The organism is Nocardia neocaledoniensis (assembly GCF_029868625.1).
GTDB lineage: Bacteria > Actinomycetota > Actinomycetes > Mycobacteriales > Mycobacteriaceae > Nocardia > Nocardia neocaledoniensis_A.
This window is the reverse complement of the sequence record NZ_JARWOJ010000232.1, coordinates 1-57,671: the sequence shown is the minus strand read 5'-3', so window position 1 is coordinate 57,671 and position 57,671 is coordinate 1. Positions and strand designations below refer to the sequence as shown.

The following is a 57,671-nucleotide window of genomic DNA, read 5'->3' as shown; positions in this document are numbered from 1 at the left end:
GACGCGTTGCCGCTCAATGTCAACGGCAAGGTCGACCGCGCGCGGCTGCCGGAACCGGAGTTCGCGGAGGCGGCGTTCCGTGCCCCCGTGACGGCCGCCGAACAGCTGGTGGCGCGGACGTTCACCGAGGTGATCGGCTGCGGGAGTGTCGGTCTCGACGACGACTTCTTCGCTCTCGGCGGCAATTCGCTCATGGCCACCCGGCTGGCTGCCCGGCTCGGTGCCGCGCTGGCCGCGCAGGTCCCGGTGGCCGCGGTCTTCGAGGCCCCGACCGTGGGCGCGCTCGCCGAGCGACTCGGCTCGGCGGACCGCTCCGCCGCCCGCCCGCCCCTGACCCGGCGCACCGGTGACGGACCGGCGGTCCTCTCGCCCGCCCAGCAGCGCATGTGGGTGCTGCACCAGCTCGCGCCCAGTTCGGCGGCCTACCACATCCCGGCCGCCCTCCGGCTCACCGGCGATCTCGACCTGCCCGCGCTGCAGGCGGCCGTCGCCGACCTGCTGGCCCGGCACGAGACACTGCGCACCCGGTACCCCGACACCCCGTCGGGCCCGGTCCAGCAGGTGCTGCCCGCCTGGTCGGCCGCCATGGAGCTCAGCCCGATCCCGGTCGCCCCCGATGACATCGAGGCCAGGATCGCGGCCCTGGTCGCCCAGCCCTTCGACATCACCGCGGCACCCCCGGTCCGCGTCGCCCTGTACCGCGTCGCCGCGGATATCGAGGGACCGGACCACGCTGCGGCCGAGCATGTCCTGGTCGTCGTGGTCCATCACATCAGCGCTGACGGCTACTCGATCGCACCGCTGACGCGGGACCTGGTGCGCGCCTACACCGATCGTGCCGCCGGCTGCGATCCCGGCTGGGCGCCGCTGGATATCCAGTACAGCGACTTCAGTGTCTGGCAGCACGAACTGCTCGGCACCGAGGACGACCCGGACAGCGTGCTGAACCAGCAGCTGGCCTACTGGACCCGCGAATTGTCCGGTGCGCCGGAGCTACTCGCCCTGCCGACCGATCGACCACGGGCCACGCGGCGTGAGATGCGCGGCGCTGCGGTCGAATTCGCGATCGACGGCGACCTGACGCGGCGGCTGGACGAGGTCGCCCGCGCCAACGGCACCACCCTGTTCACCGTGGTGCACAGTGCGCTGGCGGTCCTGCTGGCCAAGCAGTCCGGCTCCGCCGACATCACGATCGGCGCCCCGGTGGCCGGGCGCGGCGCCCGCGAACTCGACGACCTGGTCGGCATGTTCGTCAACACCGTCGCGTTGCGGACCGAGGTCGATTCCCGGGCGCCGTTCACCGATCTGCTCGCCCAGGCCAAGCGTCGCGACCTCGCCGCGCTCGCGCACGCCGACGTCCCGTTCGAGCAGGTCGTCGACGCCATGGGGCTGGCCCGCTCCGGTGCCTACACCCCGCTGTTCCAGGTGATGCTCACCTTCCAGAACATGCCACCCGGCACCGTCGACCTACCCGGTCTACGGGTGGGCATCCTGGACCCGGGCCTGACCGAAGCCAAGTTCGACCTGCACCTGACCGCCCTCCAGCGCTACGCCGACGACGGCCGCCTCGACGGCCTTGACCTGCACTTCGGCTACGCCACCGACCTTTTCGACGAGAGCACGGTTCGCATCATGGCCGAGCGGTTCCGCAAGGTCCTCGTGGCCGTCGCGGCCGATCCGGCCGTGGTGGTGCGGGCCATCGACGTACGCACGGACGCGGAACAGACCCCGCGCCCCCGCGACTACACCATCGCCGATCTCCCGGGCCTCGTCGGCTCGGCGGCTCGGCTCGCGCCGGCGACCGTGGCCTTCACCCACGGCGAGCACGCCATCTCGTTCGCGACCCTCGACGCCAAGCTCACCGCGGTGGGCAAGGCGATGGGCGCCGCGATGAAACCCGAAGCGCTGGTGAACGTCGCACTGGCCGGGCTGGTCCCCGGTGTGCTCGCGGCCCTCGGCGCGTCCGGACTCACCACCACTTTGCACACACTGGTGACCGATGCCGCCGCGGTGATCGCCGGGTCGGGGTCGGCTGACGACTCGGAAGGACAACTCTGATGTCGCACACGGATTCGGTCACGGCCGCGGTCTCGATCGACGCGCTGCTGGATGACCAGACGAACGAACGCCGGCGTGACCCGGCGACCCTGCTCGCCGCGTTCACCACCCTGGTCCGGCAGGACCCGGACGCCATCGCGGTGCGCGAGGGCGACACCGAGCTGACCTACGGCGAACTCGGGGCGCGCGCCGACGCGCTGGCGGTCCGGCTGGTCGCGCGTGGCGTCGGGCCGGAGACCACCGTCGCCGTGTCGCTGCCCCGCTCGGTGGACCTGGTCGTCGCCGTCCACGCGGTGATCACCGCCGGTGGCGCCTTCGTCCTGCTCGACCCCGACGCGCCCGCCGAGGTGCGGCAGCGCACCGTTTCACTGGCCGCACCGGTCCTGGTCGTCACCGGGCCGGACGCGCCGCACCCGCACGGCGTCCCGGTGCTGCGCGTCGGCACGGCCGTCGACCTGTCCGCCGAGGACCTGCCGGGTCCGTCGGCCGACAACCCCGCCTACCTGGTCGTCGACGTCGCCGGGGCGAGCGCGGTGGTCGTCGGCCACCGCGCCGCACAGGCCAATGCGGTGTGGCGGCAACGACTCTGCGGCATCGGCCCCGGCGATTCCGTGCTCTGGCACGCGCCGCTGACAACCCAGGCGACGGTGGGTGAGCTCCTGCTCGCCCTGCAGACCGGCGCCACCCTCGTCCTCCCGACGAACGACTCCCTCTCCCGCACGATCGCCGAAACCGGTGTCACCGCAGCCTGTTTCGCGCCGGACGAGCTCGCCGACCTGGTCGAGCTGCCCGACGCGGAGGAGCGCCTCGACTCACTGCGCGTGGTTCTGAGCTGCGGCGCGCCCCTGCCGGCGCGGACCGCGGCGGCCCTGCGCGCGGTGAGCGGCGCGACCCTGTGGCACGTCTACGGCAGGCCGGAGACGGCGGGGGAGGTGGTGGCGCACGAGGTCACCGGCGCCGATCTCGAGGTGGTGCCGCTCGGCTGCGCCGCCGACGACGTCGACCTGCTCGTGCTCGACGAACACCTGCGCCCCGTGCCAGACGGGGAAGTCGGCGAACTCTACGTCTCCGGCGTGCAACTGGCTCGCGGCTACCTCGGCAGGCAGGCCACTGCGGCGACCTTCCTGGCCAACCCGATCGGCCCGGTCGACGACCGGATGTTCGCCACCGGCGACCTCGTCCGCCGCCGGCCGCCCGGCGACACCTGGACCGCGGAGCTCGAATTCGTCGGCCGCGTCGACGATCGCGCGCCGGCCGAAGCACCGCGGCGCGGCGGGCTGCCAGGGGAACTGCTGCTCGACGAGTTCGAAGCGCAGGCCGCCGCCACCCCTTTCGACCCGGCGGTCGTGTACGCCCCCGGCGCGGGTGACGCGGCCTCGATCATCACCTACGGTGACCTGGATCGCCGCACCAACCAGCTCGCCAGGCATCTGACCGCGCTCGGGATCGGGCCGGAATCCGCCGTGCTGGTGGACATTCCACGCTCGATCGAACAGATCGTGGGGATCTACGCCGTGCTCAAGGCGGGCGGTGCCGTCGTACCTGTCGACACACCGGGACCGCTGCCGCCCGTCGCGAACCCCGCGCTGGTGCTCACCGTGCGCGATCACGGCGCCGGATACGACATTCCGGCCGTGGTTCTCGACGCGGTGCGCCTCGGCGACTACTCCGACGAGCCGATCGCCAGGTCGGAACGCCGTGCCCCGGTCCTGCCGCAGCATCCGGCGTTCGTGCTCTATCCGCACGGCGCCACCCACGGCATCACGATCAGCCACGTCGCCGCGGTGCATCGCCTGACCGGCATCCAGGGCAGGCACGGCTTCACCGGCCGCGACGTGTACCTGCACCAGGCCGAGATCGGCGCGGTCACCGACTGGCACGGCTATGTGCTGCCGCTGCGGGTGGGCGCCACGGTCGTGCTCACCGAACCCCCTGATCCGGTGCGGTTGACCCGCCTGATCGCCGACTACGGCGTCACCGCCGCCGAATTCACCCCGCCGCGACTGTCGGCGTTCACCGAGTACGTCGACGGCATGGGACTGTGCGCCGAGATCGGTTCGCTGCGCAGTGTGGTCGTGCTCGGTGCCCCGCTGTCGGCCGCCGAGGTGCGCGCGTTCGGCGCGGTGACCGGCGCCCGGCTGCACCACGACTACGGCAGGGCCGAGGCCACCGTCACCCTCACCTATCCGGCGGCGCCGCGCGCCGACACCCCCGAGCCGCCCGCGGTGCGGGTCCGTGAATGGAACCGGCGGGTCTACGTCCTCGACCCGGCCCTGCGGCCGACCAGCCCCGGGGTCGCGGGCGAGCTGTACCTGTCCGGCGCGCAACTGGCGCGCGGATACCGCGACGATCCGGTCGCCACCGCCGACTGTTTCGTCGCCAATCCGTTCGGCATCCCCGGCGAGCGCATGTTCCGCACCGGCGAGCGCGCCCGCTGGGAGATCGACGGCACCGCGGCGGCGCTGGTTCGCCTCGGCGCCGACACGACCCGGCCCGACACGCGGGCATCGGTGCTCGGCCGCGGCGCGAGCATGCGGGCGAGGGTGGGCGCCGGGGTCGGCAGCCGGGTCACCGAACTGTCCCGGGTACACGCCGTGCCGCCCTTCGCGGTGGTGCGTGCGGCGATGACGGTACTGCTCGCGTGGCAGTCCGGCAGCACCGAGCTCGGCGGCTCGCTCGCCGAAATCCTCTGTGCCGAACCAGATCCCATGGTCGCCTCGTCCGCCGCCGCGACCAGTGAATCGTGCGCGCTGACCGGGCCGCTCGGCGCGGTCACCCTGAGCTACCTCGACACCGGCGCCGAATCCTTCGGCGTCCCCGGCCTGGAACTCACCCCGATGTACTTCGACGGTCCGGTGGCCGACGGTGTGCACTTCATCGTCACCGGCCACGCCGACGGTCATCTCGGCATCGAAATCGAGTACAGCACGGACAGATTCGACGACCATTGCGCCGCCGCTCTCCTGCGCCGCTACGCGCGCGCACTCGGCCTGCTCACCGCCTCGCCCGCGACACCGAGCGGCGCCCTCGATCTCAGTACCCCCGCCGAGCGCAGAAAGGCACTCCCATGACGAACCCGTTCGACGACGAGAACGCCCAGTTCTACGTCCTGGTCAACGCCGAGGGCGAACATTCGCTCTGGCCCACCTTCGCCGCGGTCCCCGGCGGGTGGACGGTGGCCTTCGGCGCCGCCACCCGGACCGCTTGCCTGCAGTACGTGGAATCGCACTGGCTCGACATGCGTCCCAACTCCCTGATCGCCGCCATGGCCAACGAACCCTGATCCCGCCGCCGTACATTGGGGTATGCGGACCGTCACGCGCGCTCGGGTGGGAATGGCGGTGGCCCTCGTCCTCGGGCTGGTCATCGGTGTGTTGCTGAGTATCGTCGCGAGCTCGACGAAGCTCTTCGATCCGCCGCGGCGCACCACCGCCGCACGCGAGGTGGCACACGCCGACCTGGTGCTGTTCGACGCCGACCGTGGCTTCCCCTCGGTCCGCACCGTTCTGCGTTCCCCCGCCGACGTCACCCAGTTCGCCGGCCGGTTCCCCGACGCGGACACCGCGCGCACTGTCACCGACAAGCTTTCGGGCCGTGACTTCGCCACCGAGGCGCTGCTCGCGTTCGCCTGGGGAGCGGGCTGCGCGCCCGGCGACGGCGCGAAGCTGACCACCACCGGAAACGCCGACTATTCCGTCCGGCTCACCGGCGCCGACAACCCACCCGAGGAATGCGCCGCGCCGTGGGAGATCCTCGCGGTCTTCGCCCTGCCGAAAGCCGAGGTCCCCGCCGAGGTACGGCTCGGCGGCATGCGCCCCGACCCGCCCGGCCCCGCCGTCCTCACCCATTTCGCCGCCGTTCCCGATTACGCCGCACGCGGCATGGAGGTCTCCCAACCGGATCAGCTCGCGGCCTTCCTCACCGGGTTCGAACCCGCGCTCGCCGACGACGTGCGTTCGGCCGTGCGTGACCGCGCCGTCGGTGACCGAGCCTTCGGCTTCGTCCTGCTCGGCTGTCACAACGACAGTGCCTATCTCGCCTTCTCGCCGGAGCGGATGGAACCGGTGCTGACCGCGACCGAACCGGTGGTCTGCGTCAAGCCCGACCACTACGTGGCGGTGTTCACGGCTCCGGCCGACACCGTTCCGCCGGAAGCGGTGATCGGCTGATGGTGCCGCGCCGCGGCTCAGCGCGCGGTCATCGGTGGTGGTCGCCAATCACCGTCGATCGCGCGCTGCTGGGGAGCGTAGAGGCGGAGCGTGAGGGAGAAGTCGCCGGCGGCGGGGATCGGTAGCCAGTTGCCGGTGGGGACGGCGGGGCGTGGGTCCTCGTGCTGGAGCACGATGTCCACCGAGCCGTCCGGGCCGGGGACCGGCGGCGGGGCGTGGCCGACCGTGTAGATCTCGGCGGGGTTGGGGACGAGGAAGCCGTCCGGGTCGTAGGCGGTGAGGGAGGCGAAGGCGTCCGTGGGTGGCCACTGGCCCGGCTCGAAGCGGATGCGGTACCCGGCCGGGCGTCCGAGGTCATCGGTGGCCGGGGCCCAGAGTTCGGCGTAGAGGATGTCGTGGATCGGGGCCTGGCCGGGCGAACGCATGGCGGTCGCGGCGCGGCGCAGGTAGTCGGTGCCGCTGGTGCCGCGGTCGACGGGGATCTCCCAGCCGTTGACGTGCCGGGCCGTCGGGTCCGTCCATTCCGCGATCTGCCGACGGGCCCGGCGGACCGCCTCGTCGAGCACGTCCATCGACAGGGTGTCGACGTTCCCGCCCGGCCGCACCCCGATCTGCGCCAGCCGCTCCATCACGGGCGCGTCGGCCGCGCCGGGGGAGTCGGTGACCATCAGCCTGCACAGGCGGTCCAGGTAGGTGCGCCCGTCGAGGGCTGCGATCCGCTTCACCGGCGGCTCGCTGCCCCGATCGATCTGATGGACCCGGCTGACCGTCCCGTCGTATTCGCGGCGCTGCCACGCGTCGGCGGGGATCAACCGGATCCGCTCCTGCCAGTGGTCGACCCGCGGCCCGTCCGCCGCGCCGTTGATCTGGACGCGTCCCAGGATCGTGGCCATGTTCGACGGCATGCGCAGTCGCGTGGTGCGCGGCGGCACCGAGCCGGACCAGTCCGGGCCGACGAGCACGTAGGTGTAGGGCGGGCTCTCGGCGTCGACGGAGGTCCGCGGCTGCTCGCGGGACAGGTCGTGCACGGTGTCGCCCCACCCGTCCAGCAGCTGGAACAGCCAGAACCGGTCCGGTTCCATCCCCGGGATCTGGAGCACCAGCGGCTGGTCGGCCAGGTTCAGCCACGCCTGCGAATACACCATGTCGTGGCCGAGCCGGGCCACCCCGCGATCCAGCGGATCGGGCAGCACGCTGTGATCGAAGGTGTTCGTCGGCGCGCTGGCGGCCCGCATCATGTCCAGCATGATCATCGGATAACCGAAGATGTAGGCCTCGGCCGCGAGCGCGACCCGATCCGGCGGCCCGGTCGACCGCGCCCGGGACGGCACCGGCTCCCCACCACCACACCCCGGCAGCATCGCCCCCACCCCGGCGGCCACTCCGAGCCCGAGCATTCGCCGCCTGCTCAGCCCACCGGACGCACCAGCCCGACCATCCACACACCCTCCATCCGAAGGCCCGAACAGCCAAGCTAGCCCGCCCCCCACCACCCCGCCCTCACACACAACGGGTGAAATGCGCAGCTCAGCCCAGGAGGGCTCGGTGCATGAGGTGGGTGGCTCTGGCTCGGGAGGCGCGGGGGTCGGCGGGGAAGGCCTGGCCGAGGTCGATGATCATGGCGAAGGCGGCGTGGACGAGAAAGCGGGCCTCGGCGGGGGCGAGGGTGGGGCGGACCTCGCGGACCAGGCGGGCCCATTCTTGGACGCTCAGGCGCTGGATGTTGCGCAGGACCGCGCGTTCCTCGGCGGGCACGTGCCCGAATTCGGCGTAGTAGACGACCGCGAGGGCGCGTTCGTCGAAGGTGTCGGTGACGAACTGGTCGATCAGCACGTCCAGCGCGGCGCGGCTGTCGGGGGTACCCGCGACGGCGGGGCCGATCGCGCCCGACACGCGGTCGGCGGCGCGGCGGAAGGCGGCGGCGAGGATGTCGCTCTTGCCGCGATAGAAGCGGTACACCGCCGAGGCCGCCGACAGCCCGGCCGCCGAGGCGATGTCCTCCACGCTGACGTTCGGATAGCCGCGCTCGTGGAACAGCTCGACCGCTTTGCGCAGCAGCAGTTCGTGTTTGAACGACGCGGGGATCTCGACCTGGGTCGGTTGTTCGGAAGTCGTTGCCGCCGGGGGCAATCCGTCCTCGACCAGGGCCAGACAGGCGCCACTGAGCAGCCGGGTCAGCGTGCGGGCGGGCAGCGCCGCGTGATGATCGGCGATGCTGGTGATCACGCCGAACATGGCGGTGGACAGCACCCGCAGGTCGGCCGAGGTCAGCTCGGGGCGCAGGGCCGCCAGCTGGGTGTCGAGGGCGGCGAGGACCGCCGTGCGCTGCTCGTCGAGTACCAGCCGGTCGGCGGGCTCGAGATAGCGGCCTTCCCAGCGCACCAGGGTGACGGTGGCGCGGTTCTCCACGGTCGCGCCGATCAGCCCGGTCAGCATGTGGCGCAACCGGTCCGCCGCGGCGGGCGTCGCCTCGGCCGAGACGGTCACCGAGGCGGTGAAGGCCTCGCCGACCCGCAGCAGCTCCTCCCGGAACAGCGCGTACTTGCTCGGGTAGTGCCGGTACAGCGCCGCCGAGCTGATCCCGAGCCCGGCGGCGATGTCCTCCATGCTCACTCCGTGATACCCGGCGGCGCCGAAGGCCATCGCCGAGGTGGCCGCGATCTGCGCACGCCGGTTCTTCGGCCGCCGCCGCACCCCGTCCTTCGCGCCGACTACCGATCCACGTGCTCCACGAGACTCGCCGACATTCATGCGAGAAGTGTATTAGGCCTTGTGAGGTGGGGTGATCCGGGCATACCAGTCGAGCAGGGCGGGGTCGTCGACGGCGCTGCGTTCGACGACGCGGGCGGCGTCGGCGCCCTGGAAGAGCTTCTTGATCGGGACTTCCAGCTTCTTGCCGGTGCGGGTGTGCGGGATACCGGGCGCCTCGCGGATCTCGTCGGGGACGTGGCGCGGGGAGACCTCGGTGCGAATCGCGGTGCCGACGCGGGTCTTCAGGTCCTCGGTGAGTTCGGCGCCGGGGGCCAGGACCACGAACAGCGGCATCCAGTACCCGCCATCGGGCTGTTCGGCGCCGATCACCAGGGCTTCGGCGATCTCCGGGAACTGCTCGACCACCTGGTAGATGTCGGCGCTGCCCATCCGGATGCCGTGCCGGTTGAGGGTGGAATCGGAGCGGCCGTGCACGACGACGCTGCCGCGCTCGGTGCGGGTGATCCAGTCACCGTGCCGCCAGACGCCGGGATAGGTGTCGAAATAGGCGTCGTGGTAGCGCTTTCCGTCCTCGTCGCGCCAGAAGCTGACCGGCATCGACGGCATCGGCTGGGTCACCACCAGTTCACCGACCTCGCCGCGTACCCCCCGGCCCTGCTCGTCGTAGGCGTCGAGGGAGACCCCGAGATAGGGCGCGGACAGCTCGCCCGGCCACACGGGCACGGTCGGCACGCCACCGATGAACGCCGACACCACATCGGTGCCACCGCTGATCGAGCTCACCTGCACGTGCTCGCCCGCGTTCTCGTTGAGCCACAGCGCGCTCGACACCGGCAGCGCCGAGCCGGTGATCCCGACCGTGCGCAGCGCCGACAGGTCGTGCTCGGCGCGCGGCACCGAACCGGCCTTGATGCACCCGAGGACGTACCCGGGGCTGGTGCCGAGGACGGTGGCGCGCACCTGGGCGGCCAGGCGCCACAGCGCGTCCGGGCCGCCCGCGGTGGGGCTGCCGTCGTAGGTGACGATCGTGGCGCCCGTCAGCAGGCCGGCCACCTGGAAGTTCCACATCATCCAGCTGGGGCTGGTGTACCAGAAGAAGGTGTCATCGGGTCCGATGTCGGACTGCAGCGCAACGGCTTTCAGATGTTCGAGCAGCACGCCGCCGTGTCCGTGCACGATGCCCTTGGGCAAACCGGTGGTGCCGGAGGAGAACACGATCCAGAGCGGGTGATCGAAGTCGACCGCGGTGGTGTCGATGATGCCCAGCCCGGGATCGGCCACGGCGTCCGACCAGGCGATGCTGTCGGGCACGTCGAGACCGAGTTGCGCGACCACGACGGTCGCGCGCAAGCCGGGCAGACCCTCCCGCAGCGCCGCTATGTCGGCGCGCTTGTCGTGCTCCTTGCCGCCGAACCGGTAGCCGTCGGCGGTCACCAGCACGGCCGGTTCGAGCTGGCCGAGCCGGTCCAGCGCGGCCTTGGCCGAGTAGTCCTGGCCGCACGCGCTCCACACCGCGCCGATGCTCGCGGTGGCGAGGAAGGCGACGATCGCCTCCGGGATATTGGGCAGGTAGCCGATCACCCGGTCGCCCGCCTCGACCCCGTGCGCGCGCAGCGTGGCCGCGAAAGCGCCGACCTGCTCGATCAATTCGGCCCAGGAGATCTCCCGCGGGTCCGCGTCCTCGCGCAACGCGATGACGGCGGGCCGATCGGGCCGCGCCTGCCGGATGACCTGGTCGACGTAGTTCAACCGGGTTCCGGGGAACCACCGCGCGCCCGGCATTGACCGCGAGCCGAGCACGCCGTCGGCGATCGGGCCCAGCTCGAAGTACTCCCACAGTGCCTGCCAGAACGCGGCGATGTCGTCGACCGACCACTGCCACAGCGCCTGGTAGTCGGGGTACTCCTGGCCGGTCCGTCCGCTGACGAAGGCGGCGAAGTCGGTGATCCGTGCCGACGCGATGTCCTGGGCGGTCGGTTCCCATTGCGGTTGCACCGGATGTCCTCCTCGTACTGGGTTGCGCGGGCCGGAACTGCCCGGGAGATGATTACCCCGGCGTGCGAGCGGTACCCCGCCCGCGCGCCGGGCGGTGCTCAGCCGGACAGTTCGGCCCGGCGAACGATCCGCTCGGCGTGCCGCAGGACCGGCGCGTCGACCATGCGTCCCTCGAACGCGAAGACGCCGCGGTGGTTCGGGACCTCGGCGAGAACCCTTCGGGCCCAGTCGATCTCGTCCGGGTCGGGCGCGTAGCCCTCGCGGATGACGGCCACCTGGCTGGGATGGATGGCGACCTTGGCGTCGAAGCCGACCGCGACCGCGTCCAGCGTTTCGACCGCGAGCCCTTCCAGATTCTTGATGTCGAGGAACACCGAATCCAGGGCGAACCGGCCGAAGGCCTTGGCCGCCAGCAGACTCGTCGAGCGCACGTGCCGCGCGACGTCGCGGTAGCTGCCGTCGGCATGCCTGCTCGAGTTGCCGCCCAGCCCGGCGACCAGGTCCTCGGCGCCCCACATGACGCCGATCGCGTTCTCGGCGGCGACCGACTCGGTCACCCGCACCGCACCGAGCGGCGACTCGACCAGCACGATCACCTCGTAGCCGGCCAGGCTCCGAACCTGTTCGGCGGACTCGCATTTGGGCAGCATGACGCGCCGGTAGGCGGTCTGCGCGAGGGCGGCCAGATCGGCCGCGTATTCCTCGGTCTCGACCGCGTTCACCCGGACCACGGTGTGCCGGGGATCGAGCGGCGTCTCGATCAGTGCCTTACGCGCGGCGACCTTGTCGCCCGCCGCGACGCCGTCCTCGAGGTCGAGGATCACCACGTCGGCGACGGCGGCCGCCTTGGCGAAGCGCTCGGGACGGTCGGCCGGGCAGAACAGCCAGGCCGGTCCGCTCGGCTCCCACGGCGTCGCGTTGTCTCCGGTCATCGTCATGCGGGCGCCTTCCTGACCAGTGTCTGGCGGACCGCCTTCGCCACGATCACCCCGTCCTGGTTGCGGGCGGTGTGGGTGAGGCTGACGATGCCCTCGCCCGGGCGGCTCTTGGACTCGCGCTTGTCGGTGACCAGCGTTTCGGCGTACATGGTGTCGCCGTGGAACAGCGGCGCGGGCAGCGACATCTCGGAGAAGCCGAGATTGGCGACCAGGGTGCCCTGCGTGAGCTGCGCGACCGAGAGCCCGACCAGCGTCGACAGCGTGAACATCGAGTTCACCAGGCGCTGGTTGAACGGCGGCTGCGCGTCGGCGAAGTGCGCGTCCAGGTGCAGGGCCTGGGTGTTCATGGTCAGCGTGGTGAACAGGACGTTGTCGGCCTCGGTGATGGTGCGGCCGGGCCGGTGTTCGTAGATCGTGCCGATCTCGAACTCCTCGAACCACAGCCCCCGCTGCACGACCCTGCGCTGCTCGGTCACAGCCCCAGCTCCCTTGCGATCAGCATCAGCTGCACCTCCGTCGTGCCCTCACCGATTTCCAGGATCTTGCTGTCACGGTAGTGCCTGGAGACGGGGTATTCGTTCATGAAGCCGTTGCCGCCGAAGATCTGGGTCGCGTCGCGGGCGTTGTCCATCGCGGCCTCGCTGGCGACCATCTTGGCGATGGAGGCGGCCTTCTTGAACGGCTTGCCCGCCAGCATCAGCGCGGCCGCGTCGTAGTAGGCAGTGCGGGCGACGTGGGCGCGCGCCTCCATTCTGGCGATCTTGAACGCGATGGCCTGGTTGCGGCCGATGGCCTGCCCGAACGCCTGCCGCTCGTTGGCGTAGCGCACGCTCTCGTCCACACAGCCCTGCGCGGCGCCCACCGCGAGCGCGGCGATGGCGATGCGCCCCTCGTCGAGGATGCGCAGGAAGTTGGCGTAGCCGCGGCCGCGCTCGCCGAGCAGGTTCTCCTTCGGTACCCGGACATCGGTGAAGCTGAGCGGATGGGTGTCCGAGGCGTTCCAGCCGACCTTGTTGTAGGCCGGTTCGGCGACGAACCCCGGCGTGGAGGTCGGCACGAGGATGGTGGAGATCTCCTTCTTGCCGCCGTTGTTCCCGGTGACCGCGGTGACGGTGACCAGGCGGGTGATGTCGGTGCCGGAGTTGGTGATGAACTGCTTGGCGCCGTTGATCACCCAGCTCTCGCCGTCCTCGACGGCGGTGGTGCGGGTGCCGCCCGCGTCGCTGCCCGCGTCGGGCTCGGTGAGGCCGAAGCCGGCCAGCGCGCGACCGCTGGTGAGCTGGGGCAGCCACTCGTTCTTCTGCTTGTCGTCGCCGAAGCGGTAGATCGGCATGGCGCCCAGCGAGACGCCCGCCTCGAGGGTGATGGCCACGCTCTGGTCGATCTTGCCGAGTTCCTCGAGCGCCAGACACAGGGCGAAGTAGTCGCCGCCCATGCCGCCGAACTCCTCCGGGAACGGCAGCCCGAACAGGCCCATCTCGGCCATGCCGGCGACGACCTCGTACGGGAAGCTGTGCTCGGCATCGTGTTTCGCCGACACCGGCGCGACGACCTGCTGGGCGAAGTCGCGCACGGTCAGGGCCAGCTGGCGGTATTCCTCGGGCAGGGAGCCGGTGGACAGGTAGTCGGTCATGCGGGAATTCCTTCGCGTTCGGTCGCCGCGTCGGCGGTATCGGTGGGATGGGCGACGACGCGGACCAGCACCTGATCCAGCGTCACCTGCGCACCCGGTCGCGCCAGCACCTCGACGGTGCCCGCGACGGGCGCGGTGAGCGTGTGCTCCATCTTCATGGCCTCGATGACGATCACCGGGTCGCCGACCTCGACGGTCGCGCCGTCGGTGACCGGCGCGGCGATCACCGAACCCGGCATGGGACTGCGGATCTCGGCATCACCGACATGGGCGGCGTCGCCGCGCACGCTCGCCTCGGCGAGTTCGCGCAGCACGGCCAGGTGACCGTCGCCGCTGAGCCAGAGCTGGCCGTCGGCCTCGGCCACGCGCAGCACCCGCCGCAGGCCGTCGACGGTGACGGCGAGCCCGTCGTCGAGCAGGGTGGCCGACAGGGTGCTGGTATCCACGGACTCGGTCTCACCCGCCAGCCACACGGTCGCGGATTCCGGTGTGCCGGTGATGAAGACGTGCCGCACCTGGTCGCCTGCCGCGAGGCGGACGGTGGTCGGCGCCGGGGTGCCGAGCCGCCAGCCCGAGGGGGTCGACCAGAGGTCGCCGTCGGTCGCGGGCCAGCGCCGCAGCCAGTGGTAGGTGGCGGCGGCGATGAAGTCCTCGTCGGTGACGGGGGCGGGGACGAAGTCGCCGACGCGGCGGTCGAGCAGGGCCGTGTCCAGGCGGCCCGCCCGCACGTCGTCGTCGGCGAGCAGGAAGCGCAGGAACTCGATATTGCTGGTCACGCCCAGCAGCACGGTCTGCTCCAGCGCGCGGTCGAGCGCGGCCAGCGCGTCGGCGCGGGTGGTGCCGCGCGCGATCACCTTCGACAGCATGGGGTCGTAGTCGCTGCCGACCACCGTTCCGGCCGACAGGCCCGAATCCACCCGTACCCCTAGGCCTTCCGGCTCCGACAGGGCCAGCACGGTGCCGCCGGTGGGCAGGAAGCCGCGGCCGGGGTCCTCGGCGTAGACGCGGGCTTCGATCGCGTGGCCGACCAGGTGGATCTCGTCCTGGGTGCGGGCCAGCTTCTGGCCCGCGGCGACCCGCACCTGGCACTCCACCAGGTCGACACCGGTGACCATCTCGGTCACCGGATGCTCCACCTGCAGGCGGGTGTTCATCTCCATGAAGAAGAACTCGTCGGGCCGGTCGGCGGAGACGATGAACTCCACGGTGCCCGCGCCCACGTAGTCGACGCTGCGCGCGGTATTGCAGGCGGCGGTGCCGATCCTGGCCCTGGTCGCGGCGTCGAGCAGCGGCGAGGGTGCCTCCTCGATCACCTTCTGATGCCTGCGCTGCAAGCTGCACTCGCGCTCGCCCAGGTGCACCACATTGCCGTACTTGTCGGCCAGGACCTGCACCTCGATGTGGCGTGGCCGGGTGACGAAGCGCTCCAGGAACAGGGTGTCGTCGCCGAAGGCGGCCCCGGCCTCGCGGCGCGCGGAGACCAGGGCGGCGGGCAGGTCCTCCGGGCGATCGACCCGGCGCATGCCCTTGCCGCCGCCACCGGCCGACGGCTTCACCAGCACCGGGTAGCCCACTTCGGCCGCAGCGGTGATCAATTGGTCGTCGGTGAGGCCGGGCTCGGCGATGCCGGGCACCACCGGCACCCCGAACGCGGTGACCGTCTTCTTCGCGGTGATCTTGTCGCCCATCACCTCGATCGCCTTGGCCGGCGGGCCGAGGAACACGATGCCCGCGTCGGCCAGCGCGGCGGCGAACGCCGAATTCTCCGACAGGAAGCCGTAACCCGGATGCACGGCCTTGGCGCCGGAGCGCACCGCCGCGTCCACGACCTTCTCGATCGACAGGTAGCTCTCGCGCGCGGGCGCCGGGCCCAGGCGCACCGCCACGTCGGCCTCGCGCACGTGGCGCGCGTTCGCGTCGGCGTCGCTGTACACCGCGACGGAGCGAATACCCATGGCGCGCAGGGTCTTGATGACGCGCACCGCGATCTCGCCGCGATTGGCGACCAGGACGGTGTCGAAGTCGACGGGGTGGGATTTGTTCAGCATGTCGCTCACATCCGGAAGACGCCGTAGGAAACGGGCTCGAGCGGCGCCTGCGCGCACACCGAGAGGGCAAGTCCGAGCACGGTTCTGGTGTCGGTGGGGGCGATCACGCCGTCGTCCCAGATGCGCGCCGTCGCGTAGTACGGGTTGCCCTGGGTCTCGTACTGCTCGCGGATCGGGGCCTTGAAGGCCTCCTGATCCTCCGCCGACCACGGCTTGCCCGCGCTGTCGAGCTGATCGCCGCGCACCGTCGCCAGCACCGAGGCGGCCTGCTCGCCGCCCATCACCGAGATCCGCGCGTTCGGCCACATCCACAGGAACCGCGGCGAATACGCGCGCCCGCACATGGAGTAGTTACCCGCGCCGTAGGAGCCGCCGATCACCACCGTCAGCTTCGGCACCCGCGCGCACGCCACCGCGGTGACCATCTTGGCGCCGTGCTTGGCGATGCCGCCGGCCTCGTAGTCGCGCCCCACCATGAAGCCGGTGATGTTCTGCAGGAACACCAGCGGGATCTTGCGCTTGTCGCACAGTTCGATGAAATGCGCGCCCTTCATGGCGGATTCGGCGAACAGCACGCCGTTGTTGGCGACGATGCCGACCGGATGACCGTGGATGCGGGCGAACCCGGTGACCAGGGTCTTACCGTATTCGGTCTTGAACTCGTGGAAACCGGCCTCGCCGTCGACGACCCGGTCGATCACCTCGCGCACGTCGTAGGGGGTGCGCGGGTCGACCGGGACCACGTCGTAGAGCTCGTCCTCGGCCTTGGCGGGCGGCGTGCTCGCCAGCACCTCCCACGGCGCCTCCGGGCGCGGGCCGAGCGTGCCGACGATCTCGCGGACGATGCGCAGCGCGTCGCGGTCGTCGTCGGCCAGGTGGTCGGTGACGCCGGAGGTGCGCGAGTGCAGCAGACCGCCGCCGAGTTCCTCGGCCGTGACGACCTCGCCGGTCGCTGCCTTCACCAGCGGCGGGCCGCCGAGGAAGATGGTGCCCTGATCACGCACGATCACGGCCTCGTCGGCCATCGCGGGCACGTACGCGCCACCGGCGGTGCACGAACCCATCACCGCCGCGATCTGGGCGATGCCCTTGGCGCTCATGTTCGCCTGGTTGAAGAAGATGCGGCCGAAGTGCTCGCGGTCGGGGAACACCTCGTCCTGGTGCGGCAGGAAAGCGCCGCCGGAGTCCACCAGGTACACGCACGGCAGGTTGTTCTGCGCGGCCACCTCCTGCGCGCGCAGGTGCTTCTTCACCGAGATCGGGTAGTAGGTGCCGCCCTTGACCGTCGCGTCGTTGGCCAGCACCAGGCACTCGCGGCCCGCGATGCGGCCGATGCCGGCGATCACGCCCGCGCCGGGGCACTCGTCGCCGTACATGCCGTTGCCCGCCAGCGCGGACAGCTCCAGGAAGGGGCTGCCCGGGTCGAGCAACTGGTCGACGCGCTCGCGCGGCAGCAGCTTGCCCCTGGCCACGTGCCGTTCGCGCGCCTTCTGCGGACCACCGAGGGCCGTCGTCGCCAGTCGCTGTCGCAGCTCGCGGACCAACGCCTCGTGCGCGGCCCGGTTGGTCGTCGCCGCCGCGGTGTCGTTGTCGAGGTCGTGCGTAACCGTCATCACGCCATCCTGCCATCCGGTTAATCGCCAATAACTGGAATTCAGGTTAATCTTGACTAACCGAGTTGTCCAGACCCGGGTGAAAGGAGTCGAGTCGAGGTGGCCACGGTCGAACCCGCCCCGGTGACCCGCCGGGAAGCGTTGAAAGCCCAGCGTCGCGAGCAGTTGCTCGACGCGGGCGCCCGGCTGATCGCCGACCGCGGATTCTTCGGCGTCCGCCTCGACGACCTCGGCGCCGCCGTCGGCATCAGCGGCCCCGCCGTCTACCGGCACTTCGCGAGCAAAGAGGCGCTGCTGGTCGAGTTGCTCGTCGGCGTCAGCGAGCGGCTGCTCGCCGGCGGCCGCGCGGTCGTCGCCGCGGCGCGCTCGGCCGACGAGGCGCTAGAGGGCCTGGTCGACTTCCATCTCGACTTCGCCTTCGGCGACCCGGAACTGATCCGCATCCAGGACCGCGACCTCGACAACGTCCCCGCCACCGACCGCCGCACCCTTCGGCGCACCCAGCGCCAATACGTCGAGATCTGGGTCCAGGTACTGCGCGAAGTGCACCCCGGCCTCGCCGAGGACACCGCCCGCGTCCAAGCCCACGGCGCCTTCGGCCTGCTCAACTCCACCCCGCACAGCGCGCCCCCGGCGAGCATGGCCAAGGCCCGTCCGGTGCTGCGCCGAATGGCCATGGCCGCGCTGGGTGCATAGCCACCTGAGGAGGGCGAACGGTGACGGTGACAGATCATGGGAAGCCGATCGCGCGAATCGTCCCTGCAGATCGGTGAGTCGCTGTTCAGGTCAGTTGGTCTCGGAGCCACGTGGGCCCGACGGTCGCGGCGCCGTGGGCTTCGACTCGGGAGCGGAGTTCGCGGTCGGCGGTGACGACGGTGATGTCGTGAGTCTTCGACGCGGACACCACCTCGACGATCGTGTCGTCACCGGAACCATCGGCCGGCACGACCGTCATGCGCGGTGCGCTCGGTTCGGTGCCGTCGACCGCGCGCTTGGCGGCGCCCTCCAGAACCACGATCAGCTCGGTCGACTCCGGAAGCCGGGTCGCCAGTTCGGCCAGTTCCCCCAGGAGGCGCCGGGCGGCTCCCGCACGGTCCTTCCACCAGCCGTCGGCCCGGGAGCCGACGACGTTGGCCGCGTCCACCACGAGCACTCGCTGCGCGTCGTCCATCCGCCAAGTCTCCTCCGGCCGGCGGACCCGGCCCACCGGGTCTTCTCGGGCGCGCCCCGACCGCGCTCGGCCTTGTGGGCGCAGCACACCTAACCCGGACTCGACCTGTGACGAAGTGGGCTGTTCCCGGGCCGACCTGGCCGAGAAAGTGGGTGCATGACTACCTCGACGACAACTCCCGCCGGTGCCGGTCGGCGCGGGGATCCGATCAGGTCGGCCGCGGCGACCGGCGCGCGCGCGTTCGACCTCGGCATCCGGGCATACCTGTGGGGATATCCGCCGGTGATCACGGCGCGCACCCGGGACTACGCCACCGATCCGACACGGGACGACTCGTTCCCCCCGAACACCTTCTCGCACAGCACCAAGCTCTACGACCATCGCGAACACATCATCGTCAAGCCGAACAACGACACCCTGTACTCCTGGGCGTGGGTGAATCTGGCGAATGGTCCCGTCACGCTGACGGTCCCGCCGGTGGCCAGATATCACAGCCTCCACTTCATGGACGCGTACACGAACACCTGGGCCTACATCGGCAGCAGGACGACGGGCTCGTCGGGCGGGACCTTCGTCATCGCCGGACCCCGGGCGTCGGAGCCTGCCCTCGACGGCGCGCGGCTGCTGTGGTCGCCCACCGATCACGTGTGGCTGCTCGGGCGCACATTGGTCGACGGGCCAGAGGACCTTCCGGCCGCCATCGAGATCATCCAGGGCTACACCCTGAGCGGTCCGCCCTCCGCCACGGCGTCCGGCGGGCCAGCGCGCTCACCGCACACCGTCGCGGAATCGGGCCTCGGGTTCTTCGACGAGCTGTCCGCGGTGCTGGCCTCGGATCCGCCACCCGCCGAGGACGCGGACCTGCTCGACGAACTCGCCGCGGTCGGTGTGGGTCCCGGCCGCACCCCCTCCGAGGACATCACTGACCCGGTCGTGCGGGCGGCGCTGAGCGCGTCGGTCGGCGCGGCGCACGAATGGCTCGAGTCCTACGGCGGTGCGACGACGGCGCCCGGGTGGAGTTACAGCACCCGCCTCGGCAACTACGGCCGCGATCACCTGCTGCGCGCGGCCATCGCGCTGCGCGGCCTCGGTGCGCTCACCGCCGCCGAGGCGATCTATCCGACGACCAAGCGCGACGCGGACGGGGATCGGTTGGTGGGCACCGGAACCTACGTCCTGCGCTTCGGACCCGATGAACTCCCGCCGGTGGGCCAGGATTTCGGGTTCTGGTCGCTCACCATGTACGACGAGCGGAATTTCCTGGTGGAGAACTCGATCGGCCGGTATTCGATCGGCGACCGCACACCCGGCATCCGGTACGAGGACGACGGTTCACTGGAGATCGTGTTCTCGCATGCCCGGCAGCCCGACGGCGTCAACTGGCTGCCCGCGCCCGAGGGGCCCTTCGAGGTGACCCTGCGCTGCTATCTCCCCACCGGCGCGCTGCTGAACGGGGAATACGTGGTTCCGCCGCTGCGGAAACGCTGACCGGACCGAGACAGATCGGGGCGGCGGGCATCTCGTCCGCCGCCCCGTCTTCATACCGTTCAGACCCGCTCGACCGAGGGGACCACGTACTCACCGTCGAGGATCTGGCGGCGCGGCAGGTAGAACCGGAGGGTGAGCTGGAAGGGTCCGTCGGGGGCGGGCAGCCAGTTGAGGTCGTCGGCCTGCCGTTCGTGCGCGATATGGATCTCCAGCGAGCCGTCGGATCCGTAGCGCAGCCCCTCGGTCCGGTCACCGATCGCGAACCGGTCGATCGGATTGCGCACCAGGAAGTCGTGTTGGTCGTACATCGTCAACGACCAGAATCCGTCGACGGGTGGCAATCGGTCGGCAGCGAACCTCAGTACATACCGATTGCCGCCGTGGAGGCGGTGTCCGGCGCTGTCGCTGCCCGCGTTCGCATACGTCGCCTCCTCCGCGGTGAGTGCGCCGAGCGCGTTGAGCGCCACCACCGCTCGCAGCAGATGGTCGCCGTCGTAGCGACCGATATCGAGGTCGTAGCGCCAGTCGCCGCCGCTCGCGGACAGCCCCCGGTCGCTCGCGACCAGACACTCGTGCGCCGCTGTCACCGCGGCCGCGAGCGCGGCCCGGATCGCCGGGTCCGCGATCTCGCGGCTCGGGGTACGGCTGACTCCGATTCCGGCGGCCGCGAGCCGGGCTACCAGGTCGGCGTCGGCGGCCGGGGGCGAATTGCCGTCCAACGCGGCACAGAGTTCGTCGAAGAAGCCGAGGCCCGCGGTGTGCACGGTGTGCGGAGACGGGGCGGGGCCCAGGTCCGGCGTCGGTATCTCCGGACCGGTGAGCTGAAACGAGTCGGCGACCCGCTTCGCCTCCGGCAGGTCGTGCTGCCCCTCGACCAGCACCCGGCCGAGCAGCCACACCGTGTTCGTCGGGGCGGTGAGCAGGGTGGTCCCGGCCGGCGTCGGTCCCGACCAGTCTGGTCCGGCGATGGTGAACACGCCCGGCCCCGATCCCGTCGCGCGGGTGCCGACATAGCCCCAGGTCTCGGTGTAGTGGTCGAGCAATTGGAGGCCGTAGTAGCGGGACACGGCCGGGACCGCGAGGGTGACGGGACCGGCGCTGAGATCGAGCCACGCGATCACGTAGATCGTGTCGTTGTTGGGCTTGACGACCTCGTGATCGCGGTCGGTCAGCAATCGGGGCACGGTACGCAGACGGTTGAGGTGGCTCGGGTGCCGCCGGTTCGGGTCGAGCAGCGCGTTCCTGGTGCGCGCCATCAGGACCAGCGGGTACGCCCAGACATACGCTTCGAAGCCGAGCCGGAACGCGTCGGTGGATGCGTCGAGCAGTCGATCGGCGTGTGGTTTCGGCGCGGGAGGTGCGCTCGTGATCTCCGGCATGGTGTCGTCCTTTCGAGATCGGGTGATCGGTGAGGTGCCCCGCGGGTTCACGCCACGCGGAGCAGGGAATCGACGCTGAGGACGACTCCGAGTACGGCCAACCCGACGACGGTCGTGACCACGCCGCCGAGTAGCCGCCAGATGGTCTGCCCGCCGGGAGCGCGCTCCCGGCCCCGTGGGATCCACCTGACCCCGATGGCCGCCACCGCGACGCCGACGAGCAGGGCCGGGGCAGAGACCAGCGGAGCGTCATGGCGCATGGCGGCGAACCCGAGCGTGATCGCCCCGAGGTAGGCCGCCAGGCAGGTGCGTTGCCAGGCGAGAGCGGTGCGTTGCGGTTGGAGTCCCTGGTCCACGTCATGCCCCGAACCACTGGACGGCGGCGAGTACACCCAGGCCGCTCGACGCGATCACGACGCCGACGACGAGCCAGGCCAGGGATACGGGGGCGGGCAGCGGTGCCCGTCTGCGCAACGCGCGCTCGTTCTCGGCCCACCGTCGCAGCGCCACCACCGCGAGCACCGCACCCGCCGCGCAGGACAGGGCGGCCAGGCCGTACAGCGTCGGCGCGAGCGAGGAGATCCCGGCCACGGTGGTGAGCGTGATCCCGCCGGCGACGAGCGCGAGCGCGGTGCGTACCCAGGCCAGTGCGGTGCGTTCGTTGGCGAGGGAAAACCGAACGTCGGGTTCCTCGCCGACCGAGAACACCGACCGGGGCCTGCGTACTCGATCGGAGTCGGCGGGCACGGCGAGCTCGGTGCTCATGGCTTGGTGCCGAACTTGTCGATGATGACCCTGGCATCGCGCTCGGGATGCCCGAAGACGAACGCCGAGACCGCGCCGACGATCATGATGAGGCCGACGATCACGAAGCCGTACCCGTAGCCCTGGGCCTTGTCGCTGGTGCCGGACACGAGCCACCCGATGAGCAGGGGCGCGGCGGCACCGCCGAGGCTGTAGATCGCGACCATCGTGCTCATCACCGAGGCGCGCCGCTTGCTCGGCACCACGTCGGACAGCACCGAGAACGCGAGTCCCCAGGCCGCGGTGTTGAGCGAGAACGCGAAGGTGATCAGAACCATCTGCGGGATGCCGACCGGCAACAGCGTGAAACCGATCATGCACACGCCGCCGACGGCCAGCAGACCCGCGCACAGAATCACCCTGGCCTTGCGCGAGGTGACGCCGCGCAGCATCATGCGCGACGAGATCAGCCCGACCAGGAAGGTGAGGATCACCGCCGCCGCGAAAGGCAGCGTGACCAGGTATCCGGTCTCGGCGGCGCTGTAGTGCAGGCCCTGGCGCAGGTAGACCGGCAGCCAGCTCACTTTCAGCGAGGTCGCCCAGTACGAGCAGAAGGCGAAGAAGGCGATGCCGAACACCGTGGGGCGCATCCAGAGCGCGCGCAATGGCGCGGTCTCCGGCAGCACGGAGTCCTCCGTCTCACCGACCGGGCTCGGGGCGTTGGCCGCCGGGCCCTCTTTACCGAACAGGAACCAGAGCACGACCCAGACGAGGCCGATGACGATCAGCACCCGGAAGGTGGCCTGCCAACCGTAGCTCTGCAGAACCCAGGTCAGCACGGGTGCGGCGATCAGAGGGCCCATCGAGGCGCCCATGATGACGACCGACGACGGCAGCGAACGACGCTTCGGCACGAACCAGGTGTGGGCGATCTGTTGCGAGAGGGCGCCCGCAGGCCCCTCGGCGAACCCGAGCAGCATGCGCGCGCCGAGGATGACGACGAACGAGACCGGGAACAGTCCGGTGAGCGGGATCAGGCTCAGCACCCATAGCGCTACCAGGCCGGTGAGCAGCCACTTCGCGCTCACCCTGCCGCCGAGCGAGCCGAGCACGAGCGCCCCGATCGCGAACGTCCAGAAGAACACGCTCTGGAGCAGACCGAACTGCCCCGCCGAGATGCCGAGGTCCCGTTGCAGTTCGACGCCGACGATGCCGACGACCACCTTGTCCGCGAAATTCACGAACATGAACAGCATCAGCAGGATCGTGACCATCCACCCCTGGCGCCGTATCGCCGGAGTGTCGATCATCGAGTTCGCGAGGTCGGTGAACTTGACCGTGGTCGTGGATTTGAACATGAGAAGTCCTCCTGGGTGGGCCGGTCAGTCGACCACGAGGCTGCTGAGGATCCGTTCGCTGTCCGAGCCGAGCGGGGGGACGCCGCCGCCGTCGCCGGTTCGCGGAACGCTGGCCGCCTGATAGGGCAGACCGGGAATGGTGTATCGCTCGCCGTCAGGGTCGATCGCTTGGACGAAGATTCCGGACGCCACGACGTCTTCGGCCGCTCGTGCCTGGTCGTAGGACCGCACGGCGCCGGAGACGATCCCGGCATCGGTCAGCAGTGCGACGGCGTCTTCGGTGGCGAGGGGGGCGAAGAACGGGCGCAGCGCGGCAAGCAGCTCGGTACGGTTCGCGACGCGTCGGGCGTTGTCACGGAAGCGGGGGTCGGCGGACATGCCCGGCAGCCCCGCGAGCGTGCACAGGGCCGCGAACTTGTCGTCGGTATAGGCCGAGACCACGATCGAGCCGTCCGCCGTGGGGAAAAGGTCGGCGGCAGGCGCGGCGGCAGCCTGCCCGTTGCCCTGTCTGACCGGTTTCCGGCCGACGCTGTAGTCGCCCCAGTTCACCGACTGGAGATCGAGCGCCACATCCAGGAGCGAGACCTCGATGTGGTCACCGGCGCCGGTGCGCTCTCGGCGGAAGAGGGACGCGAGCAGCGCTTGAGCGAGGACGTAGGCGGCGGCGTGGTCGATCACCGGCACGCCCACCCGTTGCGGCTCGCGATCGGGCTCGCCGGTCACGTACATCAGCCCGGACTCGGCTTGAGCGGCGATGTCCAGGCCGACCCGCTGACGCGACGGCCCGTTCTTGCCGAACCCGGTGACCTCGGCATAGATCACCGATGGGTTCAGCGCGCGGATCGCGTCGATCGTCAGACCGAGCCGATCCATCGCGCCGGGCCTGAGGTTGCTGACGACGATGTCGGCGGTGCGGATCAGCGCTCTCGCCTGAGCCAGGCCGGTCTCGGATTTCAGGTCGACCACGACCGACTTCTTGCGGCGGTTGTAGGCGCGCATGATCGAGTCACCGTAGGAACCGATCGAACGTGCTTGGTCGCCGCGCGGGTTCTCCACCTTGATGACCTCCGCCCCGAGATCGGCGAGGGTTTGGGTCGCTCCGGGAGCGGCGATGTACTGCCCGAAGTCGATGACCGTGATCCCGTACAGCGGCAGGTGATCGGGCGTGATGTCTGGCATGGCTGTCCTTGTCGGGTCTGGGTGTCGGCCTCGACGAGCGAGGTGCGACCCAGCATCCAGCCTCGGTGACGTCGGTAACATCGCTGTACGTCACACATCGCGCAGGCGCTGTGTGTGACGCGTCACAGAGGAGGAACGTCGCTTGGCTGGGAGTTCGATGGCGGAACACGACGTGTCCTCTGCGGTGCGATCGCTGCGGCGCGACGCATCGGCGCTGGCCCGCGCCGTCATCGACCGGTACGTCGACGAAACCCCGCTGTACACCCCGGAGACTGTGCCCGACCACCTGTATCGGGAGAGCCTGCACACCGTGCGAACGTTCATCGACACCGCGTTGCGCGCCGTGCTCGACGCCGATCTGGACGTCAACGGACTCATGCGCGACGTGCTGGTGCGCGGCAACGACCGAGTCGCCGAGGGCCTACCACTGCGCAACTACCTGCACTGCTGGCAGCTCGGGTTGGAAGCGCTCACGGAGGCATTGGACGACCGGCTCGCGGACCAGGCGACGGCGGCACCCGCGCTGGCACGTGTGCGCGAGGTCTACGACGCCGTGATCTTGGACGCGGTCATCGCCTACGACCGCACCTCCCGCGACGTGATCGCGGCGCAGGACGGGCGAGAAGCCCGGCTGATCGCCCACCACCTCGACGGGGTCGACTACCCGTTCGACGACGGGCCGGGGACCGTACCCGAGCATCCGGTGGTGGTGCTTGTCGATATCGGTCCGACCTTGGCCGAGCAGACCGGCTCGGAGCAGACGCGGACGATCGCGGCGATCAGGAAGTCCAGGCGGGTTCGCGCGACGCTACAGCGCGGCGTGGAGGGGCTGTGGCTCGCCGATGTCCGGGGACGATCGGCACGCCTCATCACGAGTTGTCCGCCGCGGGCGCTCGACGAAGTGATCGGTGAACTTCAAGACGCGCACTCCGTGCCGGTCACGGCCGCGGTCGCCACGGCGAACGGCGCCGACGACCTGCCACGAGCTGCGGCCCTGGCCGCCGAGGTGCTGGCCATCGCGGTGCGGATCGGCCGTACGGGCATGGTCAGTTCGATCGAGGACATCGCTCTCGAACACCACCTCGCACATGAGAGTGCCTCGCTCCCGGTCCTGTTGCGGCGTTGCGCGCCCCTTCGCGCGCGGCACGACCTGGTCGACACGCTGCTGGCCTATTTCGACAACGACCTCGATCGTCGCCGCACCGCCGACGCGCTGCACGTGCACCCGAACACCATCGACAACCGGTTGAGCCGGATCCGTGACCTCACGGATCTCGATGTTCGGCACTTTCCGGATCTGATGGTGCTGGCCGTTGCCACCAATCGCGCGGGCGGCTCGACCGATCCGGCGTAGTGGGAATCATGTCCCGGCCGCCGCTGGGTCAGGCTGTGCTGACCGGGGTTTCCACGCGGGCCAGGCGGCCGTCGGTCATGCGGTAGACCGCGTCCATGCGGTGCAGGTGGGTGGGGTCGTGGGTGACCAGGATGGTGGCGGCGCGGTGGTCGTGGGCGATGGTGGTGATGAGGTCGATGATGGCGGCGCCGCGTTCGGAGTCCAGGGCGCTGGTCGGTTCGTCGACGACGAGCAGGGCGGGGTCGTTCATCAGGGCGCGGGCGATGTTGACGCGCTGGCGCTGTCCGCCGGAGAGTTGCGCCGGGCGCTTGTGCGCATGGCTGGACAGGCCGACGGCGTCGAGGAGTTCGTTTGCGCGGGAGCGAGTTTCTTTGCGGCGGGCCGATGTCCGGAAGAAGGAGTGCCGCCCACCCAGGTGCGCGGTGACCTCCAACTGTTCCACCGCGGTCAGTGCCGGAATGAGATTGGGCTGCTGGAAGACGATGCCCATCGTGGAGCGCCGGATCGTGGCCGCCGCCCGCCTGCGCAACCCGGCGAGATCCACACCGCCGGAGTCTGTTTCGAGCATGACCGAGCCCGTATCCGGCCGGATCAGGGTCGCCGCGACGGCGAGCAGGCTCGATTTTCCCGACCCGGACGGGCCGGTGACGGCGGCGATCGTGCCCGCGGGCACGGACAGGTTCACCCGGTCGAGCGCGGTGAGCCGGTCCGAGCCGTCGGGATAGGTGAGGGTGACATCGGTGAGGGTGAGCGCCATGGGAGGTCCTTCAGCGGGTCGCGCCGAGCGCGGTCAGCGGATCGGTGGTGAACAGGAAGCGCAGTGCGAACGCCGCACCGGCGAGACCGAGCGCGATCAGGGCGAGCGCGGGCACCAGGGTGGTCGAGAGCGAGAGCACGAACGGCATGGCGTCGCCGAGGAACAGCGAGGCCGTCGCGGTGATGCCGAGGCCGAGGACGACACCGGTGATCAGCACGATCGCGGCCTGGGCGAGCGCGTCGACCACCAGCGAACCCGTGGTCGCGCCGAGTGCCTTCAACGTGGCGACATCCGGCTGCCGCTGGACGGTCCACACGGTGAAGAAGGCGCCGATCACCAGCGCGGAGATGGCGAACAGCAGCACCGTCATCAGGGTGAGCGAGCTGTTCTCGGCCTGATACGACCCGATCGCCTCGACGGCGTCGCCGGCGGGGACCGTGCGCGTGCCCGCTTCGGCGTCGATACCGTTGCGCGGGTCGTCGCCGAGCACGGCGAGCACGGTCGCGGCTCCCGCGCGGGGGCTGGCGGCCTGCCAGTCGGCCATGCTCGTCCAGACCACCGGGGTGTGGCTGTACCACTCGTCCCCGGCGACATCGGCGACGGTGAACTCGTGCCCGGCCAGCACCACGGTGTCGCCGGTGCCCGCGGCCAGTGCGCGCGCCGCGCCCGCGCTCAGCACCACCGCACCGGGAGCGGTAGCAGGGTGATTGCTGAACGCCGAGGGGTCGCCGCCGAACACCGCGACCTGTTCCGGGCTCGCGCCCGCGTGTTCGGCGCGGGCGCGCGAGATGCCGATCGGGCTGACCTCGATCCCGCCCATCGCCCGCCATCGCGCGATCTGCTCCTCGGTGAGCACCGAGGAGTCGAAGGACGGGTCGGCGCCGGTCTCGGCGAACACCACCTGGTCGGCGCGCAGGCCCTGGACCGCGGAGATGTTCTGGTGCGCCAGCCCGGCGGTGAGCCCGCTGAGGAAACTGACCAGCACGGCGACCAGCAGGACGACCGTGGTGATCAACAGGAACCGCCCGCGGGCGGCCCGCAGATCTCGGAGTGCGACGAACATGCCTCCACTCTCGCCGGACGCGCCGGTCGCGCCATCGCACCGCCGCACGAAACCCGGTCCATCCAAGGTCGGCCCGCGATTACACCTTTCGATGGATGCCGGTCCGTTAGCCGCACATAAGCTGGTCGAGTGCGATCGTCCCCGCTGACCCCGGTCGTCACCACACTGCGGCTCGGCCTGCATGTGCTGGTGACGGTGCTCGCCGCCGTGGTGGCGGTGCGCGCGCTGCTGCCCGGCGGCGGTGGACACGGCGCCCTCGTGGTGGGGTTGACGGTGGTCTGGCTGGTCGTCTACTTCGCGGGGACCGAACTGCCTCGGCGAGGGGGAGATCGCCGGGTGCCGGGAGGTCGGGCCGCCGTCGGCGAACGAGACGCGCGGGGGAGCGCGACCGTGCCGGGGCCGGGAGTCGCGCGGGTTCCGGAAACCTCGGACACGACGCCGGATCGGATAGGCGAGATACCGCCGAATCATGCCGCGCTGCTGTGGAGTTCGCGCCTCACCGTGCTCTGGCTGGCCGCGCTCACCGTGCTCTGGCTGGCCCTGCTCGGGCTCACTCCCGACGCGGTGTATCTCGCCTTCGGCTTGTTCTTCGTCTATCTGCACCTGCTGCCGCGACCGTGGAGCCTGGTCGCGGTCGTGCTGGCCACGGCGCTCGGAGTGGCCGGGTTCGCGGCCCATCGCGGCTGGTCGGTGGGTGCGGTTGTCGGACCCGTGCTCGGCGCGGCGGTGGCCATCGGGATCGGGCTCGGGTATCAGGCGCTGCGTCGCGAAGCGGTGGAACGGGAACGGCTGATCGACGAATTGCTCAGCACCAGAGCGGTTCTCGCCGAGCGAGAACGAACCGCGGGCAAGCTCGCCGAACGGGAGCGGCTGGCCAAGGAAATCCACGACACCGTGGCCCAGGGGCTCAGCAGCATCCAGTTGCTCCTGCACGCCGCCGAACAGGCCGCGCCGGATCACCCCGCGCTGGACCGGATCCAGCTCGCGCGCGAGACCGCCGCCGCGGACCTGGCCGAAACCCGCAGGCTCATCGACGAATTGGCGCCCGCCGCACTGGACGGGCAATCGCTGGCCGAGGCGCTGGAACGCATCTGTGAGCGGGCGCGGTCGGCCACCCTGGCGACGCAGCTGCTGGTCGAAGGCGAGCCGGAACGGCTGCCGATGCCGATGGAGGCGGCCCTGGTACGGATCGCGCAGAGCGCCGTCGCCAATGTGGTGCAGCACGCCGCCGCCGCGCGCATGCGGGTCACCCTCACCTACGACGGCACCGATGTGCACCTCGATATCGTCGACGACGGCGTCGGCATCGATGCCGAGATCCTGCGCAGGCCACGCTCCGGGGCATTTGGGTTGGCCGCCATGCGCAGTCGCGTCGAGCAGCAGGGTGGGCGGATGACGATCGAATCGGAACCCGGGCACACGGCCGTCACCGTGTCGTTCCCCCTGGGAGCCGCCACGTGATCCGGCTGCTGCTCGCCGACGACCACGCCATCGTGCGGGCCGGTCTGCGCGCCCTGCTCGAGGCCGCGGAGGACATCTGCGTCGTCGGCGATGTAGCCGACGCCGACGCGGCCGTGGCCTTCTGCGCGGCGAACCCGGTCGACCTGGTGCTGATGGACCTGCGCTTCGGCGACGGCCGCACCGGCGCCTCCGCGACGGCGAGCCTGCGCGCGCTGCCGGGGCCGCCCGAGGTCCTCGTGGTCACCAACTACGACACCGATGCCGACATCCTCGGCGCCATCGAGGCGGGTGCGGTCGGCTACCTGCTCAAGGACACCCCACCCGCCGAACTGCTCGCCGCCGTACGCGCGGCCGCGGTGGGGGAGAGCGTGCTGTCACCCACGGTCGCCTCGCGACTCATGACCAGGGTCCGCCGCGCCGACACCACCCTCAGCCCGCGTGAGGTCGAGGTGCTGCGGCTGGTCGCGGCCGGGTTGTCCAATCGGGACATCGCCAAGCAGCTGTTCCTGAGCGAGACGACCGTGAAATCGCACCTGGTGCACATCTACACCAAGCTCGGGGTGAAGTCCCGGACCTCGGCCGTCGCCACCGCGCGCGAGCAAGGCGCGCTCTGACCGGCTTGGCGTTTCGGGCCGGGCATCGGGGTGCGGGCGCGCCTACGCTGATCCGCATGGCATCTCTCTCCGATCCCCGGGTCCGCGAGTTCCTGTCCCACGGCACGCGGACGGCCAAGGTGGCCTATGTCGCCGCCGACGGCCGTCCACTGATCACCCCGGTCTGGTTCATCGTCGAAGGTGACGAGCTTGTCTTCAACACCGGCAAGACCTCGGCCAAGGCGCGGGCGTTCGCGCGCGATCCGCGCATCGCGGTGTGCGTGGATCTCGAGGAACCGCCGTACGGGCTGGTCACCGTGCAGGGCACGGTGACGGTGTCGGAGGATCTCGACGAACTACTGCGGACCGCGACCGAGATCGGCGGGCGCTACATGGGCGCCGATCGCGCCGAGGAGTTCGGCAAGCGCAACGGGGTGCCGGGCGAGCTCGTCGTCCGGGTCCGGCCGAGCAAGGTCACCGCGCAGTTCGACATGACCGGCTAGTTCATCGGCATGGCGTCCGGGCCAGGCGGCGTCGGGTCGTACGGTGGCGGGTTCTGGCGATCGAAGATGGGATTCGAGCAGGTCGCGCCCGGTTCCGGTGTGGTGTAGGGGTTTTCGCGCAGTGCGACGATGAACTGGTCGATCCGGGGGTCGTCGGCGCTGTCGAGTCTCAGTTGATGGCCCCACGACTGCAGCGAGATCGGGTCGGCCATGCCGGGAATCGGTGACATGAGGGTGTAGGGCCGGTCCAGGACTCTGGCCGCGAGCGCCGCGCGGTCGTCACCGGTGACCCGGGCCGGGTCGTAGGCGATCCACACCGCGCCGTGTTCCAGCGAGTGCACCACGTTCTCGGTGCGGACACCGGTGTCGTACACGACCCCGTCGCAGGCCGCCCACGCGCTGTCGTGCGGACCGCCGAGCGGCGGCACGGTGGGATAGGCGACCCGCTGGGTGCTCATGACGTGCAGACCGGGCGGGAACTCGGTGATCGTCACGCCGGCGATCTCGCGGGACGGGTCCTGGTTGCCCGCGGACGGGGCGAACGAGTCCAGTGAGCTCGTCGCCGTGCCCTCGACCTTGTCGCCGAGCGCGCATCCGGCGGCGAGCGCCGCGACCGCGAAAGCCGTTGCGGCGGTACGTGCCCCTCGTATCGTGCCCCGATCGCGCACCGTGTCCCCTGTCGTCGGGTCGGCCGCGTGCCGACGGAGCCGAACTTACTCGGCGCCGCGTCCCGGCACCCCGCGACCGCGGATCCGAACTGCTCACAGCCGCGATGACCTGCAGAAATATGCGCGTCGCTGGCGGGTTGAGGCGACAACCACCGCTACCGTTTCGGCAAGTTTCGTAGCAACGGCGCTGGCGAACGGAGTTCTGGCATGGCCGGACGGACTGCGGCTCACGCGTGGGTGGCCGCGTTGCTCGGGGTGGTGCTCGTCCTCGGCACCTCGACGCTCGCGCGGTCCCAGCCGCCCGGCCCGGCTGCCGCGCGCGCCTCCGACCATTTCGAGGACCCGCAGTCGGGCCTGTCGATCGACGTGTTCTATTGCAGCGACCGGACCCAGACCTACCGGGTCCCCGCGGGCACCACGAGCCTCTACATCGAGGCCGTCGGCGGGCAGGGCCAGACACCGAACCCGAACTTCACCGGCATCGGCGGGCTCGGCGGACAGGTCAGCGGCGGCCTGCGGGTGACCCCGGAGCAGGAGTTCCAGGTGCAGGTCGGGTGCGCGGGTGGCGAGAACGGCGGATTCTCGCCGTACGCCGCCGGCGGCGCGAGAGGCGAAGCCGTCGACCAGCTGACGAATTTCGGGACGGTCTACTCGAGCGGGTGGGACGGCGGCGGCGGTGGCGGCGCCTCGGCGGTGCTCGGACCCGACAACGCGCCGGTGCTTGTCGCGGGCGGCGGTGGCGGGGCGGGCGGCAACGCGCCCGACTGCTATTCCGTCTCGCCCGTGCAGGATTCGACGTTCTTCTACTGCGGCGGCGGCTCGCGACGCGACGGCGGTGACGGTGGCGACGGCAGCGCGGCGGTCGGCTGGGAGGAGGGCCCGCCGTGGACCGGCGGTGCGGGCCAGAACAATCCGGCGGGCACCACGCCGAGCGGGCTCACCTGCGGTGGTCCGCGCGCGGGCGGCGACGGCCACACGTTCGACAAGACTGGAGGGGGTGGCGGCGGTGGTGGCGGTGGCGGTGGTTACCTCGGTGGCGCCGGGCAGGGCGGCGGCTGCGGCGGCGCCGCGGCACCGGAGACGCCGATCACGCACGGTCCACACGCGGCGCCGGGCGCCGGTGGCGCGGGCGGCGGCGGAGGTACCTCGTACGCGTCGCCGAGCCTGTCGAAGGCGAGCGTGACCACCGCGTCGGTCTCCGGCGACGGCTACGTCCTGTTCCTCACCTCGGCCGACGGTGTCCGCACGACGACCTTCGGCGTGCACGGCGAATCCGCGCAGTACTACTGCGTCGGCGACGGCGTCGACGAGATCTTCGCCGATGTGCTCGGTGGGTCGGGCGCGGGCGGCGGGCACGATTTCGGCGACGTCGGCACCGGTGGCGCGGGCAGCGGTGTGCAGGCGGTGATCGCCGTGCAGGAGCGCAAACAGCTGAAGATCGATGTCGGCCACTACGGCGGGCCGAACGGCGGCTGGGGTTACGGGACCGGCGGTGATCGCGGCACCGCCGATTCCGGCGCGTCCTACAGCGGTGCGGGTGGCGGCGGTGCGTCGGCGGTGAGCCAGAACGGCGCCGACTGCGGCACGCGGCCGTCCTCCGACAACCGGGCGATCGTCGTCGCCGGGGGCGGTGGCGGCGGCGGTGGCAACGGGTTCAGCGCGGACGGCGGTGACGGCGGCAGCGGTGGGCCCCAGCCGGGCGACGGCACCAGCGGCGGGTTCGGTGGCGGCTTCGGCGGCGAGGGCGGCAGCGAGCGTGGCACGCACGGCGGGCACGCCACCGGCAGCTCCACCGGCGGCGGTGGCGGTGGCGGCGGTGGCGGCAGCCACGGTGGCGGCAAGGGCCACGGCGCGCAGGACGGCAACGACGGTGGCGGTGGCGGCGGTGGCGGCGGGGAGTCCGCTGTCGACAGTGTCGCGAACCAGCCGCCGCATTTCTACAACGGGCCCGACGGCAGCCACGGCAATCGGGATCGGCTCAACGAGGGCAAGGTGCAGCTGATCGTCCCGATTCCGTCGAAACGCAGCCGGGTGGAACTGATCTCGGGCAACAGCCAGAGCGCCTACTCGGGTCAGCCTTTCGCCGAACCGCTGCGGGTGCGGTTCGTCGACGCGATCCACGGACCGCAGGCGGGCAAGTCGATCACCTTCGCGATGCCCGCGGGTCAACCGCCGGCGGCCGTCTTCGACAACGGCGCCGACACGATCCGGGCGACCACCGACGCCGACGGCTACGCCCAGGTGAACCTGACCGCGCTGGCCGCCACGCGGCAGGGCGAACTGCCCGGCGGATTCCTGGTCGGGGCCTCGGCCACCGACGATCCAGCCCACCTGATCGGCGGCGCGGTGTTCCGGCTGCGCGACGACCAGGTGCCGACCGAGATCGAGGTCACCACCAGCGCGCCGAACCACATCGCTCGGGTCGGGGAACCGGTCAGCTTCAGCGCGAAGGTGAGCCAGAAGCCGGGAACCGCACCGGCGTTCGGGACGCCGGCCGGGCACGTGCGCTTCGAGATCGACGGTGTCGCGACGCCGGGGCCGATCGAGCTGGTCGACGGAGTCGCGACGCTGCCCGCGATCGACGGTCTGCGGCCCGGCGCCCATCACGTGCTCGCGACCTATCTCGCCGACGACCCGAGCCGGGTGTTCGCGCCGGTCTTCGGCAGTGTCGGGGTTTTGGTGCAACCGGTGAAGGTGCCCACCGAGGTCCATCTGACGCTGCCACCGCCGCCGGTCCTCGCCGGTGCGGTCGTCGGCGCCACCGTCACCGTGCCCACGCCGAAGCCGGACGCTCCCGAACCAACCGGCGCGATCCAGTTCGCACAGAACGGCTCCCCGCTGGGCGATCCGGTGCCACTCGGCGCGGACGGCACCGCGAGTTCGCCGCCGCTGCGGGCAGGCTCGGGGACGGTCGAGGCGCACTACCTCGGTGACGACGTGTACGAACAGTCCAGCGGCCGTGCCGAACTCACCGTCTATACCGCGACCTCGACGACGAGGGTGAGCGCGAACCACAACCCGGTCACCTACTTCGAACAACTCGACCTCACCGCCACGGTGACCCGCGACCCCGCAGGCGAGATCGACACCGGCACCGTCCAGTTCTCCGCCGACGGCAAGCCGCTGGGCGCGCCGGTCCCGGTCGACAACGGCATCGCCATCGCCCGCGACGTCGACGTCTCGCACCTCGGTTTCGGTACCCATCTGGTCACCGCCGATTTTTCCGGCGACGTCGATGCGGGGGTGGCGCCGAGTCGCGGCACGATGACGCTGTGGGTGCTGAAGGCGGGCCAGTCACCGGGCGACCATCCGGCCGACGTCGGCGTCCACCTGGACGTGCCACGCACGGCGGACCCCGGATCCAGGGTGACGGCGACGGTCACCGTCACCAATGTCGGCGGCAGGCAGGCGAGCGGGGTCGAGGCCAGGCTCTCGACCCAGGGCTGGGGTCGACTTCTCGATCCCGGCGGCGGCGAGACCCAGCCGACCCACCTCCGATTCCGCCTGCCGACCCTGGAAGCGGGCGAGACCAGGACCTACACCGTCGTGTTCGAGGCACCCCGCCGCCTGGCCCTGATCACCTCGTTCCTGCACGCCTCCACCCAGAGCACCGACATGAACCCGGTCAACAACCTCCACCTCGCCTCGACCTTCGTGCGGACCGCGATGAGCTGAGACGTGACCGTGGTACGAAAATGTGTCACAATCGCTGACATGGCCACAGTTCCGGTACGCGAGCTCTCGCATCACACCGCGCGGTGCCTTGCCCTCGTCAAGGCGGGCGAAGCCGTCGACATCACCGAGCGCGGGCGCGTCATCGGCCGGATCGTTCCGGTCGAGCCGGAGGACGACGCGCGAGCGCGGCTGATCGCGCATGGTCGCGTGCGCCCGGCGACCAGGAGCCGTGCCGAACTACTGGCACAGTTGCGCCGCGAGGCCGCGGGGGCGACCACCGACGAAGACAATTCGGTCAGCGACGCGCTCCAGGACCTTCGCGACGGTGAACGCTACTGATGCTCTACTTCGATACGAGCGCGTTGGTGAAACTGGTGCACCGCGAACGCGAAACCGATGCACTGGTGGATTGGCTCGTGGATCGGTCGGAGGTGCCGTGGATGACCTCGGCGTTGACCGAAGTCGAGCTGGTTCGAGCCGTCCGGGTCGCCGCTCCGCAGGATCTGGTCGGCGTTCCCGGCGTGCTGGCGCGGGTCGATCGGATCGACATCGACCCGATCGTCCGGGCGAACGCCACCGCGATGAGTCCGCCGACGGTTCGTAGTCTCGATGCGATCCACCTGGCGACCGCGCAGGAACTGTCCGCCGATCTCGACGCCTTCCTCACGTTCGACAAGCGGCTGGGCGAAGCGGCGGAGCTGGCCGGGCTCGTCTGGATGTCCCCGGGAGCTGCCCGATGAACCGGTTGCCACAACACGCGGAGGATCGCGCGTCATGACTGTGCACTTCATCGGGGCGGGCCCCGGCGCGGCCGACCTGCTCACGGTGCGCGCGGTGAATCTGCTGCGGGAGAGCACGGTCTGCCTGTACGCGGGCACCTACCTCGATCCCGAGGTGCTGGCCCATTGCGCGCCCGAGGCGGAGTTGATCGACACGCAGGGACTGGACCTGGACCGGATCACCGCGCATCTCGTCGGCGCGCACGCTGCCGGTAAGGATGTGGCCCGCCTGTGTTCGGGCGACCCCTCGTTGTATTCGGCCGTCACCGAACAGACCCGGCGCCTCGACGCGCACGCCGTGCCATGGGACATCACCCCCGGCGTGCCCGCCTACGCGGCCGCCGCGGCCGTGCTCGGCACCGAGCTGACCGTCCCCGAGGTCGCCCAGTCGGTGGTCCTCACTCGCACCCAGGCCCGCTCCACCGCCATGCCACCCGGCGAGGCCCTGGCGAATTTCGCCGCCACCGGCGCGACCCTCGCCCTGCACCTGGCGATCACCCGCATCCGGGTGCTCGCCGAGGAACTGTCCGCCGAATACGGCCCGGACTGCCCCGTCGCCGTCGTCTACCGCGCCAGCCAGCCCGAACAACTCGTCCTGCGCGGCACCCTCACCGACATCGCCGACCAGGTCGAAGCCGCCGGTCTCCGCCAGGCCGCGATCGTCCTCGTCGGCCGGGCCATCGCCGCCGGAATCGACTGCGCCCAGTCCCACCTCTACGACCCGGCGCGGGTCCGCCCGCCGATAAGCTGACACCGACCGGTTGGTGTGATCCACGTCTCGATTCCCGTGCTCACGAATGGGTCGTCGAACGATGTGAGAACCCCGACAAGCGTCAGCAAACTGCCGTCGGCGGCCTTACCTGGCCCGATGTGCGACAGCTATGGAGGTGGTTGGTTGCCGGGCGAGCGCACCGGTAGATTGGTGCGATGGTTTGCGACGAGCACACCGGCGCTGCCGGTCCGGCGGTCATGAGCATGGTCTCGGCCATGTAACAAGACCGGACGGCCTGACAGATAGTGCCAATGGACATTTTTTGCCTGATTGATTTCGAGAATTGAACCCGAGACGCAGGCGCCACGCTAGTTCTGGCTGAGGCGCCTGCGTTCCGGTGTCGTCGGGGAGCGCCTACCCAGGTGTTCCGGAAGCGAGGTTTGGGTTGGACCGGCTGGATTTCGGCGGAAACGGCGAAACTGGTGACGGACGTGGAGACTCTGCGGAGTACTTCCCGCTCTCGCCCGCTCAGCTGGGTATCTGGTACGCGCAGCATGTCGACCCACAGGTGCCGATCAACATCGCCCAGTACGTCGACCTGCGCGGCCCCCTCGACGTGGCCGCGCTCGAGCGCGCCAGCTCGGCGGCGGGCGCGGAACAGCAGTCGCCGTTCCTGCGCATCGTCGAGATCGACGGCGAACCGATGCAGACCGTCGACCTCACCCTCGACGACACCCTGATCTATGTCGACCTGCGCGGCGAGGCCGACCCGGAGGCCGCGGCGGCGGAGTGGATGCGGCGCGAGTACAGCCGTCCGCTCGACATCGTCAACGACCGCCTCGTGCAGGCGGCGGCGCTGCAGCTCGCGGACGAGCGCTGGTACTGGTACGCCCGCGTCCACCACATCGTGCTCGACGGTTTCGGCGCCAACAACTTCGTCAACCGCACGGCACAGCTCTACACCGCGGCCGTCACCGGCACCGAGGCGCCCGCCGACAAGGCCACCGACCTGCGCACCCTCTACGAGTCGGAGATCGCCTACCGCGAGAGCTCGCGCTTCGAGACCGACAAGGCGCACTGGGCCCAGCGTGTCGCCGGACTGGAAGAGGGCAGCAGCCTCACCGGCCGGTCGGCGCCGCCGTCGCCGGTCAACGATGTCACCAGCGCGGCGCTGAGCCCGGCGCAGGACGCGCTGTTCAGCGCGGCCGTCGAGCGGCACGACACCACCTCGGCGCCGCTGCTGATCGCGGGCTTCGCCGCGTACCTGGCGCAGATCACCGGCACCTCCGAGGTGATCCTGAGCCTGCCCGTCACGGGCCGCACCACGGCAGTGATGCGCCGCTCCGGCGGTGTGACCTCCAATATCGTCCCGCTGCGCCTGCGCGTCGGGCACGACACCACGGTCGCCGAGCTGCTGCGTTCGGTCACCACCGAGGTCTCGGGCGCCCTGCGTCATCAGCGCTACCGGCACGAGGACATCCGCCGTGACGCGGCGGGCGACGGCATGGTCGCCACGGAGTTCTTCGGTCCGTGGGTCAACATCATGCTGTTCGACAACGCGCTGCGCTTCGGCGAGATGGACGGCACTCTCAACGTGCTCTCCACCGGCTCGATCGAAGACCTGGGCGTCAACTTCTACCAGTCGCACGGCGGCACCCGCTCGCACATCGACTTCGAGACCAACCCGAACCTGTACTCGGCGCAGGACGCGGCGACCCACCACGCCCGCTTCCTGGAGTTCTTCGACCGCTTCCTGGCCGCCGCGGCCGAGGCCCCGGTGTGGAGTCTGCCGGTCACCGGCGCCGCCGAGCTGGAGCGCTCGCTGACCGAGTGGAACGACTCGGCGCACGAGGTGCCCGCGACCACGCTGCCCGCGCTGCTGGACGCGCAGATCCCGCTGACCCCGGACGAGATCGCCCTGGACTTCGAGGGCGACACGCTCACCTACGCCGAGTTCGGCGCGAAGGTCAACCGCCTGGCCCGGTTCCTGATCGCCGACGGTGTCGGCCCGGAGTCGCTGGTCGCCCTCGGCATGCGGCGCTCGCTGGACCTGGTGATCGGCATGCACGCCGTGCTGAAGGCCGGTGGCGCCTACGTGCCGATCGATCCGGATCATCCGGCCGATCGCACCGCCTACATCCTCGAGTCGGCGGCACCGGTCTGCGTGCTCACCACCACCGGTGACGAGCTCGACCTGCCCGACACCGTCGCCAGGGTCGAGCTGGACACGCTCGACACCAGCGCGTTCGCCGACACCCCGATCACCGATGCCGAGCGCCTGGCCCCGCTGCGCCCGGACAACACGGCCTACGTGATCTACACCTCGGGTTCGACCGGCCGCCCCAAGGGCGTCGCGGTGACCCATCACGCGATCGTCAACCAAGAGCTGTGGATGCTCGACGAGTACCGGTTGACCGCGGACGACGTCTATCTGCAGAAGACCGCCACCACCTTCGACGTGTCGCTGTGGGGCTACTTCCTGCCGCTCATGGTCGGCGCGAAGCTGGTCATCGCCTCGCCGGACGGCCATCGCGATCCGCTGTACGTCGCGGACATGATCCAGCGGCACGGCGTCACCGTGACGGACTTCGTCCCGTCCATGCTGACGGTGTTCGTCGCGCACGCCACGCGGGCCCAATGTGAAACCCTGCGTGCGGTTTTCGTGATCGGTGAGGCACTGCCACCGGAGACCGCCGCCGGCCTGCGCGCCATCTCCACCGCGGGCCTGCACAACCTGTACGGCCCGACCGAGGCCGCGGTCTCGGTCACCTACTGGGAGGCCACCGAGGCCGACACCGTGACGGTGCCGATCGGTATCCCCGAGTGGAATGTCGAAGTCTACGTGCTGGATTCGCGGCTGCGCCCGGCCGCGATCGGCGCACCGGGTGAGCTGTATCTGGCGGGCCGTCAGCTGGCCCGCTGCTACCGCGGCCGCCCCGACCTGACCTCGGATCGTTTCGTCGCCAATCCGGTCGGCGCGCCCGGCGAACGCATGTACCGCACCGGTGACCTGGTGCGCTGGAACGCCGACGGCGTCCTGGAGTACATCGGCCGCACCGACTTCCAGGTGAAGTTCCGCGGCCAGCGCATCGAGCTCGGCGAGATCGAGACCGACCTGCTCGCCCATCCCAGCCTGAGCCAGGCCGCCGTGCTGGTGGTCGACACCGCCACCGGTCAGCAGCTGGTCGCCTATGTTGTGCCCGCGCCCGGCCAGTCCGCCGATCCGGCGACGCTGACCAGGTTCGTCGCCGAGAAGCTGCCGACCTACATGGTGCCCGCGTCGATCATGGTGCTCGACGCGTTCCCGCTCAACACCTCGGGCAAGCTGGATCGCAAGGCCCTGCCCGAGCCCGTGTTCACCGCCGCCGCGGGCGATTTCCGCGCCCCGCGGACCCCGGCCGAGCAGATCGTGGCGGGCATCTTCGCCGACGTGCTCAGCCAGGAGCGGGTCGGCGCCGACGACAACTTCTTCGAACTCGGCGGCAACTCGCTGGTCGCCACGCAGGTCGTGGCCCGCATCGGCGCCGCCTTCGCCATCCAGCTGGGTGTGCGCGCGCTGTTCGAGACCCCGACGGTCGCCGGGCTCGCCGCCCGCGCGGAAGCCGCCGCGCCGTCGGATGTTTCGACCCGCCCACCGCTGGTCGCCCAGCCGCACCCGGAGCAGGTGCCGCTGTCGCTGGCCCAGCAGCGGATGTGGTTCATCAACCAGTTCGACCCCACCGCGCCCACCTACAACCTGCCGTTCGTGGTGCGGATGAAGGGCCGCGTCGATGTCGACGCGCTGATCGCCGCGCTCAACGATGTTGTCGTGCGCCAGGAATCGCTGCGCACGATCTTCCCGGACGCCGACGGCGGCTACCAGCAGGTCCTCGGCGCCGACGAATTCGATCTGGGCATCACGGTGACTCCGATCGATCAGGCGCTGCTGCGTGACGAGCTGATAACCTTCGCGTCCACCGGTTTCGACGTCACCCTGGAACTGCCGATCCGCGTGCGGATCTACCAGGTCACCGGCGGAACAACCAACGGCACACCGGAATTCGCGGTCGCGTTCGTGGTGCACCACATCGCCGCCGACGGTTTCTCCTTCGGCCCGCTGGCCCGCGATGTCGCCACCGCCTACCTGGCCCGCTCGGCCGGGGAGGCGCCGGGCTGGGCGCCGCTGCCGGTGCAGTACCGCGACTACACGCTGTGGCAGCGCGAATTGCTCGGTGCCGAAAGCGATCCGGAGTCGATGGCCGCGCGCCAGCTCGACTACTGGCAGCGCGCGCTGGACGGCCTGCCCGACCAGCTCGACCTGCCCAGCGACCGCCCGCGCCCGCAGCAGCAGAGCTTCCGCGGCGCCCGCGTCGGTTTCGAGATCGACACCGAGACGCACGAGCAGCTTGCCGCGCTGGCCCGCGCGAACGGCGTCACCCTGTTCATGGTGATGCACGCCTCGCTGGCGGTGCTGCTCGCGCGCCTGTCGGGCACCACCGACATCGCCGTCGGCACCCCGATCGCCGGCCGTGGTGAGCAGGCGCTCGACGACCTGATCGGCATGTTCGTCAACACCCTGGTGTTGCGCTCCGACGTCGACCCCACCCAGCCGTTCAGCGAATTCCTCGCCCGCACCCGGGAAACGGACCTGAGCGCGTTCGCCAACGCCGATGTGCCGTTCGAGCGGCTCGTCGACGTGCTCAACCCGTCGCGCTCGCAGGCGCGGCACCCGCTGTTCCAGGTGGTCCTGTCGTTCCAGGAGATGTCGCACGGCACCCTGGAGCTGCCCGGCCTGTCGGTCGACGCCGACGAGGTCGAGGTCGACATGGCCAAGTTCGACCTGCAGTGGACGCTCACCGAGGAACACACCGGCGCCGGCTCGCTGTCGGGCATGACCGGTGTGCTCACCTACGCCGTCGACCTGTTCGACCAGTCGACCGTCGAGGAACTGCTGCTGCGCTGGCGGCGCGTGCTCGACGCGATCCTGGCCGACCCGGCCGTCACCGTCGGCGCCATCGACGTCCTCGACGACGCCGAGCGCGCCGACCTGGTCACCCGCTACGGCGCGCCCGCCGCGGTCGCGCGCACCCTGCCGCAGCTGATGGCCCAGGCCGCCCGCGATACCGAGGCGACCGCCGTCGTGTTCGAGGGGACAGCTGTGTCCTACGGCGAGTTGGATCGCCGCTCGAACCAGTTGGCGCGCTTGCTGATCCAGCAGGGGCTCGGCGCCGAGGACTTCGTCGCCGTCGCGGTGCCGCGCTCGCTGGAGTCGGTGCTCGCGGTGTGGGCGGTCGCCAAGACCGGTGCCGCGTTCGTGCCCGTCGACCCGAACTACCCGGCCGACCGTATCGCGCACATGATCACCGATGCCGGTGTGTCCGTTGGCATCACGGTGGCCGTCGAGGCCGCCGAGCTACCGAACACGGTGAGCTGGCTCGAGATCGACGACATCGACCTGGACCACCTCACCGATGCCCCGCTGGCCCCGCGTGAGCTGGTGCGCCCGACCGATCCGGCCCAGCCCGCCTACCTGATCTACACCTCCGGTTCCACCGGTGTGCCCAAGGGCGTCGTGGTGACCCATGCCAGCGTCGCCAACTTCTGTGCCGAGCAGATCGACCTGTACTCGCTCGACTCCGACACCCGCGCACTGCATTTCGCCTCGCCGTCGTTCGACGCGTCGGTGCTCGAGATGCTGCTGGCGATCGGTCGCGGCGGCACCCTGGTCGTGGTCCCGCCCGGTGTGTACGGCGGTGAGGAACTGCGCGACATCCTCATCACCGAGGAAGTCACCCACGCCTTCGTCACCCCCGCCGCGCTGGCCACCTTCGACGCGCGCGGCCTCGATCACCTGCGGGTGCTCGCGGCCGGTGGCGAGGCGGTGCCGCCGGAGCTGGTGAGCAAGTGGGCTGTCCCGCTGCCCGACGGCACCCGCCGGATGCTGGGCAACGTGTACGGCCCCACCGAGACCACGATCGCCTCCAACCTGTCCGAGGGCCTGATCCCGGGGGAGCGGGTCGTCATCGGTGGGCCGATCCGTGGCGTGCACACGCTGATCCTCGACGACCGCCTGCGCCCGGTGCCGGTGGGTGTGGCCGGTGAGCTCTACATCGGCGGCGTCGGCATGGCTCGCGGCTACCACGCCCGCCCCGCGCTGACCTCCGACCGGTTCGTGGCCAACCCCTACGCGCCCGGCCTGCGGATGTACCGAACCGGTGACGTGGTGCGCTGGACCGCCGACCGCAATGTCGAGTACGTCGGCCGCTCCGACTTCCAGGTGAAGGTCCGCGGTTTCCGGATCGAGCTCGGCGAGATCGACTCCGCGCTGGCCTCGCACGAGACCGTCGACTTCGCGGTCAGCATCGGGCACAAGAACAAGGGCGGCAGCACCTCGCTGGTGTCCTACGTCGTGGCCGTGCCCGGCCGCTCGATCGACATCGCCGAACTGACCGACCATGTGGCGCAGCGCCTTCCGGCGTACATGGTGCCCTCGTCGATCATGGTGCTCGCCGCCGTCCCGCTGACCGTGAACGGCAAGCTCGATCGCCGCGCGCTGCCGGCACCGGTCTTCGAGGTGCGCGAGTTCCGCGCCCCGACCACCCCGATCGAGCAGATCGTGGCGCAGGTCTTCGCCGACGTGCTCGAGCTCTCGCGGGTCGGCGTCGAGGACGACTTCTTCGAGCTGGGCGGCAACTCGCTGATCGCCACCCAGGTCGCCTCCCGCATCGGCATCGCGCTCGACACCAGGGTGCCGGTGCGCATGCTGTTCGAGGCGCCCACCGTCGCGGCGCTGGCCGCGCGGGTCGAGTCGCAGGCCGGTGACGGCGCCCGCAAGGCGCTGGTGGCCCGCGAGCGGCCCGACCAGGTGCCGCTGTCGCTGGCGCAGCAGCGCATGTGGTTCCTCAACCGCTTCGACACGGCCTCGGCGGTCAACAACATCCCGGTCGCCATCCGCCTGTCCGGCGAGCTCGACGTGGCCGCGCTGCAGGTCGCCGTCATCGACGTGATCGATCGGCACGAGTCGCTGCGCACCGTGTTCCCCGAGTCGGGCAGCGGCCCGGTGCAGGTGGTGCTCGACGCCGCGCAGATCGTCCCCGACCTGACCCCGTACCGGGTCACCGAGGACAACCTCATCGACCACCTGATCGACCTCGCATCGATGGCCTTCGACGTGACCAGCGAAGTGCCGCTGCACGCACGGCTGTTCGAGATCAGCGAGACCGAGTACGTGCTCGGCATGGTGGTGCACCACATCTCCGCCGACGGCTGGTCGATGGCGCCGCTCTCGCGCGATGTCATCGTCGCCTACGCCGCGCGCACCTCGTGGGAGGCACCGACCTGGGCCGAATTGCCGGTCCAGTACGCCGATTACGCGCTATGGCAGCGCGAGGTGCTCGGTTCCGAGGACGATCCGCAGTCGCTGATCTCCTCCGAGATCGACTACTGGACACGCGAACTCGCCGATCTGCCCGACGAGCTGGTGCTGCCCGCCGACCACCCGCGTCCGCCGGTGGCGACCTACCGCGGTGGCACCTACAGCTTCGTCATCTCCGGCGAGACCCAGCGCGCCCTGGTCGAGTTGGGCCGCCGCTACAACGCCTCGCTGTTCATGGTCATGCACAGCGCGCTGGCCGTGCTGCTGGCCCGCGCCAGCGGCACCAGCGACATCGCCATCGGCACCCCGGTGGCCGGCCGTGGTGACCAGGCGCTCGACGACCTGGTCGGCATGTTCGTCAACACCCTGGTGCTGCGGTCGCGGGTCGACGGCGCGACGCCGTTCGCCACCTTGCTCGACCAGGCCCGCGAGACCGACCTGCAGGCGTTCGCGCACGCCGACGTGCCGTTCGAGCGGCTCGTCGAGGTGCTCAACCCGCCGCGGTCGCAGGCGCGTCATCCGCTGTTCCAGGTGATGCTGTCGTTCCAGAACAACAAGCAGGCCTCGCTGCAGCTGCCCGGTCTCTCGGTCAGTGGCATCGACTACGACTCCCACCTCGCCAAGTTCGATCTGCAGCTCACGCTCACCGAGGTGCAGGACACGGACGGGCAAGCCGGTGGGATGTCCGCCGAGTTCTCCTACGCGCGTGACCTTTTCGAGGAATCGACGGTCGCCGCGTTCGCGCGCAGGCTGGACAACATCTTCGCCGCGATCGCCGCCGATCCCGAGGTGGCGGTCGGCGACATCGATCTGCTCGCGCCCGAGGAGCACGCGCAGGTCCTCGTCGACTGGAACGACACCGCCCGTGAGGTCCCGGCGGGCACGCTGGTCTCGCTGTTCGACGCGCAGGTGGAACGGACTCCCGACGCCGTCGCGCTGGTCTTCGAGCACGAGGAACTGACCTACCGCGATCTGCAGGAGCGGGCAAACCGCATCGCCCGCAAGCTCATCGCCGACGGTGTGGGCCCGGGCGACCATGTGGCGCTGGCGATCCGCCGTTCCACCGAACTCGTCGTCGCCATGTACGCGGTGCTGCAGACGGGTGCGGCGTACGTGCCGCTCGACCCGGATCAGCCCGCCGACCGTATCGGCCACATCCTCGAGACCGCCGCGCCGAGCCTGGTCCTCACCAGCCGCCGCGACGGGTTCGACGCCGACGGCGTGTCCGTCGTCGCGGTCGAGAACATCGAGCTGCCCGCCGATTTCAGTGGCGCGCCGATCAGCGATGCCGACCGCGTCCGTCCGCTGCGGCCCGCCGATACGGCGTACGTGATCTTCACCTCGGGCTCGACCGGTCGCCCCAAGGGCGTGGCCGTCGATCACGCCGCGATCGTCAACCGCCTGCTGTGGATGCAGCACGAGTACCCGATCGACCCCGCCGACGCGGTGCTGCAGAAGACCCCGGCCACCTTCGACGTGTCGGTGTGGGAGTTCTTCTGGCCCTTGCAGACCGGCGCCCGCCTGGTCGTGGCCAAGCCCGACGGGCACCGCGATCCGGTGTACCTGGCGCAGATCATCGCCGAACGTCGCATCACCACAGCGCATTTCGTGCCGTCCATGCTGTCGGTGTTCGTATCGACCCTCGGCAACAACGGCAACGGCGACGCCGTGCGCCTGCGGCAGGTGTTCGCCTCCGGCGAGGCGCTGCCCGCGCCCACCGCGCAGCGCCTGCGCGAACTCACCGGCGCGCGCCTGCACAACCTCTACGGCCCCACCGAGGCCGCGGTCGACGTCACCTATCACGAGGTCGTCGACACCGACGTGGAGTCGGTGCCGATCGGTCGCCCGGTGTGGAACACCAAGGTGTTCGTGCTGGATTCGCGACTGCACCCGGTGGCCCCCGGTGTCGCGGGTGAGCTGTATCTGGCGGGCGATCAGCTCGCCGTCGGCTACCTGAACCGGGCCGACCTCACCGCCGATCGTTTCGTCGCCAACCCGTACGGCGCCGCCGGTTCGCGGATGTACCGCACCGGTGACCTCGTCACCTGGACCCGCGACGGTGAGCTGAACTACCTGGGCCGCACCGACTTCCAGGTGAAGCTGCGCGGTCTGCGCATCGAGCTCGGCGAGATCGAGGCGACGCTGCTGGCCCAGCCGGGCGTCGCGCAGTCGGTCGTCGTGGTGCGCGCCGACGCGCACGCCGGTGACCAGCTCGTCGGTTACGTGGTGCCCGAAGCGGATTCGAGCATCGACGTCGCCGCGGTCAAGGCCGGGCTGGCCGACGAGCTGCCCGCCTACATGGTGCCCTCGGCGCTGGTGGTGCTCGACGAGTTCCCGCTCAACGCCTCCGGCAAGCTCGACCGCAAGGCGCTGCCGGCGCCGGTGTTCGAGGCCAAGGTCTTCCGCGCGCCCTCGACCCCGATCGAGGAGATCGTGGCCGAGATCTTCGCCGATCTGCTCGGCGCCGAGCGCGTCGGCGTGGACGACGACTTCTTCGCCCTCGGCGGCAACTCGCTGGTCGCCACCCAGGTCGCGGCCCGCCTGAGCAAAGCACTCGACGCCGAGGTGGGCGTGCGCACCCTGTTCGAGGCGCCCACCGTCGGCGCGCTCGCCGCGCGGGTGGAGTCGCACGCGGGCACCGGCGCCCGCGCCGAACTCACCGCGCGTTCGCGCCCGGAGCACCCGCCGCTGTCCCTGGCCCAGCAGCGCATGTGGTTCCTCAACCGCTTCGACCTGGGCGACAACGGCGACGCAGGCACCTACAACATCCCGGTCGCGGTCCGCTTGCAGGGCCTGCTCGACCTGCCCGCCCTGCGCGGCGCGGTCGCCGACGTGATCGCCAGGCACGAGTCGCTGCGCACCATCTACCCCTCCCACGACGGCACCGCCTACCAGAAGGTGCTGGCCGCCGCGGCCTCGATTCCCGAGGTCGAACTGGTCGAGGCCGTGTCCGACTTCGGGGCTCCCGAGGGCTCTGCGCGGTCACGCTCCGCTACCGCCTCCGAGCCCGCCGGTCGCCCCGGCGAGACCGACATGGCGACCTCGCTCTACGAGTTCGCCCGCCGCGGTTTCGATGTCACCGCGCACGCGCCGGTGCGCCTGCGCGTCTACGAGCTGAGCGAGCGCGAGCACGTGCTGGTGATGGTGGTCCACCACATCGCCGCCGACGGTTTCTCGCTGCGCCCGCTGGTGCGCGACCTGATGACCGCCTATGTCGCCCGCACCGGCAACGCCGAGCCGGGGTGGCCCCCGCTGGCCATCCAGTACGTCGACTACGCGCTGTGGCAGCGCGAGACCCTCGGCGACGAGACCGATCCCACCTCGCTGATCTCCGAGCAGCTCGACTACTGGCGCGGCGCGCTGGCCGATCTGCCCGACGAGCTGCGCCTCGGTCACAAGTCCCGCCCGGCGCAGGCCACCTACCAGGCGGGCACGCACCGCTTCGAGGTGCCCGGCGAGCTGGTCGACGCGCTCAACCGGGTCGCCCACGACCACGGCACCACGCTGTTCATGGTGGTGCACAGCGCCTTCGCCGCGCTGCTGTCGCGGCTGTCGGGCACCGAGGACATCGCCGTCGGCATCCCGGTGGCCGGTCGTGGCGAGCAGGCGCTCGACGACCTGGTCGGCATGTTCGTCAACACCTTGGTGCTGCGCGCCCAGGTCGATCCGGCCGCCCGCTTCACCGAGCTGCTCGGCCAGGTCAGGGAGAACGACCTGGCGGCCTTCGCGCACGCCGACGTGCCGTTCGAACGCCTCGTCGAGGTGCTCAACCCGGCCCGCTCGCAGTCGCGGCACCCGCTGTTCCAGGTGATGCTCTCGTTCCAGAACCTGGGCCGCACCACCCTGGAACTGCCCGGCCTGACCGTCTCCGAGCTCGGCATCGATCAGCACGTGGCCAAGTTCGACCTGCAGCTCGCGCTGAGCGAGGTCCCGGCCGACGACGACAGCCACCTCGACGCCGAACTCGTCTACGCCACCGATCTCTTCGACGCCGGCTACGCCGCGTCGTTCGGCGCGCGCCTGCTGCGCGTGCTGCACGGCATCGTCGCCGATCCGACGGTCGCCGTCGGCGATATCGACCTGCTCGACGACGCCGAGCGCACCCTCGTGCTCGACCGCTGGAACGACACCGAGTTCGCCGTCGACGCCGCGCTGAGCACCCCCAGCGACGACGATCCGGCCACCCTCAACGCCCTCTTCGAGGCCCAGGTCGCGCGCACTCCCGACGCGACCGCGCTGACGTTCGAGGGGACGAGTCTGTCCTACGCCGAGTTCGCCGTGCGTGTGCGCAAGCTGGCGCGCTGGCTCAAGGACGCCGGCGTCGGCCCGGAATCGTATGTGGCCCTCGGCATGCGGCGCTCGATCGACCTGCTGGTCGGCATGTACGCCGTGTCCGCAGCCGGTGGCGCCTACGTGCCGCTGGACCCCGATCACCCGGCCGAGCGCATCGAGCACATTCTCGACACCGCGCAGCCGGTCTGCGTGCTGACCTCCGGTGAGAGCCTGCCCGCGGCGGGTGGGCGTGAGGTGCGCATCGACCAGCTCGACCTGTCCGGCCAGTCGGCCGAGCCGGTCACCGATGCCGACCGGCATCGGCCGCTGCGCTCGGACAACACCGCCTACGTCATCTTCACCTCCGGTTCGACCGGTCGGCCCAAGGGCGTCGCGGTGAGCCATGCCGCCATCGTCAACCGCCTGGTGTGGATGCACGCCGCCTACGGCCTGGCCGCCGACGACGTGGTGCTGCAGAAGACCCCGGCCACCTTCGACGTGTCGGTGTGGGAGTTCTTCTGGCCGCTGCAGGTCGGCGCGCGCCTGGTGGTGGCCAAGCCGGACGGGCATCGCGACCCGGCCTACCTGGCCCGCCTGATCGCGGCCGAGCAGGTCACCACGGTGCACTTCGTGCCGTCGATGATGGCCGTGTTCGTCACCGAACCCCTTGCCGCCGAGTGTGTCTCGCTGCGCAACGTCTTCGCCTCGGGTGAGGCGCTGCCCGCGCCGACCGCGCAGCGCCTGCGCGAGCTGACCGGCGCCGCGCTGCACAACCTGTACGGCCCCACCGAGGCCGCGGTCGACGTGACCTATCACGAGGTCACCGACGCCGACACCGACACGGTGCCGATCGGCGCCCCGGTGTTCAACACCCGGCTGTACGTGCTGGATTCGCGGCTGCGGCCCGTCCCGGTCGGTGTCGCGGGTGAGCTGTATCTGGCGGGCGTGCAGCTGGCCCACGGGTATGTCGGCCGCGCCGACCTCACCATGGACCGCTTCGTCGCCGATCCGTTCGCGGCAGGCGAGCGCATGTACCGCACCGGTGACCTCGTCACCTGGACCGCCGAGGGTGAGCTGGAGTACCTGGGCCGCACCGACTTCCAGGTGAAGCTGCGTGGTCTGCGCATCGAGCTGGGTGAGATCGAGTCCGCGCTGACCGCGCTGCCGTCGATCGCGCAGTCGGTGGTCGTGGTCCGCGCCGACGAACGGACCGGCGATCAGCTGGTCGCCTATGTCATCCCCGAGACCGGCGCCACCGTCGACACCGACGCGGTCAAGGCCGCGCTGAGCGCCGAACTGCCGGTGTACATGGTGCCCGCGGCGTTCATGGTGCTGAACGCCTTCCCGCTCAACGCCTCCGGCAAGCTCGACCGCAAGGCGCTGCCCGCGCCGGTGTTCGCCGCGCGCACCTTCCAGGCGCCGGTCACCCCGGTGCAGCAGATCGTGGCCGCCACCTTCGCCGAGGTGCTCGGCGCCGGTCAGGTGGGCCTGGACGACGACTTCTTCGAGCTCGGCGGCAACTCGCTCGTCGCCACCAGGGTCGCCGCGCGCCTGTCCGAGGCGCTCGACACCCAGGTGCCGCTGCGCGCGCTGTTCGAGGCCTCCACCGTGGCGGCCCTGGCCACCCGCGTCGAGACCGCCACCGGCCGCGGCGGGCGCATCCCGCTCGAGCCGCGCCCGCGGCCCGAGCTGGTGCCGCTCTCGCAGGCGCAGCAGCGGATGTGGTTCCTCAACCGCTTCGACCACAACACCGCCGTCAACAACATCCCGGTCGCCATCCGGCTCACCGGTGAACTCGACACGGCCGCACTGGAATCCGCCGTCGCCGACGTGATGGCGCGGCACGAGTCGCTGCGCACCTTCTACCCCGAGGTGGAGGGCGCCGGCTACCAGCAGGTCATGCCGGTCGACGAGGTCCGCTTCGCGCTGCCCGCCCAGCCGGTCGCCGCGAACGAGGTCACCGCGCGGGTCGTCGAACTGGCCACCGTGCACTTCGACGTCACCCGCGAGGTGCCCTTCCGCGCCACGCTGCTCCGTGTCGACGAGCGGACGCACGTGGCCGTGCTGGTCATGCACCACATCAGCGGTGACGGCTTCTCGCTGCGCCCGCTGCTGCGCGACGTGGTCGTGGCCTACACCGAGCGGGCGCGCGGTGAGGTGCCCGCGTGGGCGCCGCTCGAGGTGCAGTACGCCGATTACACGCTGTGGCAGCGCGAGGTCCTCGGCGACGAGTCCGATCCGGAGTCGGTGGCCGCGAGCCAGCTCGGCTACTGGACCGAGCAGCTGCGCGACCTGCCCGATCAGCTCGAGCTGCCCGCCGATCGCCCCCGGCCCGAGATCGCCACCAATGCCGGTGACCTGTACCGCTTCTCGGTCGACGCCCAGCTGCACACCGCGCTGACCGAGATCGCCCGCGCGCACGGCGTCACCCTGTTCATGGTGATGCACGCGGCGCTGGCCACCTGGGCCGCGCGCCTGTCCAACAGCACCGACATCGCGATCGGCACCCCGATCGCGGGCCGCGGCGCGCGCGCGCTCGACGACCTGGTTGGCATGTTCGTCAACACCCTGGTGCTGCGCAGCGAGGTCGACCTCGGCGCGAGCTTCGGCGAGCTGCTCGACCAGGTCCGTAAGGTCGACCTGTCGGCCTTCGCCAATGCCGACGTGCCGTTCGAACGCCTCGTCGACGTCCTCAGCCCGACCCGCTCGCAGGCGCACCACCCGCTGTTCCAGGTGGCGCTCACCTTCGAGGCGGCCACCGCCGCCGACACCGGCACCGTCGCGCTGCCCGGCCTCGACCTCGATGTCGTCGACTTCGACCCGGGCACAGCGAAATTCGACATCCAGCTCACCGTGGGCGAGGCTGCCGACGGTTCGCTCGCCATGTCGTGGAACTACGCCACCGATCTGTTCGACGCCGAGACCGTCGCCGCGTTCGGCGACCGCCTGGTGCGCGTGCTGCGCGGCGTCGCGGAGAACCCGGACGTGATCGTCGGCGACATCGACCTGCTCGGCGAGGCCGAACAGCGCGATGTGGCCCAGCGCTGGGTGTCCTCCGGCGCCGATGCCATCGGGCTGCCGGTGATCCACGACGCCAGCACGCCGGCCGGCTACCGCCGCGGCCTGTTCGGCAACAAGCACACCACGCTGGTCGACCTGTTCGACGCGGCGGCCGCGGCCCATCCGGACCGCATCGCCGCCAAGTTCGGCATGGAGTCGCTGACCTACGCCGAACTCGATCGGCGCGCGAATGTGCTGGCGCGCAGGCTGATCGCCGACGGCGCCGGACCGGAGTCGCTGGTCGCGGTGATCCTGCCGCGCTCGCTCGACCTCGTCGTCGCGCTGCTCGCGGTCGTCAAGACCGGCGCGGGTTACGTGCCCGTCGACCCGACCTACCCGGCCGAGCGCATCGCCTACGTGCTCGAGGACTCCCGGCCCACCAGCGTGGTCCTGGATTCCACGGTGCAGGTGACGGTTCCGGCGCACCTGCCCTCGGTGGTGCTCGACGGCTTCGCCGTGGAGACGGGCAATGTCGAGGACGCCGACGACCTGCCGGTGACCGACGCCGATCGCCTGGCGCCGCTGTCGCCGGACAATGTCGCCTACGTCATCTACACCTCCGGTTCGACCGGTCGCCCCAAGGGCGTGGCCGTCGCGCACCGCAACGTGGTGCGCCTGTTCGCCAACACCGACCGTGACTTCGGCTTCGGCCCGCGCGACGTGTGGACGCTGTTCCACTCCTACGCGTTCGACTTCTCGGTCTGGGAGCTGTGGGGACCGCTGCTGTTCGGCGGCTCGCTCGTGGTCGTCGACTACTACACCTCGCGCTCGCCGGAGCAGTTCCTGGAACTGCTGCGCGTCGAGCAGGTGACCGTCCTGAACCAGACGCCCTCGGCGTTCTACCAGCTCGCCGAGGCCGACCGGAACGCCGGACCGGGCCTGGCGCCGCTGGCCCTGCGCTACGTGGTCTTCGGTGGCGAGGCGCTCGAGCTGCGCAGGCTCTCGGACTGGGTGGCCCGCCACGGCGACAGCTCGCCGACGCTGGTCAACATGTACGGCATCACCGAGACCACGGTGCACGTGTCGTTCCGTGCGCTGGACGCGAAAACCATTGCCGCCGCGGCAGGTTCGGTCGTCGGCCGGGCCATCGCGGGCCTGGGTGTGTACGTGCTCGACAACCGGCTGCGGCCGGTGCCGGTGGGCGTGGCCGGCGAAATGTATGTCGCCGGACCGCAGTTGGCGCGCGGCTACCTCGGCCGCCCCGACCTCACCGCCACCCGCTTCGTCGCCAACCCGCTGGCGGGCCCGAACCAGGCCGGTTCGCGGCTGTACCGCTCCGGTGACCTCGCGCGCTGGAACCGCTTCGGCGAACTCGAGTACCTCGGCCGCGCCGACGATCAGGTGAAGGTCCGCGGTTTCCGCATCGAACTCGGTGAGATCGAAGCCGCCGTGCTGGCCCAGCCGGGTATCGCCCAGGCCGCGGTCATCGTGCGCGAGGACCAGCCGGGCGACCAGCGCATCGTCGCCTACGTCGTGGCCGACGGCGACGCCCAGCCCGACCTCGAGGTCGTGCGCGCGGGCGCCGCCGAGCAGCTGCCCGCCTACATGGTTCCGGCCGCCCTGGTACGCCTGGAATGGATCCCGCTGACGGTCAACGGCAAGCTGGACCGCAAGGCGCTGCCCGCGCCCGCGGTGCAGGCCAGGGCCTTCCGTGCGCCGGTCACCCCGGTGCAGGAGGCCGTCGCCGCCGTCTTCGCCGACGTGCTCGGCCTGGACCGGGTCGGCGTCGACGACGACTTCTTCGACCTCGGCGGCAACTCGCTCATCGCCACCCGCGTGGTCGCCCGCATCGGCGCCGCGCTCGGCGCCACCGTGCCCGTGCGCGCCCTGTTCGAGGCGTCCTCGGTGGAGGCACTCGCGGCCAGGGTGGAATCGCACACCGGCGGCACCGCGCGCGCGGCGCTGGTCGCCCGCGAGCGCACCGACGGCGAACTGGTCCCGCTGTCGTTCGCGCAGCAGCGGATGTGGTTCCTCAACAAGTACGACACCACCTCCGCGGCCTACAACCTGCCCGTCGCGATCCGCCTCACCGGCGCGCTCGACACCGAGGCGCTCGCGCTGGCGCTGGCCGACCTGGTGCGCAGGCACGAATCGTTGCGCACCCGCTACCCCGAGCACGGCGGCACCCCGGTGCAGCAGATCGTGGCCGCCGAGCGCATCTCGCTCGACCTGCGCCCCGTCGCGGTCGCACAGGACGAGCTGTTCGGCACCGTCACCGAGTTCGTCTCCACCGGTTTCGATGTGGCCGAACAGGTTCCGCTGCGCGCCCGGTTGTTCCGCGTGGCAGTGCCGGAGGGCGCCGACCGCACCGCGGACGAGCACGTGCTCGTCGTCGTGGTGCACCACATCGCGGCCGACGGCTTCTCCATCGCGCCGCTGACCCGCGACGTGATGCGCGCCTACACCGCGCGGGCCCAGGGCACCGCGCCCGGCTGGGCGCCGCTGCCGGTGCAGTACGCCGACTTCGCCGTCTGGCAGCGCGCGGTGCTCGGCACCGAGGACGACCCGGACTCGCTGATGTCGCGCCAGGTCGGTTACTGGCAGCAGCAGCTGGCCGGCGTCCCCGACGAGCTGACCCTGCCGTTCGACCGTCCCCGCCCGGCCATCGCCTCGCATCGCGGCGCCACCGTGCACCGCGAACTCGCGCCGGAGCTCATCGCCCGGCTCGACGAGGTGGCCCGCCGCCAGGGCGCCTCGCTGTTCATGGTCATGCACACCGCGCTGTCGGTGCTGCTGTCGCGCCTGTCCGGTTCCGACGACATCGCCATCGGCACGCCGATCGCGGGCCGTGGTGAGCAGGCCCTCGACGACCTGGTCGGCATGTTCGTCAACACGCTGGTGCTGCGCACCGGTGTGCGCCCGGCCGAGTCCTTCACCGACCTGCTCGAGCAGACCCGCAAGGCCGACCTCGACGCCTATGGCAATGCCGACGTGCCGTTCGAGCGGCTGGTCGAGCTGCTCGCGCCGGAGCGCTCGCAGTCGCGCAACCCGCTGTTCCAGGTGATGCTGGCCTTCCAGAACCTGGACCGCACGACGCTGGAACTGCCTGGCCTCGCCGTGTCGGCGCTCGATCTCGACGAGAGCGTCGCCCGCTTCGACCTGCAGTTCACCCTGTCCGAGCTGGGCGAGCCCGGCAGCGGCGGAATGGCGCTGGCACTGAACTACGCCACCGAACTGTTCGACGAGGTCACCGTCGACGCCATCGCGACCCGCTGGGAGCGGGTGCTCGAGGCCGTCGCCGCCGACGCCTCGATCACCGTCGGCGCGATCGATGTCCTCGACGCCGCCGAGCGCGCCGACCTGGTGTTCCGGGTCGGCGAACCGCCGGTGCCCGCGCGCACCCTGCGCAGCCTGCTGGCCGACGCGGTCGCACAGAACCCGACCGGCGACGCCGTCGTGTTCCAGGGGACAGCTCTGTCCTACGCCGAGCTCGACGAGCGCTCGAACCGCTTGGCGCGCTTGCTGATCGCCGAGGGGATCGGCGCCGAAGACCTCGTCGCCATCGGCGTCCCACGCTCGGCCGACTCGGTGCTGGCCGCCTGGGCCGTCGCAAAGACCGGCGCCGCCTTCGTCCCGGTCGACCCGACCTATCCCGCCGACCGCATCGCCCACATGGTCACCGACTCCGGTTCGCCGCTGGGGATCACCGTCGCCTCGGTGCTGGCCGGACTGCCCGACATCGCCCCGCGCCCGGGTGGCGCCTCGGCCGCCGGGTCGACGGGTGCGGCCGGTTGGCTGGTGCTCGACGAACTCGATCTGGCTCGCTTCGACGGCGGCCCGATCGCCGACGACGAGCTGGTCCGGGCGACCACGCCCGAGCAGCCCGCCTACGTCATCTACACCTCCGGCTCCACCGGCGTGCCCAAGGGCGTCGTCGTCACCCACGCCGGTCTCGCGAACTTCGGTGAGGAGCAGGCGCAGCGCTACGCCCTCGATTCCGGTACCCGCGCACTGCATTTCGCCTCGCCCTCGTTCGACGCCTCGATCCTCGAACTGCTGCTGGCGCTGGCCCGCGGCGGCGCGCTGGTCGTCGTCCCGCCGGGTGTCTACGGCGGTGACGAACTGTCCGAGCTGATCCGCGCCGAGCGGGTCACCCACGCGTTCATCACCCCCGCCGCGCTGGCCACCTTCGACCCGAGCGGCCTGGACTCGCTGCGGGTCCTGGTCGCCGGTGGTGAAGCGGTGCCCGCCGACCTGGTGAGCAAGTGGGCGGTGCCGCTGGCCGACGGCACGACGCGTGCGTTCCACAACGGCTACGGCCCCACCGAGACCACGATCATGACCAACATCAGCGCCGCGCTGGTGCCGGGCGAGCTGGTCACCATCGGTGGCCCGACCCGCGGCATGCGCTCGCTGATCCTGGACGCCCAGCTCCAGCCCGTGCCGGTGGGTGTCGCGGGTGAGCTCTATCTGTCGGGCATCCAGCTGGCGCGCGGCTACCACGCCCGGGCCGGCCTCACCGCCGACCGGTTCGTCGCCGACCCGTTCGTGCCGGGCGAGCGCATGTACCGCACCGGCGACGTGGTGCGCTGGACCGCCGAGCGGACCGTCGAATACGTCGGCCGCTCCGACTTCCAGGTCAAGATCCGCGGCTTCCGTATCGAACTGGGCGAGATCGACTCCGCGCTGGCCACGCACGACACCGTCGACTTCGCCACCACCATCGGCCACAAGAGCGCCGCGGGCGCGGTCTCGCTGGTCGCGTATGTGGTTGCCGCGCCGGGCCGTTCGATCGACGTGGCGGAACTGACCGCCCATGTCGAGGACCGCCTGCCGGCCTACATGGTGCCCTCGTCGATCATGGTGATCGACCACGTGCCGCTGACCCCGGTCGGCAAGCTCGATCGCAAGGCGCTGCCGGAGCCGGTGTTCGCCACCGAGGTCACCTTCCGCGCCGCGCGCACCTCGCTCGAGCAGATCATCGCCGAGGTCTTCGCCGAGGTCCTCGGGGTCGAGCGGGTCGGCGTCGACGACTCGTTCTTCGCCCTCGGCGGCGACTCGATCGTGTCCATCCAGCTCGTCTCCAGGGCCAAGGCCCGTGGCGTGCTGTTCACCCCGCGCCACGTCTTCGAACAGCGCACCGTCGCCGGACTGGCCGCGGTCGCCGAAACCGCCGATGTGGCAGCGGCTTCCGCGGTCACCCTGGCCGAGCTGCCCGGCGGCGGCGTCGGCGAGATGCCGCTGACGCCGGTGGTCCGGTTCATGGCCGAGCGGCCCGGGTCGTTCGACCGGTTCAACCAGACCATGGCGCTGGAACTGCCGGTCGGCATCGACCGCGCGGGGATCGCCGCGACGGTCGGCGCGGTCATCGACCGCCACGACATGCTGCGCGCGCGCCTGCGCCAGGTCGATGGCCGTTGGGTCGTCGACACCGCCCCCGTTGGCGCTGTCGACGCCGACGCGCTGATCGACCACGCCACCTTCCCCGCCGACGCCACCGACGAGCAGCTCGTCGAGATCGCCTCCGCCGCACTGGATGCCAGCCTCGACCGGCTCGATCCGGCCGCCGGTGTGGTCGTTCGCTTCGTCTGGCTGCAGCCCGCCGCGTCCGTCCCGGGCATCTCGCTGCCCGGTGACTCCGCCGTACCGACCGGCGACTCGGCGCCGATGGCCGCGACCGCCACGACGGGAGCGCAGCCGGGCGCCCGGTCCTCGCGAGCAGGTCGCCTGATCGTCGTCGCGCATCACCTGGTGGTCGACGGCGTCTCCTGGCGCATCCTGGTGCCGGACTTCGTCGCCGCCTGGGGCCAGCTCTCGGCCGGGCAGCAGCCCGAACTGGTCGCACCGGCCACCTCCATGCGGGCCTGGGCGCACGCACTCGCCGACGAGGCCCGCGCCCCCGAACGCACCGCCGAACTCGACTTCTGGCGCGAGGTCGTCGCGACCCCGGATCCGCTGCTCACCGAGCGGCCGATGGACCCGGCCGTCGACGTCTCCGGCGTCATCGAGAAGCTGCCGGTCGAGGTGTCCGCCGAGGTCACCAAGGCCCTGCTCACCACCGTCCCCGCCCTGTTCCACGGCGGTGTCAACGACGGCCTGCTCACCGCCCTCGCCCTGGCGGCGGCCAAGTGGCGCGCGAGCAGGATCGCGGGCACGGGTTCGGGCGCCGCGCACGGCAACGGTTCGGCCGGCCAGCGCGGTCGCGTCGACAACGAGGCGCTGCTGGTGCGCCTGGAGGGCCACGGCCGCGAGGAAGAGGTCGCGCCCGGCGCCGACCTGTCCCGCACCGTCGGCTGGTTCACCGCGATCTTCCCGGTCCGCCTCGACCTGTCCGGCATCGACATCGACGCCGCGCTCGCTGGTGGTCCCGCCGTCGGCCAGGCGGTCAAGGCCGTCAAGGAGCAGCTGCTCGCGGTGCCCGACAAGGGCATCGGCTACGGCCTGCTGCGGTACATGAACGCCGACACCGCCGCCGAGCTGCCCGCACTGCTGCCCGGTCAGATCAGCTTCAACTACCTGGGCCGGGTCGCCGACAGCGACGTGCCCGACGCCCTTCGCGGCTTCGGCTGGATCCCCGCGCCGGAGCTGGCCGCCCTCGGCGGCGCCTACGACGCCGACATGCCCGCCATGGCACCGCTGGACGTCAACGCGATCGTCGTCGGCGACAAGCTCAGCGCCAACATCGGCTACCCGAGCACCCTGCTCGGGGCCGAGGACGTGCGCGAGTTCGCCGACCTGTGGATCGCCGCGCTGGAAGCCGTCGCCCGGCACGCGAACTCGGCCGACGCCGGCGGGCACACCCCGTCCGACTTCGCCCTGGTGCGCGCCACCCAGCACGATATCGACGGCTGGGAGCGCCGCTACCCCGAGCTGACCCAGGTGTGGCCGCTGGCCGCGCTGCAGGCCGGCCTGTTCTTCCACGCCCGCCTGGCTGCCAGCTCGGTCGACGTCTACACCGCGCAGGCGGTCCTGACGCTGACCGGTCGCGTCGACGC

32 protein-coding genes and 1 pseudogene (1 of these 33 running past the window's edge) are annotated in these 57,671 nt (G+C 70.9%); 16 read left to right on the top strand and 17 right to left on the bottom strand.

What is annotated here, in order from left to right:
* The 4 genes in view from QH270_RS17735 to QH270_RS17720 are tightly spaced (at most 22 nt apart) and all read left to right on the top strand, a layout consistent with a single transcriptional unit that may run on beyond the window.
* Positions 1–2,058, top strand: partial view of a non-ribosomal peptide synthetase gene (locus QH270_RS17735; protein ID WP_280343595.1) — the 3' end only. It extends 9,078 nt beyond the left edge of the window; only the last 2,058 of its 11,136 coding nucleotides appear in the window; the start codon falls outside the window, past its left edge; it ends in the stop codon at positions 2,056–2,058.
* Positions 2,058–5,129, top strand: coding sequence for an AMP-binding protein (locus QH270_RS17730; RefSeq protein ID WP_280343592.1), 3,072 nt, complete (start codon positions 2,058–2,060; stop codon positions 5,127–5,129). Before QH270_RS17735 ends, QH270_RS17730 begins: the two co-directional genes overlap by 1 nt.
* Positions 5,126–5,341, top strand: coding sequence for an MbtH family protein (locus QH270_RS17725; RefSeq protein ID WP_110039650.1), 216 nt, complete (start codon positions 5,126–5,128; stop codon positions 5,339–5,341). The genes QH270_RS17730 and QH270_RS17725 overlap by 4 nt, the downstream gene beginning before the upstream one ends.
* Positions 5,342–5,363: 22 nt before the next feature.
* Positions 5,364–6,227 (top strand): hypothetical protein, encoded by an 864-nt coding sequence (locus tag QH270_RS17720; RefSeq protein ID WP_280343589.1) that lies wholly within the window; start codon positions 5,364–5,366, stop codon positions 6,225–6,227.
* A gap of 17 nt (positions 6,228–6,244) precedes the next feature.
* On the opposite strand, the gene QH270_RS17715 is transcribed toward QH270_RS17720, so the two are convergent.
* The 8 genes from QH270_RS17715 to QH270_RS17680 form a co-directional block, all read right to left on the bottom strand.
* Positions 6,245–7,624 (bottom strand): DUF1254 domain-containing protein, encoded by a 1,380-nt coding sequence (locus QH270_RS17715; RefSeq protein WP_280343587.1) that lies wholly within the window; start codon positions 7,622–7,624, stop codon positions 6,245–6,247.
* Between the two features lie 130 nt (positions 7,625–7,754).
* Complete coding sequence (locus QH270_RS17710) at positions 7,755–8,978, bottom strand: TetR/AcrR family transcriptional regulator (RefSeq protein ID WP_280343585.1); 1,224 nt, start codon at positions 8,976–8,978, stop codon at positions 7,755–7,757.
* A gap of 12 nt (positions 8,979–8,990) precedes the next feature.
* On the bottom strand, positions 8,991–10,934 hold the full coding sequence (locus QH270_RS17705) for an acetoacetate--CoA ligase (protein ID WP_280343583.1): 1,944 nt from the start codon (positions 10,932–10,934) through the stop codon (positions 8,991–8,993).
* Positions 10,935–11,032: 98 nt separating this feature from the next.
* Entirely contained in the window at positions 11,033–11,872 is an 840-nt protein-coding gene (locus tag QH270_RS17700; protein WP_432420377.1) for an HpcH/HpaI aldolase/citrate lyase family protein, read from the bottom strand.
* Entirely contained in the window at positions 11,869–12,348 is a 480-nt protein-coding gene (locus QH270_RS17695) for a MaoC family dehydratase (RefSeq protein WP_280343580.1), read from the bottom strand. Before QH270_RS17695 ends, QH270_RS17700 begins: the two co-directional genes overlap by 4 nt.
* A complete protein-coding gene (locus QH270_RS17690; RefSeq protein ID WP_280343577.1) occupies positions 12,345–13,505 on the bottom strand; it encodes an acyl-CoA dehydrogenase family protein in 1,161 nt (386 codons plus the stop codon). Before QH270_RS17690 ends, QH270_RS17695 begins: the two co-directional genes overlap by 4 nt.
* On the bottom strand, positions 13,502–15,553 hold the full coding sequence (locus QH270_RS17685) for an acetyl/propionyl/methylcrotonyl-CoA carboxylase subunit alpha (protein WP_280343574.1): 2,052 nt from the start codon (positions 15,551–15,553) through the stop codon (positions 13,502–13,504). Before QH270_RS17685 ends, QH270_RS17690 begins: the two co-directional genes overlap by 4 nt.
* A gap of 5 nt (positions 15,554–15,558) precedes the next feature.
* The gene (locus QH270_RS17680; protein ID WP_280343572.1) at positions 15,559–17,166 is read right to left on the bottom strand and encodes a carboxyl transferase domain-containing protein; all 1,608 of its coding nucleotides are present in this window, start codon (positions 17,164–17,166) and stop codon (positions 15,559–15,561) included.
* Between the two features lie 99 nt (positions 17,167–17,265).
* Between QH270_RS17680 and QH270_RS17675 the strand changes: the two genes are divergently transcribed.
* Both QH270_RS17675 and QH270_RS34695 read left to right on the top strand, forming a co-directional pair.
* The gene (locus QH270_RS17675) at positions 17,266–17,862 is read left to right on the top strand and encodes an SACE_7040 family transcriptional regulator (RefSeq protein WP_280343569.1); all 597 of its coding nucleotides are present in this window, start codon (positions 17,266–17,268) and stop codon (positions 17,860–17,862) included.
* Between the two features lie 11 nt (positions 17,863–17,873).
* Positions 17,874–17,939: pseudogene (locus QH270_RS34695) on the top strand (type II toxin-antitoxin system prevent-host-death family antitoxin); the annotation flags it as partial.
* A gap of 8 nt (positions 17,940–17,947) precedes the next feature.
* Here QH270_RS34695 and QH270_RS17670 read toward each other — a convergent pair.
* Positions 17,948–18,337 carry an NYN domain-containing protein gene (locus QH270_RS17670; RefSeq protein WP_280343567.1) on the bottom strand — a complete coding sequence of 130 codons (390 nt, stop codon included), beginning with the start codon at positions 18,335–18,337 and terminating at the stop codon, positions 17,948–17,950.
* 156 nt (positions 18,338–18,493) lie between these two features.
* Between QH270_RS17670 and QH270_RS17665 the strand changes: the two genes are divergently transcribed.
* Positions 18,494–19,825 carry a DUF1254 domain-containing protein gene (locus tag QH270_RS17665; RefSeq protein ID WP_280343564.1) on the top strand — a complete coding sequence of 444 codons (1,332 nt, stop codon included), beginning with the start codon at positions 18,494–18,496 and terminating at the stop codon, positions 19,823–19,825.
* A 59-nt stretch (positions 19,826–19,884) separates the two neighbouring features.
* On the opposite strand, the gene QH270_RS17660 is transcribed toward QH270_RS17665, so the two are convergent.
* From QH270_RS17660 to QH270_RS17640, 5 genes are read right to left on the bottom strand one after another with little or no spacing between them, the layout of a single operon-like run.
* Positions 19,885–21,204: a DUF1254 domain-containing protein gene (locus QH270_RS17660; protein WP_280343562.1), complete on the bottom strand. Its 1,320-nt coding sequence runs from the start codon at positions 21,202–21,204 to the stop codon at positions 19,885–19,887.
* Positions 21,205–21,251: 47 nt separating this feature from the next.
* Positions 21,252–21,560, bottom strand: a complete 309-nt coding sequence (locus tag QH270_RS17655; RefSeq protein ID WP_280343560.1) for a DUF202 domain-containing protein — start codon at positions 21,558–21,560, stop codon at positions 21,252–21,254.
* 1 nt (position 21,561) lies between these two features.
* Positions 21,562–21,969 carry a YidH family protein gene (locus tag QH270_RS17650; protein ID WP_280343558.1) on the bottom strand — a complete coding sequence of 136 codons (408 nt, stop codon included), beginning with the start codon at positions 21,967–21,969 and terminating at the stop codon, positions 21,562–21,564.
* Positions 21,966–23,306, bottom strand: coding sequence for an MFS transporter (locus QH270_RS17645; protein WP_280343555.1), 1,341 nt, complete (start codon positions 23,304–23,306; stop codon positions 21,966–21,968). The genes QH270_RS17650 and QH270_RS17645 overlap by 4 nt, the downstream gene beginning before the upstream one ends.
* 24 nt (positions 23,307–23,330) lie before the next feature.
* A complete protein-coding gene (locus QH270_RS17640; protein ID WP_280343553.1) occupies positions 23,331–24,485 on the bottom strand; it encodes a CaiB/BaiF CoA transferase family protein in 1,155 nt (384 codons plus the stop codon).
* A 157-nt stretch (positions 24,486–24,642) separates the two neighbouring features.
* Between QH270_RS17640 and QH270_RS17635 the strand changes: the two genes are divergently transcribed.
* On the top strand, positions 24,643–25,839 hold the full coding sequence (locus QH270_RS17635; RefSeq protein WP_280343551.1) for a PucR family transcriptional regulator: 1,197 nt from the start codon (positions 24,643–24,645) through the stop codon (positions 25,837–25,839).
* A 28-nt stretch (positions 25,840–25,867) separates the two neighbouring features.
* Here QH270_RS17635 and QH270_RS17630 read toward each other — a convergent pair whose 3' ends face one another.
* A complete protein-coding gene (locus QH270_RS17630; protein WP_280343548.1) occupies positions 25,868–26,596 on the bottom strand; it encodes an ABC transporter ATP-binding protein in 729 nt (242 codons plus the stop codon).
* A 10-nt stretch (positions 26,597–26,606) separates the two neighbouring features.
* Positions 26,607–27,659 (bottom strand): ABC transporter permease, encoded by a 1,053-nt coding sequence (locus tag QH270_RS17625; RefSeq protein ID WP_280343545.1) that lies wholly within the window; start codon positions 27,657–27,659, stop codon positions 26,607–26,609.
* Between the two features lie 129 nt (positions 27,660–27,788).
* On the opposite strand from QH270_RS17625, the gene QH270_RS17620 reads away from it, so the two are divergent.
* From QH270_RS17620 to QH270_RS17610, 3 genes are read left to right on the top strand one after another with little or no spacing between them, the layout of a single operon-like run.
* A complete protein-coding gene (locus QH270_RS17620; RefSeq protein WP_280343543.1) occupies positions 27,789–29,120 on the top strand; it encodes a sensor histidine kinase in 1,332 nt (443 codons plus the stop codon).
* Complete coding sequence (locus QH270_RS17615; protein WP_280343540.1) at positions 29,117–29,734, top strand: response regulator transcription factor; 618 nt, start codon at positions 29,117–29,119, stop codon at positions 29,732–29,734. The genes QH270_RS17620 and QH270_RS17615 overlap by 4 nt, the downstream gene beginning before the upstream one ends.
* Before the next feature lie 56 nt (positions 29,735–29,790).
* Positions 29,791–30,216: a PPOX class F420-dependent oxidoreductase gene (locus QH270_RS17610; protein WP_280343537.1), complete on the top strand. Its 426-nt coding sequence runs from the start codon at positions 29,791–29,793 to the stop codon at positions 30,214–30,216.
* Here QH270_RS17610 and QH270_RS17605 read toward each other — a convergent pair.
* A complete protein-coding gene (locus tag QH270_RS17605; RefSeq protein ID WP_280343534.1) occupies positions 30,213–30,884 on the bottom strand; it encodes a DUF3105 domain-containing protein in 672 nt (223 codons plus the stop codon). The genes QH270_RS17610 and QH270_RS17605 overlap by 4 nt on opposite strands.
* Before the next feature lie 207 nt (positions 30,885–31,091).
* Between QH270_RS17605 and QH270_RS17600 the strand changes: the two genes are divergently transcribed.
* The 5 genes from QH270_RS17600 to QH270_RS17580 form a co-directional block, all read left to right on the top strand.
* Complete coding sequence (locus tag QH270_RS17600; protein ID WP_280343532.1) at positions 31,092–34,559, top strand: Ig-like domain-containing protein; 3,468 nt, start codon at positions 31,092–31,094, stop codon at positions 34,557–34,559.
* Positions 34,560–34,598: 39 nt separating this feature from the next.
* Positions 34,599–34,898: a type II toxin-antitoxin system Phd/YefM family antitoxin gene (locus QH270_RS17595; protein ID WP_280343530.1), complete on the top strand. Its 300-nt coding sequence runs from the start codon at positions 34,599–34,601 to the stop codon at positions 34,896–34,898.
* Positions 34,898–35,299 carry a type II toxin-antitoxin system VapC family toxin gene (locus QH270_RS17590; protein ID WP_280343527.1) on the top strand — a complete coding sequence of 134 codons (402 nt, stop codon included), beginning with the start codon at positions 34,898–34,900 and terminating at the stop codon, positions 35,297–35,299. The genes QH270_RS17595 and QH270_RS17590 overlap by 1 nt, the downstream gene beginning before the upstream one ends.
* A gap of 34 nt (positions 35,300–35,333) precedes the next feature.
* Positions 35,334–36,089: a precorrin-4 C(11)-methyltransferase gene (gene cobM, locus QH270_RS17585; protein ID WP_280343524.1), complete on the top strand. Its 756-nt coding sequence runs from the start codon at positions 35,334–35,336 to the stop codon at positions 36,087–36,089.
* A gap of 406 nt (positions 36,090–36,495) precedes the next feature.
* Positions 36,496–57,671: non-ribosomal peptide synthase/polyketide synthase (locus QH270_RS17580; protein ID WP_280343519.1), on the top strand; the 21,176-nt coding region annotated here is incomplete at its 3' end.

Excerpts from the sequence above, each read along its gene's own strand:
- QH270_RS17730 (WP_280343592.1), top strand. The coding sequence starts at position 2,058 with ATGTCGCACACGGATTCGGTCACGGCCGCGGTCTCGATCGACGCGCTG.
- QH270_RS17725 (WP_110039650.1), top strand. The coding sequence starts at position 5,126 with ATGACGAACCCGTTCGACGACGAGAACGCCCAGTTCTACGTCCTGGTC.
- QH270_RS17720 (WP_280343589.1), top strand. The coding sequence starts at position 5,364 with ATGCGGACCGTCACGCGCGCTCGGGTGGGAATGGCGGTGGCCCTCGTC.
- QH270_RS17715 (WP_280343587.1), bottom strand. The coding sequence starts at position 7,624 with ATGCTCGGGCTCGGAGTGGCCGCCGGGGTGGGGGCGATGCTGCCGGGG.
- QH270_RS17710 (WP_280343585.1), bottom strand. The coding sequence starts at position 8,978 with ATGAATGTCGGCGAGTCTCGTGGAGCACGTGGATCGGTAGTCGGCGCG.
- QH270_RS17700 (WP_432420377.1), bottom strand. The coding sequence starts at position 11,872 with ATGACGATGACCGGAGACAACGCGACGCCGTGGGAGCCGAGCGGACCG.
- QH270_RS17690 (WP_280343577.1), bottom strand. The coding sequence starts at position 13,505 with ATGACCGACTACCTGTCCACCGGCTCCCTGCCCGAGGAATACCGCCAG.
- QH270_RS17685 (WP_280343574.1), bottom strand. The coding sequence starts at position 15,553 with ATGCTGAACAAATCCCACCCCGTCGACTTCGACACCGTCCTGGTCGCC.
- QH270_RS17680 (WP_280343572.1), bottom strand. The coding sequence starts at position 17,166 with ATGACGGTTACGCACGACCTCGACAACGACACCGCGGCGGCGACGACC.
- QH270_RS17670 (WP_280343567.1), bottom strand. The coding sequence starts at position 18,337 with ATGGACGACGCGCAGCGAGTGCTCGTGGTGGACGCGGCCAACGTCGTC.
- QH270_RS17665 (WP_280343564.1), top strand. The coding sequence starts at position 18,494 with ATGACTACCTCGACGACAACTCCCGCCGGTGCCGGTCGGCGCGGGGAT.
- QH270_RS17660 (WP_280343562.1), bottom strand. The coding sequence starts at position 21,204 with ATGCCGGAGATCACGAGCGCACCTCCCGCGCCGAAACCACACGCCGAT.
- QH270_RS17650 (WP_280343558.1), bottom strand. The coding sequence starts at position 21,969 with ATGAGCACCGAGCTCGCCGTGCCCGCCGACTCCGATCGAGTACGCAGG.
- QH270_RS17645 (WP_280343555.1), bottom strand. The coding sequence starts at position 23,306 with ATGTTCAAATCCACGACCACGGTCAAGTTCACCGACCTCGCGAACTCG.
- QH270_RS17640 (WP_280343553.1), bottom strand. The coding sequence starts at position 24,485 with ATGCCAGACATCACGCCCGATCACCTGCCGCTGTACGGGATCACGGTC.
- QH270_RS17635 (WP_280343551.1), top strand. The coding sequence starts at position 24,643 with ATGGCGGAACACGACGTGTCCTCTGCGGTGCGATCGCTGCGGCGCGAC.
- QH270_RS17630 (WP_280343548.1), bottom strand. The coding sequence starts at position 26,596 with ATGGCGCTCACCCTCACCGATGTCACCCTCACCTATCCCGACGGCTCG.
- QH270_RS17625 (WP_280343545.1), bottom strand. The coding sequence starts at position 27,659 with ATGTTCGTCGCACTCCGAGATCTGCGGGCCGCCCGCGGGCGGTTCCTG.
- QH270_RS17610 (WP_280343537.1), top strand. The coding sequence starts at position 29,791 with ATGGCATCTCTCTCCGATCCCCGGGTCCGCGAGTTCCTGTCCCACGGC.
- QH270_RS17600 (WP_280343532.1), top strand. The coding sequence starts at position 31,092 with ATGGCCGGACGGACTGCGGCTCACGCGTGGGTGGCCGCGTTGCTCGGG.
- QH270_RS17595 (WP_280343530.1), top strand. The coding sequence starts at position 34,599 with ATGGCCACAGTTCCGGTACGCGAGCTCTCGCATCACACCGCGCGGTGC.
- QH270_RS17590 (WP_280343527.1), top strand. The coding sequence starts at position 34,898 with ATGCTCTACTTCGATACGAGCGCGTTGGTGAAACTGGTGCACCGCGAA.
- cobM (WP_280343524.1), top strand. The coding sequence starts at position 35,334 with ATGACTGTGCACTTCATCGGGGCGGGCCCCGGCGCGGCCGACCTGCTC.